Source organism: Streptomyces sp. NPDC056503, from assembly GCF_042794995.1.
Taxonomy (GTDB): Bacteria; Actinomycetota; Actinomycetes; order Streptomycetales; family Streptomycetaceae; genus Streptomyces.
Map to the genome: position 1 here is coordinate 1 of NZ_JBHTST010000067.1, position 40,808 is coordinate 40,808.

Annotated in this window: 31 protein-coding genes; 17 read left to right on the plus strand and 14 right to left on the minus strand. The window is 71.2% G+C overall.

The window, feature by feature from the left end; genetic code table 11:
* Positions 1 to 129: 129 nt before the first annotated feature.
* From ACFQ8C_RS20720 to ACFQ8C_RS20735, 4 genes are all read right to left on the minus strand, one after another.
* Positions 130 to 1,143, minus strand: a complete 1,014-nt coding sequence (locus ACFQ8C_RS20720) for an NEW3 domain-containing protein (RefSeq protein ID WP_383459469.1) — start codon at positions 1,141 to 1,143, stop codon at positions 130 to 132.
* A 40-nt stretch (positions 1,144 to 1,183) separates the two neighbouring features.
* Positions 1,184 to 2,614, minus strand: a complete 1,431-nt coding sequence (locus ACFQ8C_RS20725) for a Gfo/Idh/MocA family protein (RefSeq protein ID WP_383459471.1) — start codon at positions 2,612 to 2,614, stop codon at positions 1,184 to 1,186.
* A 268-nt stretch (positions 2,615 to 2,882) separates the two neighbouring features.
* Positions 2,883 to 4,292, minus strand: a complete 1,410-nt coding sequence (aspA, locus tag ACFQ8C_RS20730; protein ID WP_383459473.1) for an aspartate ammonia-lyase — start codon at positions 4,290 to 4,292, stop codon at positions 2,883 to 2,885.
* A gap of 47 nt (positions 4,293 to 4,339) precedes the next feature.
* Positions 4,340 to 5,059 (minus strand): FadR/GntR family transcriptional regulator, encoded by a 720-nt coding sequence (locus ACFQ8C_RS20735; RefSeq protein WP_383459476.1) that lies wholly within the window; start codon positions 5,057 to 5,059, stop codon positions 4,340 to 4,342.
* Between the two features lie 153 nt (positions 5,060 to 5,212).
* Between ACFQ8C_RS20735 and ACFQ8C_RS20740 the strand changes: the two genes are divergently transcribed.
* Positions 5,213 to 6,163, plus strand: coding sequence for a helix-turn-helix domain-containing protein (locus ACFQ8C_RS20740; RefSeq protein ID WP_383459479.1), 951 nt, complete (start codon positions 5,213 to 5,215; stop codon positions 6,161 to 6,163).
* A 61-nt stretch (positions 6,164 to 6,224) separates the two neighbouring features.
* Here ACFQ8C_RS20740 and ACFQ8C_RS20745 read toward each other — a convergent pair whose 3' ends face one another.
* The gene (locus ACFQ8C_RS20745) at positions 6,225 to 7,178 is read right to left on the minus strand and encodes a TrmB family transcriptional regulator (RefSeq protein ID WP_383459482.1); all 954 of its coding nucleotides are present in this window, start codon (positions 7,176 to 7,178) and stop codon (positions 6,225 to 6,227) included.
* A gap of 209 nt (positions 7,179 to 7,387) precedes the next feature.
* On the opposite strand from ACFQ8C_RS20745, the gene ACFQ8C_RS20750 reads away from it, so the two are divergent.
* The 3 genes from ACFQ8C_RS20750 to cysK all read left to right on the plus strand — a co-directional run bounded on the left by ACFQ8C_RS20750 (position 7,388) and on the right by cysK (position 11,011).
* Positions 7,388 to 9,172, plus strand: coding sequence for a S8 family serine peptidase (locus tag ACFQ8C_RS20750; protein ID WP_383459484.1), 1,785 nt, complete (start codon positions 7,388 to 7,390; stop codon positions 9,170 to 9,172).
* 305 nt (positions 9,173 to 9,477) lie between these two features.
* The gene (gene epsC, locus ACFQ8C_RS20755) at positions 9,478 to 10,035 is read left to right on the plus strand and encodes a serine O-acetyltransferase EpsC (RefSeq protein WP_383459487.1); all 558 of its coding nucleotides are present in this window, start codon (positions 9,478 to 9,480) and stop codon (positions 10,033 to 10,035) included.
* 49 nt (positions 10,036 to 10,084) lie between these two features.
* Positions 10,085 to 11,011: a cysteine synthase A gene (gene cysK / locus ACFQ8C_RS20760; protein ID WP_383459489.1), complete on the plus strand. Its 927-nt coding sequence runs from the start codon at positions 10,085 to 10,087 to the stop codon at positions 11,009 to 11,011.
* A 178-nt stretch (positions 11,012 to 11,189) separates the two neighbouring features.
* Here the strand turns inward: cysK and ACFQ8C_RS20765 are convergent, their stop codons facing one another.
* From ACFQ8C_RS20765 to ACFQ8C_RS20775, 3 genes are read right to left on the minus strand one after another with little or no spacing between them, the layout of a single operon-like run.
* Complete coding sequence (locus tag ACFQ8C_RS20765; RefSeq protein WP_383459492.1) at positions 11,190 to 11,858, minus strand: peptidoglycan DD-metalloendopeptidase family protein; 669 nt, start codon at positions 11,856 to 11,858, stop codon at positions 11,190 to 11,192.
* Between the two features lie 9 nt (positions 11,859 to 11,867).
* Positions 11,868 to 12,584, minus strand: coding sequence for a peptidoglycan-binding protein (locus ACFQ8C_RS20770; RefSeq protein ID WP_383459495.1), 717 nt, complete (start codon positions 12,582 to 12,584; stop codon positions 11,868 to 11,870).
* 19 nt (positions 12,585 to 12,603) lie between these two features.
* Positions 12,604 to 14,124 carry an esterase/lipase family protein gene (locus tag ACFQ8C_RS20775; RefSeq protein ID WP_383459497.1) on the minus strand — a complete coding sequence of 507 codons (1,521 nt, stop codon included), beginning with the start codon at positions 14,122 to 14,124 and terminating at the stop codon, positions 12,604 to 12,606.
* A gap of 512 nt (positions 14,125 to 14,636) precedes the next feature.
* On the opposite strand from ACFQ8C_RS20775, the gene ACFQ8C_RS20780 reads away from it, so the two are divergent.
* Entirely contained in the window at positions 14,637 to 15,407 is a 771-nt protein-coding gene (locus ACFQ8C_RS20780; protein ID WP_383459500.1) for a BTAD domain-containing putative transcriptional regulator, read from the plus strand.
* A gap of 129 nt (positions 15,408 to 15,536) precedes the next feature.
* Here ACFQ8C_RS20780 and ACFQ8C_RS20785 read toward each other — a convergent pair whose 3' ends face one another.
* Positions 15,537 to 15,722 (minus strand): hypothetical protein, encoded by a 186-nt coding sequence (locus ACFQ8C_RS20785; RefSeq protein WP_383459503.1) that lies wholly within the window; start codon positions 15,720 to 15,722, stop codon positions 15,537 to 15,539.
* A gap of 172 nt (positions 15,723 to 15,894) precedes the next feature.
* Here ACFQ8C_RS20785 and ACFQ8C_RS20790 point away from each other — a divergent pair, with 172 nt between their 5' ends.
* A complete protein-coding gene (locus ACFQ8C_RS20790; RefSeq protein ID WP_383459505.1) occupies positions 15,895 to 19,287 on the plus strand; it encodes a LodA/GoxA family CTQ-dependent oxidase in 3,393 nt (1,130 codons plus the stop codon).
* A gap of 40 nt (positions 19,288 to 19,327) precedes the next feature.
* Positions 19,328 to 20,491: an NAD(P)/FAD-dependent oxidoreductase gene (locus ACFQ8C_RS20795; RefSeq protein WP_383459507.1), complete on the plus strand. Its 1,164-nt coding sequence runs from the start codon at positions 19,328 to 19,330 to the stop codon at positions 20,489 to 20,491.
* Here ACFQ8C_RS20795 and ACFQ8C_RS20800 read toward each other — a convergent pair.
* The 4 genes from ACFQ8C_RS20800 to ACFQ8C_RS20815 are packed head-to-tail and all read right to left on the minus strand — an operon-like array spanning position 20,448 to position 27,957.
* Positions 20,448 to 21,344 carry an RICIN domain-containing protein gene (locus tag ACFQ8C_RS20800; RefSeq protein WP_383459509.1) on the minus strand — a complete coding sequence of 299 codons (897 nt, stop codon included), beginning with the start codon at positions 21,342 to 21,344 and terminating at the stop codon, positions 20,448 to 20,450. The genes ACFQ8C_RS20795 and ACFQ8C_RS20800 overlap by 44 nt on opposite strands.
* Before the next feature lie 50 nt (positions 21,345 to 21,394).
* Entirely contained in the window at positions 21,395 to 23,563 is a 2,169-nt protein-coding gene (locus ACFQ8C_RS20805; RefSeq protein ID WP_383459511.1) for a hypothetical protein, read from the minus strand.
* Between the two features lie 28 nt (positions 23,564 to 23,591).
* The gene (locus ACFQ8C_RS20810; RefSeq protein ID WP_383459514.1) at positions 23,592 to 25,916 is read right to left on the minus strand and encodes a hypothetical protein; all 2,325 of its coding nucleotides are present in this window, start codon (positions 25,914 to 25,916) and stop codon (positions 23,592 to 23,594) included.
* Between the two features lie 25 nt (positions 25,917 to 25,941).
* Positions 25,942 to 27,957, minus strand: a complete 2,016-nt coding sequence (locus ACFQ8C_RS20815; protein WP_383459517.1) for a hypothetical protein — start codon at positions 27,955 to 27,957, stop codon at positions 25,942 to 25,944.
* Positions 27,958 to 28,146: 189 nt separating this feature from the next.
* On the opposite strand from ACFQ8C_RS20815, the gene ACFQ8C_RS20820 reads away from it, so the two are divergent.
* From ACFQ8C_RS20820 to ACFQ8C_RS20840, 5 genes are read left to right on the plus strand one after another with little or no spacing between them, the layout of a single operon-like run.
* Positions 28,147 to 29,136 carry a hypothetical protein gene (locus ACFQ8C_RS20820; RefSeq protein WP_383459519.1) on the plus strand — a complete coding sequence of 330 codons (990 nt, stop codon included), beginning with the start codon at positions 28,147 to 28,149 and terminating at the stop codon, positions 29,134 to 29,136.
* Between the two features lie 37 nt (positions 29,137 to 29,173).
* Entirely contained in the window at positions 29,174 to 31,324 is a 2,151-nt protein-coding gene (locus ACFQ8C_RS20825; protein ID WP_383459521.1) for a hypothetical protein, read from the plus strand.
* 11 nt (positions 31,325 to 31,335) lie between these two features.
* A complete protein-coding gene (locus ACFQ8C_RS20830; protein WP_383459524.1) occupies positions 31,336 to 33,585 on the plus strand; it encodes a hypothetical protein in 2,250 nt (749 codons plus the stop codon).
* A gap of 23 nt (positions 33,586 to 33,608) precedes the next feature.
* A complete protein-coding gene (locus ACFQ8C_RS20835) occupies positions 33,609 to 35,993 on the plus strand; it encodes a hypothetical protein (RefSeq protein WP_383459527.1) in 2,385 nt (794 codons plus the stop codon).
* Positions 35,990 to 36,907 (plus strand): hypothetical protein, encoded by a 918-nt coding sequence (locus ACFQ8C_RS20840; RefSeq protein ID WP_383459530.1) that lies wholly within the window; start codon positions 35,990 to 35,992, stop codon positions 36,905 to 36,907. Before ACFQ8C_RS20835 ends, ACFQ8C_RS20840 begins: the two co-directional genes overlap by 4 nt.
* A gap of 84 nt (positions 36,908 to 36,991) precedes the next feature.
* On the opposite strand, the gene ACFQ8C_RS20845 is transcribed toward ACFQ8C_RS20840, so the two are convergent.
* On the minus strand, positions 36,992 to 37,660 hold the full coding sequence (locus ACFQ8C_RS20845) for a peptidoglycan-binding protein (RefSeq protein WP_383459532.1): 669 nt from the start codon (positions 37,658 to 37,660) through the stop codon (positions 36,992 to 36,994).
* 288 nt (positions 37,661 to 37,948) lie between these two features.
* Between ACFQ8C_RS20845 and ACFQ8C_RS20850 the strand changes: the two genes are divergently transcribed.
* From ACFQ8C_RS20850 to ACFQ8C_RS20870, 5 genes are all read left to right on the plus strand, one after another.
* Entirely contained in the window at positions 37,949 to 38,284 is a 336-nt protein-coding gene (locus ACFQ8C_RS20850; protein WP_383459534.1) for a hypothetical protein, read from the plus strand.
* A gap of 113 nt (positions 38,285 to 38,397) precedes the next feature.
* Positions 38,398 to 39,126, plus strand: coding sequence for a peptidoglycan-binding protein (locus ACFQ8C_RS20855; protein ID WP_383459537.1), 729 nt, complete (start codon positions 38,398 to 38,400; stop codon positions 39,124 to 39,126).
* Between the two features lie 52 nt (positions 39,127 to 39,178).
* Positions 39,179 to 39,661 (plus strand): hypothetical protein, encoded by a 483-nt coding sequence (locus ACFQ8C_RS20860; protein ID WP_383459540.1) that lies wholly within the window; start codon positions 39,179 to 39,181, stop codon positions 39,659 to 39,661.
* Between the two features lie 279 nt (positions 39,662 to 39,940).
* Positions 39,941 to 40,366: an aspartate 1-decarboxylase gene (gene panD / locus ACFQ8C_RS20865; RefSeq protein WP_351109463.1), complete on the plus strand. Its 426-nt coding sequence runs from the start codon at positions 39,941 to 39,943 to the stop codon at positions 40,364 to 40,366.
* Between the two features lie 17 nt (positions 40,367 to 40,383).
* Positions 40,384 to 40,743 carry a GNAT family N-acetyltransferase gene (locus ACFQ8C_RS20870; RefSeq protein ID WP_383459544.1) on the plus strand — a complete coding sequence of 120 codons (360 nt, stop codon included), beginning with the start codon at positions 40,384 to 40,386 and terminating at the stop codon, positions 40,741 to 40,743.
* The last annotated feature ends 65 nt before the right edge of the window (positions 40,744 to 40,808 follow it).

Here is a 40,808-nt window from a genome sequence, read left to right on the forward strand (position 1 = left end):
ACGTCGCGTCGTACGCGGCCACCGCGCGCGGGGTCCGGTGGCAGACGAGACGAGGGCCCCGGGTGTTCCGGGGCCCTCGTCTCGTCAGCCGGGTGTCACGCCGCCTCCGGCGTCACGCCGCTTCGGAGGTCACGGCGCGAGGGCCATGTCGAAGAGGTGGATGTCGGCGTTGGCCGGCAGGACGACGAACGAGACCTGCTTGGCGGGGTCGAGGGGGATCGCGTGGGCGAAGACGCGGTACGCGATGCCGGCGTTGCCGTAGCCGCTCGGCCGGTTCCGCCCGTCGCTCGACGCCACGAGCGTCGCCCCGTGGGCGTTCGCGGGGTCGAAGGACCAGTTCGGGAACCCGAACGTGCCCGAGGTGGTGGTGCCGTCCGTGTAGTGCACGGTGGCGCTGCCGGTGGCGCCACCGCCCACGCCCGACCCGAGGAACACGAGCTTGCCGCCCGAGCCGGAGAGGGTCACGGCCTGGCCGGAGGAGGAGACGTTGTCCTTGCTGCCGGGGGCGACGTCCGGCCAGGTCAGACGGGCGCCGAGGGCGTTGACGGTGCCGCCTCGGGTGAGGCCGGCGGCGGCCAGCTTCTGCGCGGAGAAGCTGTTGCCCTCGCCGTCGTAGTCGCCCGGCGCGGTGTCGGCCTCGTCCGTGACGCCGACGTTGTTGTACACGGCGGCGAGGGAGGCCACCGGCGTGCCGCTGAGCTCGGTGCGGGTGCCCGTGGCGGTGCCGATGCCGTCGCCGCCCCGGTAGGTCGCGGTCGCGGTGAAGGTGCGGACGGTGAAGCCCGGGCGGCGCTCGGGCACCTGGATGCGGAAGGTGGCCCGGGCCGTGGCACCGGCCGCGAACGTGCCGTCCACCGTCTGGGACGACGGCTGTACCGCCCAGCCCACCGGCCCGGCGAAGGACACCTTCAGCGACCGCAGCCGGTCGGGTCCGGCGTTCTTGACGGTGACCTGCACGGTCGAGATGGCGGGTCCGTCGAGGTCGACGGCGGAGACGGCGACCTCCGTCTTCGCCTCTGCCGGGCCGGCCGGCGTCCCGGACGCCGGCCGCGCGGAGGCGGAGGCGGGGGAGAGGGCCACGACGGCGGTCACGGCCGCGGCCAGGGTTCTGAGGGCGGTGCCCCAGTGGCGGGGGTGTCTCATGTCTTCTGCTCCTGGTGAAGGGGTTCGCTCGGTGGGCGCGTCAGGCGACGGGGGGCATGTCGGAGGGGCGGGAGTCGAGGCCCAGGCGCAGGTTGACCCAGTCGCCGCGGGTGAAGTCCGGCACGGCCACCGGTCGGCCACCATTCGCCAGGGACATGACACTCAGGGGTACCGGTGCGCACCAGGCGGCGGAGTCGTAGACGTCGATGTCGGGGGCGAGGCCGGCCCGCATCTGCTGGACGGTACGCCACTGCAGGACGTAGTCCATGCCCCCGTGGCCGCCGTTGTTCGCGGCGTCGTCGCCGATCTTCTTCCACAGCCAGTGGTCGAACTCCTTGCGGTACGACCCGAAGTCCCGCCAGGAGTGCCCGCCGTGGTCGGGCTCCACGTAGACGCGTCCGCCGTCGGCCGACGCCACGCCCGCGTAGTCCTCGAAGATGCCCCGGCTGCCGGCGAGGGTGTTGATGCGGCTGTACGGCCGGGGCGAGCTGACGTCGTGCTCGGCCCGGATGACGCGGCCCTGGGCCGTGTCGATGAGACAGGTGACGAGGTCGCCGTTGACGTAGGTCTCGTTCCACGAGGGGTGCGAACGGTCGACGAAGCGGGCCCGGTAGTCGGCGAGGCCCTTGGGCTCGGTGGCGGTGGCGCGCAGGACGGTCATCCGGTCCCCGCGGTTGACGTCCATGGCGGCGGCGATCGGCGCGAGGCCGTGCATGGCGTAGAAGGAGGCGGTGCTGCGGGTGTGCCAGAGCCGCCGCCAGCTGTCGGTGTAGTACGTGTCGGAGAACAGCAGCGCGCGCAGGTCGTGCAGGTAGCCGCCGTGGCCGTTGGTGACGTCGCCGAACACGCCCTCGTGCGCCATCTTCAGCATGGCCAGCTCGTTCCGGCCGTAGCTGCAGTTCTCCGCGAGCATCAGGTGCCTGCGGGTGCGCTCGGAGGTGTCGACGAGGTCCCACAGCTGGTCGAGCTCGGTGGCGATGGGCAGTTCGACGATGACGTGCTTGCCGGCGAGGAGCGCGGCCTTGCCCTGCTCGTAGTGGAACTCCCAGGGCGTGGCGATGTAGACCAGGTCCACGTCGTCGCGCTTCAGGAGCTGCTCGAACGAGGCCGCGGTTCCTCCGAGTTCGGCCGGGCGGGGCTTGCCCTTGGCGACGAGCTGGTCGGCGGTCCGCTTGACCCGGTCGGCCCGGATGTCGCACACGGCGGTCACGACGCAGCCGGGCACCGCGGCCCAGCCCAGCGTCATGCCGCTGCCCCGGTTGCCGAGGCCGATGACGCCGACGCGGACGGTGGCGTGGACGTCATGGGCGACGCCGATCATGCTCTTCTGTCCGGGCCTGCGGCGGGGTGTGCCGGCCGCGGGCGCCGCGGCGGCTTCCAGAGCCGTCGCGCCGAGCCCGGCCATGGCTGCTCCGGTGGCGACCGCTCCTCCCATGAGCGAACGTCGGGAGAGGGAAGGGAACTTGGGCATGGCGCTCCTCGGTGCGAAGGCGGGCTCGTGTAGGGCACGACTCTGGCGGCGGTCACACCTCATGTCAATAGATGCTCGGAATAGCGCCTTCACGGATATCTTCAAGCAATCGGTGTGCATGAATCGCGCACCCTCTGGGCAGTGTCGAGGCGGAGGGCGCCGAGCGCGAGGGAGCGGGTGCCCGGAAACGCGGAAGGCCGCCCCATGGGGCGGCCTCTGGCGCGGGATCCGGTGCCGGGAGTGAGCGGCAGGATCCGGAAGGGAGGGCCTAGACGGACACCGCGCCGCCCGTCAGGGACTCGGGACGGAGGAGCGCGGCGAGGGTCTCCGGGGGCAGCAGCCGCTTCTCCTGGACCAGTTCGGCGACGCCGCGGCCGGTGGCGAGGGCTTCCTTGGCGATGGCGGTGGCGGCCTCGTAGCCGAGGTGGGGGTTGAGCGCGGTGACGAGGCCGATGGAGTTCTCGACACGGGCGCGCAGCGCGTCGGTGTTGGCGGTGATGCCTTCCACGCAGCGTTCGGCGAGCGTGAGGCACGCGGACCGCAGATGCGTGAGCGACTTCGCCAGGGAGTGCAGGATGATCGGCTCGAAGGCGTTGAGCTGGAGCTGTCCGGCCTCCGCGGCCATGGTGATCGTGATGTCGTTGCCGATGACCTCGAAGGCCACCTGGTTGACCACTTCGGGGACGACCGGGTTGACCTTGCCGGGCATGATGCTCGAACCGGCCTGCACGGGAGGGAGGTTGATCTCGGCGAGTCCGGCGCGGGGGCCGGACGAGAGCAGCCGGAGGTCGTTGCAGGTCTTGGAGAGCTTGACGGCGATCCGCTTCAGGACACCGGACAGCTGGACGAAGGCTCCGCAGTCCTGGGTGGCCTCGACCAGGTTGGCCGAGGTGACGAGCGGCAGGCCGGTGATGCCGGCGAGGTGGCGGCGGGCGGCTTCCGCGTAGCCGGCGGGGGCGTTGAGGCCGGTGCCGATGGCGGTGGCGCCGAGGTTGATCTCGTGGAGCAGCTCGATCGCCTCCGACAGGCGTGCGCGGTCCTCCTCCAGCATCACCGCGTACGTGGAGAACTCCTGGCCGAGCGTCATGGGCACGGCGTCCTGGAGCTGGGTGCGGCCCATTTTGACGACGTCGCGGAACTCCTCGGCCTTGGCGGCGAAGGCGTCCTGGAGCACCCTCATCGCCGAGAGCAGACCCCGGGTGGCGAAGACGGTGGCGACGCGGACGGCCGTCGGGTAGACGTCGTTGGTGGACTGGCCGAGGTTGACGTCCTCGTTGGGGTGCAGGTGCCGGTAGTCGCCCCGGGGGTGCCCCAGCAGTTCGAGGGCGCGGTTGGCGACGACCTCGTTGGCGTTCATGTTGGTGGAGGTACCCGCGCCGCCCTGGACGACGTCGACGACGAACTGCTCGTGCAGGGCGCCGGCGCGGATCTCGCGGCACGCGGCGACGATCGCCTCCGCTTTCCCCGCGGGCAGGAGGCCGAGGTCGCGGTTGGCCAGGGCGGCCGCCTCCTTCACCGCGGCGAGGGCGTCGACGAGGTTCGGGTAGACGGAGATCGGGGTGCCCGTGATGGGGAAGTTCTCCAGCGCGCGCAGGGTGTGGACGCCCCAGTACGCGTCGGCGGGTACGTCCCGGTGGCCGAGCAGGTCGTGCTCGGTGCGGGTGGCTGCTGCGGCCATGCGGGTGTCGGCCTTCCTTCGGTGGCGGTACGGGACGGGGGGTGCGGTCACGCCTCGGCCGCGCCGCCGGAGGCGGGGGAGCGGACGATGGCGCTGAGGGTGTTCTCGACGCGGTCGAGGTGGTGGGTCATGGCCTCGACCGCGTCGTGCGCGGAGCCGTCGGCCAGAGCCTCGACGATCAGCCGGTGCTCGCGGTTCGACTGCTCCCGGCGGTCGGCGAGCCGGGTGAGGAACGCCGACTGGCGGGCCAGCGCGTCGCGGATCTCCTCGATGACCCGCCGGAAGACGGGGTTCTGGGCGGCTTCCGCCACGGAGAGGTGGAAGAGGGTGTCCATCGCGACCCAGGCGGTGAGGTCCGTCTCCCGTTCCATGCGGTCGAGGATGTGGTTCAGGTGGTCGAGGTTCTCCGGGGTGCGGCGCACCGCCGCGTACCCGGCGATCGGGATCTCGACGTGGCGCCGGACCTCCAGGAGATCGCCGGCGGAGTAGTCGCCGAAGGTGGGGTCCTCGACGGTGCTGGCGATCACGAAGGTGCCCTTGCCGGTCTTCGACGTCGTCAGCCCCAGCGTCTGCAGCGCCCGCAGGGCCTCCCGCAGGACCGGGCGGGAGACCTCCAGCGTGCGGCAGAGCTCGGCCTCGGAGGGGAGCTTGTCGCCGATGGCGTACTCGCCCCGCTCGACGGCGCCCCGGAGGTGGGTGAGGACCGCCTCCATGGCGCTGACGCGCCGGGGGACACTTGCAGCTGTCTGGCTGTCTGACAGGTTCACGGGGTCGATCCTCCGAGGTGTCGGCCGGGGTGTCAAGCAGGGGACCCCGCGCTCGCTGTCGTATCCGCGACAGCGTCGGCTTTCCGACATGTCGGATCGGGTGCGGTCGTGCGTAGGGTGCTCACGTTCTCGCGGCATGGAGAGGGTGGGCGGATGGTGCTGGGGCCGTTCGGGGTCACGGAGGCGGAGGAGCGCGCGTACAGGTTCGTGCTCGGGGTGCCGGACTGCACGGTGGCGGACGTCGCGGAGGGGATCGGCGCCGAGGCCCGCGCCGCACGGCGGCTGCTGAGGGAGCTGGAGGCCAAGGGGCTGGTGTGCCGGCTGAACGGCACGCCGGTGCGCTACCAGGGGGCTGCCCCCGACCTGGCCATCGAGGTCCTCGCCCTGGTCCGGCACCGGCAGATCGAGCAGGCGAAGCTCGCCGCGAGCGAACTGACCGACCTGTGGAGTGCGGCCGAACGGGGCCGCCACGTCCCGATCGAGGTCGTCCACGGGCGTGACGTCAACACCCAGCGCTTTCTCCAGACCCAGCTCGCCGCCCGCCGGGAGGTGCTGACCTTCGACCGTCCTCCGTACCTGGAGGAGGGGATCGAGCCGCAGCACGATCTACAGGTCCAACGCATGGCCGAGGGAGTCCGCTACCGGACGGTGTACGACCGGTCCTCCCTGGCGGAGCCCGGCCAGATGGAGCGCGTGCTCGCCCTGGCGCGGGCCGGCGAACAGGCCAGGGTGTACGACGGCGTGCCGCTCAAGCTGCTGGTCACCGACGGCTCGACGGGTCTGGTCCCGTTCGCGGTCTCGGGTGTCCGGCGCAGCGTGGTGCTCGACGCCTCGCCACTGCTGGACGCCCTGGTGGTGCTGTTCGAGCTCGTGTGGGAGCGTTCGGCTCCGCTGTGGGCGTCGGCGCCCACCGGCGTCGACCCGGTGAACGAGCGGTTGCTGGGTTTCGCGGCGGCGGGCTACACCGACGAGTCGATCGCCCGCATGACGGGGCTGAGCAAGCGCACCGTCGAGCGGCGGATGCGCCAGATCATGGACCGGCTGGGCGCGCGGACGCGCTTCCAGGCCGGGCTGCAGGCGGCCCGCAGCGGCCTGCTCGGCTGAGGAGGGCGCTCCCCGGACGGCGAAGGCGCCGCCGTCTCCACGGCGTTCGGCCGGGCGCGGGTCAGCCGATCAGACCGAGCCGCGCGGCCTGGATGCCCGCCTGGAAACGGGTGCGCGCGCCCAGGCGGTCCATCAGCCGCCGCATGCGGCGCTCGACGGTGCGTCTGTTCACGCCCAGCCGGCGCGCGATGATCTCGTCCGTGTGACCCGCCGCCGCGAAGCCGAGCAGCCGCACGTCCTCCTCGCTGATCTCGTCGGCCGCCCTGCCGCTTCCCCACAGCGGGGTACCGCGCTCCCACTGGGCCTCGAACAGCGCGAGCAGGCCGTCGAGCAGGGGGGACGCCTTCAGCACCAGCGTCTGGCGTTCGTCCGCCAGGACGAAGGGGACCAGCGCGGTCGTCCGGTCCGCGATGAGGAGCTTGAGCGGCAACCCGTCGACGACGCGGGCCTTCTCGCCCTGCCGGTTGAGGATCCGGGCCAGCTCCAGCTGCTCGGTGTCGGCCAGGGCGGTCCGGTCGTACACGGTGCGGTAGGTCACCCCCTTGGCCATCAGCTCCAGCTGGACCTCGGCCTGCGCGGGCACCCCCGCGAGGACGTAGGGAGGCATGTCGAAGGTGAGCACCTCGGTGCCGGTGGAGCGCTGGACCTGCTGGAAGTACCGGATGTTGGCCTCGGCGCCCTGCACGATCTGGACGGGCGGCTCGTGTTCGATGCGGCCCTGCTGCCAGAGGGCGGTGAGCTCGGCGGCGGCCAGCTTGGCCCGGTCGATGCGCTGGTGCAGGGTGTTCGCCAGGACCGAGAGGGCCAGGTCGGGGGGCGCGGGCCGGAACCTGGCAGGCCGTGTGGGAGTCCTGGTCACCAGCCCCTGGCCCTGCAGCTCGTGGAGCGTCCGCCGTACGGCCGTGGCCGGATGGCCGCTCGCTTCGGCGAGTTCCGCCGCCGTCCGTTCCGGATGGCGCAGCAGTACCTGGTAGAGGTCTTCCTGCTGCGCGGAGATTCCCAAGGCGTCCAGCACGGACGGCATCCTATCGACCGCCGGGGCGGCGCGACGGTGATGGCGGTCCGTCACTTTCCCTCCCTCGTCTGCCCGGTGGGCCCGGCCCGCACGCCTCGCTCCCCGTACGTGTCGGATAACCGTCACTGTCGGGTCTGCCACGCCTCAACAGCCCCTCACGGCCCTACCGTTCTCCGCATCCCCGACCCCCCCTCTCGCACGGAGGAAGCATGAGACGGACCGCGATAGGCGCCGTACTGGCCCTCGCCACCGCCGCCGGCCTCGCCGGAACCAGCCCGGTGGCCGCGACCCCGCAGCCGGCTTCCGGCTACATCGTCGTCCTCAAGGACGGCGTCACCACCGACCCCGCCTCGTTCGCCCGCTCCGTCAGCGGCGTCCAGCTGCGCTCGGTGTACCGCTCCGCCCTCCACGGCTTCTCCGCACGGCTCACCCCCGCCGCCGCGGACGCGCTGCGAGCCGACCCCGCCGTCAAGTACGTGGAGGCGTCCGCCCTCGGCCACGCCGACGCCCAGACCATCCCCAACGGCGTCAACCGCACCTTCACCGCCCCCCACACCGGCCTGAAGGTGGGGGACGGGGCCGACCAGCGCACCGACGTCGACGTCGCCGTCATCGACTCCGGCACCGACTACTACCACCCCGACCTGAACGTGGTGCGCCGCGTGAACTGCGTGGGCGTCGCCTCCTGCGTGGACAACGCCGGAACCGACGACAACGGCCACGGCAGCAACGTCGGCGGCATCATCGGCGGCCTCGACAACGGCATCGGCCACGTCGGGATCGCCCCCGGCGCGCGCCTGTGGTCCGTCAAGACCCTCAACAGCGAGGGCTACGGCACCACCGAGGAGATCGTCAACGGCATCGACTGGGTGACCGCCCACGCCGACGAGATCGAGGTGGCCAACATCTCCATCGGCTTCGACGGCACCGAGCAGGCCGTCGTCGACTCGGTCAACCGGGCGATCTCCCGGGGCATCGTCGTGGTCGTCTCCGCCGGCAACGACCACCGTGACGTCTCCCACCAGAGCCCCGCCAACATCCCCGACGCGATCACCGTCTCCGCCCTCGCCGACGCGGACGGCAAGCCCGGCGGCCAGGGCAGCTTCGCCTGGTGCAACAAGAACGACAAGAACACCGACGACTCCCTCGCGAACTTCAGCAACTTCGGCAAGGGCGTGGACATCATCGCCCCCGGCGACTGCGTCCAGTCCGCCTTCAGGAACGGCGGCTACTCCAACTACAACGGAACCTCGCAGGCCGCCCCGCACGTGGCCGGCGCCGCCGCCTGGCTCACCCGCGGCCCCCACAAGCCCAAGGACCGGGCCGGAGTCCTCGCCGTCCGCGACAAGCTCGTCAACGCCGGCAACTCCCACTGGAACGACACCTCCGGCGACGGCGCCAAGGAGCCGCTCCTGGACCTCCACGACCCGGCGCTCTTCCCCGCGGGCGGCACCGGCGGCCCCGACGCCACCTTCACCGGCGCCTGCGACACCACCGGCAAGACCTGCACCCTCGACGCGGGCCTGTCCACCGGCAGCGGCCTCTCCTACCGCTGGGACTTCGGTGACGGCACCACCGCCACCGGCGTCAAGCCCACCCACACCTACGGCGCCTTCGGCCTCTACCGCGTCAAGCTGACCGTCACCGACGGCAGCGGCCGTACCAGCGGCAACAGCACCTACCTGCGTGCCACCGACCCCGCGCTCAACGAGAAGCCCGTCGCCGCCTTCAGCCGCTTCTGCACCGCGGCCGCCTGGTGCGGCTTCGACGCCAGTGCCTCCTACGACCCCGACGGCACCGTCGCCTCCTACCGGTGGAACTTCGGCGACGGCACCACCGGCACCGACCTCAAGCCGGGCCACACCTACCCGGCCGCCACCGCCACCTACACCGCCAGGCTGACGGTCACCGACGCCAAGGGCGCCACCGGCACCACCACCGCGACCATCACCTGTACCAAGCAGACCTACCTCACCACCTGCGCCGCCTCCTGACGCAGGTCCACCAGCGGCCCGCCGGCCCGAAACCCCTACGACGCCGGCGCGCCGGCGACGCGCCGGTCCGACCCCCATCGGACCGGCGCGCCCCGCGTTCCCGCGCCGGTCCGACGGAACGCCGATGCGCACCCGCGTCCGGGCGCGGCCGCCTCAGGCCCTCGCCCCTGGTACCCGCATCTCACCCTTCAGTCATATGACATCTCACTCCTCAAGCCGTCTTTGGAACAAACCGGCGACCCTGCATAGAGTCGGCGGAGGGGAACCGCCGGGGCCGGAGGCCGACGGGCAGAGGAGCGAGCGGAGTGCTTGACGACATCAGGGCGGCGCTGGCCAAGGATCCGGCTCTGCGAGGCGTACGCAGCGCGGAAGTGCTGCTGTACCCAGGGCTCTGGGCGGTCTGGGCGCACCGCGTGGCACACCGTCTCCACCGTCTGGGCGTCCCCTTCGTACCGCGGGCCGTATCCCAGTGGATGCGCGCGGTGACCGGCATCGAGATCCACCCCGGCGCCGTCATCGGACGCCGGTGCTTCATCGACCACGGCATGGGCGTGGTGATCGGCGAGACGGCGGTCCTGGGCGACGACGTGATGCTGTACCACGGCGTCACGCTCGGCAGCAGGGGCTGGTGGACGGACGGCGGCCACGTGGACAAGCGCCACCCCACCATCGGCGACCGGGTCGTCCTGGGATCCCACGCCTCCGTGCTCGGCCCCGTCACCGTGGGGGACGACGCCATGATCGGTGCGCACGTGCTCGTCGTGCGCGACGTCGCCGCGCGAGCCACGGTCCGGGCCCCCGCGTCGGTGACCGTCGCGCCCGCCGTCCCGGACCAGGCCGCGGCCCTGGAGTACTGCATCTGAACCGTGCCCGCGCCCCGGGCCGGTACGTCCCCGCATCGAGAGGAACGCCTTGAACGCCGTACATCCGTCCATCACGCACCTGGTCGGCCGCACCCCCATGGTGGAGCTGACGAGGTTCGGGAAGGACCTGCCGGCCCGCATCATCGCGAAGCTGGAGTCCTTCAACCCCGGTGGCAGCGTGAAGGACCGCATCGCGCTGGCCATGATCGAGGACGCCGAGGCGTCCGGTCGGCTGAAGCCGGGCCAGCACATCGTGGAACCCACCAGCGGGAACACCGGGGTGGGCCTGGCCATGGTGGCGGCGGCCAAGGGATACCCGGCGACGTTCACGATGCCCGAGAGCATGAGCGTGGAACGCCGCGCGCTGTTCAAGGCGTACGGCGCCGACGTGGTGCTCACCCCCGCGGCCGAGGGGATGCGGGGAGCCATCGCGCGCGCCGCCGAGCTCGCCGAGACCCACGGCTGGTTCCGGCCCGAGCAGTTCGACAACCCCGCCAACCCGGAGATCCACCGGCGCACCACCGCCCAGGAGATCTGGCAGGACACCGACGGCCGGGTCGACGTCTTCGTCGCGGGTGTCGGCACCGGCGGCACCCTGACCGGCGTGGGACAGGTCCTCAAGGAGAAGAACCCCACCCTGACCGTGGTCGCGGTGGAGCCCGAAGCCTCTCCGGTCCTGTCCGGAGGCCAGCCCGGCCCCCACCCCATCCAGGGCATCGGAGCCGGCTTCGTGCCCACGGTCCTCGACACCGCGGTCTACGACCGCGTGCTGCCCGCGTCGATCGAGGACGCCCGTGCGACCGCCCGCCGCCTGGCCCGCACCGAGGGCATCCTCGCGGGCGTCTCGGCCGGAGCCGCCCTGCACGCGGCCACCCTCCTCGCCCGTGAGCCCGAGCACAGGGACGCCGTCATCGTCGTGATCGTGCCCGACACGGGAGAGCGCTACCTCAGCACCCCCCTCTTCGAGGACGAGTGACCGCGCTGCGGTGACAGGCCGTGGCCTCCCGCCCCGTTTCGGGCGGCCCTGAGGCGGGCCCGGGGGCGGGAGATCCGTGAACTCCTTCCGCCCCCTCACTCCGATGCGTGGTGAAGGACGAGCACGGCCTTCACCACGTCGGTGATCCGGTCGGCGCGGCAGCGGAGCTTCCGCCCGTTCAGTAGACGGGCTTCGCCACCTTGCCGTAGGCCCACGTAGGGCCCTTGGACATCTCGAAGTGCAGATGCGGTCCGGTGGAGTTTCCTGTGGTGCCGACTCGGCCGAGCTGCTGCCCGGCGTCGACCTTCTGGCCGGCCTTCACCTGCCGCTGCGAGAGGTGGCAGTAGGTGTAGACGTGACCGTTGTCCGCCGCCAGACCGATCCACTGACCGTACGCCCCGCCCTCGCCGTTGGACCAGGCGATGGTGCCGCTGCGTACGGCTACCACGGGGGTGCCGCTCTGGGCGGCGAAGTCCTGCCCGGTGTGCCGGCCGACACCGTCCGGCTTCCAGGCGTAGGGGCCGCGCTCGTAGAACTCGAAGGTGACCTTGTGTCGGGGCACGGGTGACGGCGCCCGGCCTGCGCCGACGGACGCGTCCCGGCAGTCCACGCCGAAGCCGGCGTGGTGGCCGAGGGCGGTCAGGGAGGTGCAGCCGGGTATGCCGTCGGCGTCGGCTCCCTTGAACCCCTGGTCGAGCTGTTCTGCCCGGTAGGCCGCCTTGGTCTGGTCGCCGAAGTACCCGGTCGCCCCGTCGGGGATCTCGCGGCCGCGGGCGATCAGGGCCTTCTGTACGGTGCGCACGTCCTCGTTCTCCTTGCCGAACTGGACGTTGGCCAGGACCACCATGACGGGCTCCTAGTATCCGTGGGGTGTGCGGTTCGGGTCCGCCTGCTGGACGCGGGCGGCGAAGTTGGAGCCGGACTGGTTCACGTGGTAGCGGTCGCGGACGTAGTTGATCGTCGCGCACATGGACGCGACCACGTCGTAGGGCGTGGTGGCGGTGCCGGCCTGGTGATAGGCGGCGAACGTGGTCGGAATGCACTGGGTGGCGCCGCGGGAGCAGTTCAGCGGACGGCCATCGGCGACCTTGCTGCCGTGTGCGTTGACGTCCCAGGCGTTGACCCGCTGCCCGGGGGCGTTGTAGGCGGACTCGCGGCGGGCGATGGTGGTGAGCGCCGGAACGCCGAACCTGGGGTCCATGCCGGTCAGTTCGCACGCCTTGCGCGCATAGCGCTGCATGGCCGCCTCTCCGGAGTCGTCGCCGGGGTCGTGGTAGGTGACCTGGGCGAGACTCAGCCGTCCTCCGCCGGCGGCGGACACGTCGGCGCAGTCCACGGGGAAGCCGATGCTGTGGCCGAGCGCGGTCAGGGAGGTGCAGCCGGGTGCGCCGTCGGCGTCGGCTCCCTTGAAGCCCTGGGCGAGTTGCTCGGCCCGGTAGGCCGCCTTGGTCTGGTCGCCGAAGTATCCGGTGGCGCCGTCGGGGATCTCGCGGCCGCGGGCGATCAGGGCTTTCTGTACGGTGCGTACGTCCTCGTTCTCCTTGCCGAACTGGACGTTGGCCAGGGCGACCATGATGTCTCGCTCTCTCTCGTCAGTTCCATTCGGTCGCGACGAGGCGGATGCGCGCGTCCTCACCGAGGATCGTCGTGGTGGAGTCGGGCAGAGGGATGTGGCTGATCCATCTGCCGCTCGCCGGATCCTCGTCGGCCAGGTCCGGGCCGGTCGGCTCGTAGTCGCTGATGGGACCGACGATGGTGGAGTTCCAGACGGCCCGCAGTACCGGAACTCCGGCTTCGCTGCTGACGTCGACGATGAGGATGTCGTCGAAGTCGGCCGTCTGCTCGATGTGGTCACGGAAGTCCAGGAATCCGTTGTCCCGTTCGCGCAGGGACAGGATCCGCAGGTGCAGCGCGTACCGCAGGGTGCCGCTGCCGTTCGGACTGGCCAGGTTCTCGCACAGGAAGGTGCTCACCATCGGCACGGCTCCGTCGCCGTCCACGCCGGGCTGTGTGCCGCTGCCGAGTTGGATCGGGCACCACTGGGCGCTGGTCCGCTCGTGCATCACGATCTGCAGGCCGCGGATCGACAGTCCGGTCTCCGCCTGCCACACCGTGTTCTTCTCCTCCGGCAACCGGACGTGGACGAGGGCGGACTCCACCTTCAGGTCACCGAACAGGAACCGTCGTAGATTCTGGTAGCCCTCCTCGGAGTTGACGAGCCCGTAGCGCCCGCTGTGGCTGCGGTGCACATAGGCGCAGAAGGCTCCCGGCACGTAGGCGTTGTCGATCTGCACCAGGCCGTCGCTGCGGGGTCCGACCACCGCGGACGACAGTCCGTGCGCCACGTCGTAGTCGCCCGGGTTGGTGCCCACCAGGCAGAAGACCTGCCGGTGAGGGAAGGCGAAGGGCTCCCCGGTGGCGGGCATGGCACGCGGATCCCAGTTCTCGGGCGGCTCGTCGGCCGCGGTGGCGCCCGGGGTCAGGTACTGGTACATCCGCTCGCGCCCGAAGATCTCGGCACCGTTGATGCCGATGGCGTCCCGCAGCCGCTCCAGCATCCCGAAGCCCAGGTCGAAGGCGATACCGCCGTGCGGCGTGCCGTAGGTGAACAGCTTGGCGACGTAGGCGGTCGGCTCGATGCCGCGTTCCGGGAGGACCTTCTGGATCAGGCAGCGGCAGATGAGGCCGCCCATGGAGTGGGCGACCAGATGCACCCGGTCGACGTGGGCCTTCGCCCTGAGCTCCTCGATCAGTTCGAGCAGGTCCTGCGCGGCGTCCTCGACGCGGAACTCCTTGGGTGTGCCACCCCATGTGCTCGCGGACGGATCGTAGAAACGGTGGATCCAGACGCTGTTGGCCGGGATCTCCGCGTGGGTGTCCAGGTACGTCTCCTGGCTGCCCTGGACGAGGAGCTGATAGCCCTCGTCCACCATCAGCCGCAACAGCGGGCTTTCGAACTGGTAGAAGCTCGGCTTGTTGTCCGGTCCGATCCGGATGTGGGTGGAGCCCGCGTTGAATCCGAGGAACGGGTCCGTCACCGCGCTGTCGATGCCGGACTGACCACCGGCGAAGCCCCGGACGTAGATGACGGGGATTTTCTGGGTCTGCGACATACGGGCCGCCTAGGGTCGGCATTCACCGGCACCCGGGAGCCAGGCAGCCGGATCGTCGATGAAGATGTGGGAGAGATGTCCGCCGAGGGCGGGGAAGCGCGCGTCGAGCTGATGCCGCAGGGTTTCCAGGCCGTTCGCGACCCGCCGGCTCATCATGGCCTCCCGGGGAACGTCCCTTGCTTGTTCTTCCTCCAGGTGGACTCACCCGCCGTGACCGAAGTTAGGGAACCGCCGTCAGCCCGGCGTCACACCACCGTCATCGCGGCCGCTTCCACGGCGCGCCGATGGGCGGAGAGCACTCCGGTGACCAGCGGTAAGTCGCCTTCGGCGCGGTCGATCGGTGAGTTGCAGAGGGAGAGGGAGGGGCAGAAACTGGTGGGGACAGGCCTTGTCCGAGGCTGTGGACCCCGAAGCCGAACCGACGGATTCCAGCGGGCCGTGAACCAACGCCGACGAGACGGTACGGCTTTGGAGAGGCGCCCTCACGCGAGACCCCGGTGCGCGAGGCGATCATGAACGTGACTCCCTCCGCTCAGTTGCGGTTGCTCGGTCGGTTCCGACTGGAGTTCGGAACGCAGAGCGTCGAGCTGTGCCGCAACGGTCAGCGGCTCCTGGCCTTCCTGAGCCTGCGCGAGAGCGTGCCCCGTACGGTCCTCGCCGGCACGCTGTGGCCCGAGGTCACCGAGGAGCACGCCAGGGGTAGCCTGCGCACCACTCTGTGGAAACTCCCACGGGGCGAACTCTCCCTCGTCCGCTGCTGCGGAGACGTACTGCTGGTCACCCCGGCGCTGCGCGTGGACGTCCATACCCTCACCCGTACGGCCCTCAGCGTCGTGGCGGGCTGCGGCCCGCCACCGTCCCGCCATCCCCCGCTCGGACTCCTCACCGGAGAAGACCTCCTGCCGGGCTGGGACGAGGACTGGGTGCTGCTGGAGCGCGAGCGCCTGCGGCAACTGCGGTTGCACGCCCTCGACTCGCTGGCGGAAAACCTGATCGAGCAGGGCAGGACCGCACTGGCGATGGAGGCGGCGTGGGCCGGCATACGCGCCGAGCCGCTGCGCGAGAGCGCGCACCGGGCCGTCGTGTCCGCGCATCTCGCGGAGGGCAATGTGGGCGAAGCGCTCTGTCACTACGCGTCGTTCCGCACCTTGTTGAACGACGAGCTGGGCGTCGAGCCCTCGCTTCGGTTCACCCGCCTGCTCGCCGAGCGGCTGCCGCCGCGGGCCGCGGCAGGACACCACGGGTACATGATCGGACCGCCGCGTGACCGATTCCACGCCTGACGGAAGAGCGCGCCCTTCACCGGAGCGCTCGTGACCCCCGGAACGTTCCGACCGTCACACACGGACCCGGCCGCCGGTCTCCGAGGGGATGCGGCGCCCGGGTCGGAGCGCGTCCTTGTGCCGGAGGCATCAGCCCCGGCCGTACCTCCTCGGCTCGGGAGCGGGCGTTTCCTCCTGCGCGACGGTCTCGGCAGGAGCCTTCTCGGGCGCCTGGCTCTCCTTCTGGCCGCTCGGCGCGTCCTGCTTGCGCTGCTTCTGCGCTTCCTTCGAGGCCTGTTCGGCGCGCAGGGCTGCCTTGTCTTTGGAATCGGCCACGACAACCACTACTTTCGTGAGAATGGTGTCCGGATTCGGGATCCCGCCCGTCCCATTCTAGTCGCCGGGGCACCCGTCAACCTCTGGAGCCACTGCACCACACAGGTGACAAAACGCGTCCTGGTCAGGCCGCTCTTCGTGTCGGCCGCAGGTCTCCGGTGAACTGCTGTCCATGAATCTGGACGACGTCGTACGGTGTGAGATCCATCCGTCCCTCGGCATTGCCCGGGTGGGGAACAGCCCGACGGAATTCTTCATCGGTCCGGAAGCGCCGGGTGTCCCGCCGCGACCCGCCGGGGGCTTCAAGGACGGCGAGGGCCGCGTCAAGCGGCAGGCGGCACGTTTCCGTGTCTACGGTTACGCGGCGGACGGCACCGTGCTGGGCGAGCTGACCGCGGAGCACGCGGAGATCTCCTGGACGGTGGAGCTCGCCAACACCAAGGGCGCCTGGTTCAAGTTCGTCGGGCGGTACCAGGACGGGGCGGAAGACGGGGAAGCCCGGGACCCGAGGGCTCGCCGCAACCAGGCTGTCGACGTCGACGACCCCGAGGCCCGCTCCGGGCTCGCCGTCAGACCCGGCCCGCGCACCGTCACCGGGCCGGACCAGTCGGGTCCCGGCGCGCGATTCGATACCGGCACGTTCCTCGGCACACCGGTACCCCTGGGTGAGCTGCGCACCGACGACGACGGCCGACTGCTCGTCCTGGGCGGCTCGGGGCAGTCCGGCACCACCCGGCCGGACAACCCGGTCGTCCATTTCGCCAACAACGACTTCTGGTACGACGACGTGTCCGACGGCCCCGTCCACGCCACCGTCAGCCTGCGCAACGGAAACGCGCCGCTGCGGGCACAGCCGGCCTGGGTACTGGTCGCACCGCCCGACTTCTCTCCCCACACGGAGAACCTCGTCACGCTCTACGACGTGCTGGCGGAGGCCTCGGGACACGAGCAGCCCGACTCCGTCTCCTTCACGCGGGACATCGAGCCGATCCTGCGCCGCGTCAGCGACTACCAGTGGGTGAACGCCGCCGCGCTGCGTGGGCACGGCGAGGGGGAGCCCGGCCACTTCCTCGCCCCCGCGCTCCTCGGGCAACTGGCATCGAGCGGCCCGGGGACGGCCGAGCTCCGCCGGTCGGTCTTCCGGCGGCTGCGCGGTCCCGGAGCCGGGGTCGCCGAGGCCACCTCCGTGTACATGCCCCAGCTCGCCGGAGACGACGGGGAACCCCTGGACGGCAAGCCGGGCAGATGGATGTCCCTGCTGCCCGGACAGTACGAGAGGATGCGCCTCTGGGCGGAGGGCGACTTCATCCCCGACTGGACGGGCCGGGCGCCCGCCCCGGCGGACCCCGCCCCGGACGACGCGCCGCACGCCCTGGTACGGGCCGCCCTCGAAGCATGCAGCGGGGGACCCTTCTACCCGGGCATCGAGATGACGTACATCGCCCAGGACCCCGACTTCTGGGCGGCTCCCTTCCGGGTGCGAGAGGACCTCGAGCCCGGCGACCTGACCAAGTACCTGGCCCTGCCGTGGCAGGCCGACTTCTACGAGTGCCACACCCACTGGTGGCCCGCCCAGCGGCCCGACGACGTCTACCCCGAGACGCACTTCCTCTCCCTGCTCCGCGCGGCCGGCGAGCAGGCCGACCGGGGCATCGGTCCGACTCCGTACCGCCGGCCCTGGGCGCGAGGCGTCGGGCAGCAGATCGTCCGCAGACCGAAGCCGGTCCGCATGGCCGGGGAGAGCGACACCGCCTACGACACGAGAGTGGACGACCGCTGGAGGCGGCTGCGCGCGCACGCGGGCGCCCAGGACATGGTCGGGCAGTGGAGCCGGCTCGGCTTCGTCGTGGCCCGGCAGACACCCGACGGCAGCCGCGTCCTGGTCGAGACGGAACGCGCCGACCAGGTCGGCCCCAGCCACCGCGACTGGTTCTACGTGCTGCAGCATCCCGACCGCTTCCCCGACCAGGTGAAGGCCTCCCGGGCGTTCGCCCAGTCGTTCCTCGCCGAGGCGGTGGCCGTCCAGCACGATCCCGCCGTGCCCCAGACACTGCGGCCGTTCCGCTACACGCGGGAGAACCTGGAGGAGCGGCTGGACCTGATCTACAGCCGGCTGGCTCAGGACGCCGAGGCGTACCATCCCGCCGACCCGGACGCCGAGCAGGTGTTCCGTACCCGGGACTCGGTCGTCGAACGGGTCAAGCAGATGGCGCCCTTCAACCTCCTCGACGGGGTGTGGCTGCGGCACATCACGGAGGCCAAACCCATGGACGACGTCCGTGGCCTGTTGTTCTCGATCTGGAAGGAGGAGGTGGGCGACGGCAATCCGGCACTGAACCACTCCACCCTGTACCAGAACCTGCTGCAACAACTCGGCATCCACCTGCCGCCCGTGGACTCCTACGCCTTCGCCACCAGGACCGACCTGCTCGACTCCGCGTTCACCGTCCCGGCGTTCGAACTGGCGATCTCCTGCCATCCCGAGGCGTTCTTCCCGGAACTGCTCGGCATGACGCTGTTCCTGGAGTGGGAGGTACTGGGCGTCGTTCCCCTGGCGAAACTCCTGGACCACCACGGCATCGAGTCCCGTTTCTTCCGCATGCACATCGGCATCGACAACGCCGCGGACGGACACGGAGCCCGCGCGCGCGACGCCGTCATGCGCTACCTCGACCAGCTGCACACCCTCGGCGGGGAGGAGGCCGTCCAACGCCAGTGGGAGCGCATCTGGAACGGGTACGTGGCCTTCGCGGTCACCGGCAACCTCGGCGAGGAACTGGTCGCGCACCTGAAGTCGCCGCCCACGCCCGAGGAGCGGCTGGTGCGCATGATCAGGGACAAGGCTCCACGGGCCGCCCTCAACCACGAGGGGAAGATGCTCGGGGGCAGCTACCTCAACGACTGGTTCGCCGATCCCGAGGGGCTCCTCTCGGCGCTGGCCGCCTCGGAGTGGATCGTCCCCGGAGATCCGGCCGGGAGCCCCCTGTTCCGCCTCCTGCGCTGGAACGGCCCCATGTACAAGGTGTTCGACGAGGAGGAGAGCGAGGTGTGGCGGGAGTGGATCCGATCGCTCGCCGAGGAGCCGGCCGAGCGGCGCGCCTACTCCCCACTCGAGGCCATCCTCCTCCTGGCGGACGCCGTACGGACGCGGCCCGACGGCCTCCTCTCCGACAGCCGGACCCTGGCCGGCCCCCAGCCGGGCAACCCCGACCGGCTCGTCGAGCGTCCGGTCGCCTGGTGGTGCCTCCAGCCGGCCCCCGCGCTCCTCGCGGCGCTGACGCATCCCGCGAACACGGCGGACGGCTCGGGCGGCGACGGCCGGCCGAGGGCCGCCACGGACCTCCTCCACGAGTTCTTCGGCCCGGCGGATGCCGCCCGGCTCGCCCGTGACCTGCCGGTCTCCCGCACGGTGCGGCAGATCGTGCAGGACTGGGTGGCGGCCGGGTGCCCCCTCCCCGCCGCCGGCGCTCCGGACACGCGCGTGAGCCTGTCGACCACCCAGCCCGTGCCCGAACCCGACAGCCCGCTGCGGCTGCGCATCCAGGGCATGGGCAGCATCCATTGAGGCGGCCAGGGCATCGCAAGAGGGCGGGAGGCGGCACCCCGTGACACGGCCCCGGCACAGCCCGGACGTCCTGGTCGCCGGCGGCGGCCCCGCAGGGGTGGCCGCGGCCCTCACCCTGGCGTCCCGGGGCGCCGACGTCGTCCTCGTCCATTCCGCCCCGGAGCCGGGACGGCACGTCCTGGAGAGCCTGTCACCCCTGGCCCGACCCCTGCTGCGGGGACTCGGCGTGCTGGACCGCTTGCCTTCCGCATGCCACGCGCCCTGCTACGGCAACCAGTCGTCCTGGGGCGGGCCGGCCCTGAGGTCCTCCGACTTCCTCCACGGGCCCTACGGAGCCGGCTGGCACGTGGACCGCGCGCCGTTCGACGCGGCGCTGCGCCGGGCGGCCCGCGCGGCGGGCGTGCGACTGCACGCCGGCCGTGTCCGATCGGTGGCACGGCACGGCAGCCGGTGGCGGGCGACCCTGTCCGGGACGGTGATGACCGCGCCGTACCTCGTCGATGCCACCGGAGCGCGTGCCCGGCTCGCCCGCGGACTCGGCGCACGGGTGGTGCACACCGACCACCTGGTGGCCGTGACGGCCGAGGCGCCGGTCGTCCTGCCGGTACCTGACGACCCGTACGGCACACGGGGAGGCCCCGAACGCACGTCGCTCGTGGAGTCCACACCCTTCGGCTGGTGGTACACGGCGTCCCTGTCGCACGGGCGGCACGTCCTCATGGCCGTGACGGACGCGGACCTGGTGGCCGGCGCGGGCCTGCGGACACCGGAAGGCTGGTGGGCCGCACTGGCCGCCACCCGCCACGTGCGTACCCGGGCGGCCGCGCACCGGATCACCCCACCGGACCGACTGCGTGTCCTGCCCGCCGGCACCTCGCGCACGCTGCCCCCCGCCGGCCCGGGCTGGGTGGCGGCCGGGGACGCGGCCGCCGTGACCGATCCCATCGCCGCCCGCGGCATCACGCACGCCCTGGCGACGGGGATCGCGGCGGCCACCGCGCTGACCGAGGAGGCCGAGGGCGATCCCCGGGCCCCGAGCCGCTACGCGGCGCTCGTGGACGCCGTGCACGACGAGTTCCTGCGCGCCCGTGCCGCCTGCTACCGCGGGGAGGAGCGGTGGGACACCCCTTTCTGGACCCGCCGTGGCACCCATGGGGGCGTCACTCGACAGGCAGCAGGCGCCACGCCTGGTTCCTCCCGTTGAGGCACGTCCACTGCTCCAGGTACGCGCCGGGAGCGGGTGCGCTGAAGAGCGGGTTGTGCGCCGTGAGGCACTTGTCGCTGTGCCGCGAACGCAGCTGCCAGGAGCCGTCCTTCTGCGTCCACAAGGACCACACGCCGCCGCCCGACCAGTCGCAGTCACCCAGGACGACGCGGGTGCCGTTGCTCTGCCCCGCCTCCGCCACGGTCAGGCACCGGCCCGACGCCCGGTCCCGGATCAGGAAGGCGTTCTCGTGCGCCTTCAGGTCTCCGCGTCGCATGAACTGGAACCGCTGGGAGTCCTTGCCGTTGTCACGGGCGACCTTGGTGCCCGCCCCCGCTTCGGTCGACGGACCCTGAGCGTCGATCACCAGCGCGCCCCCGGTCGTGCCCGCACCCGGTGACGGGCCCGTGGCGGGCGGCCGCCCGGCGATCGTGTACGTCGTGTCGGGGTAGAGGAACGGGTGGGCGTTGCCGCCGTCCGACCGCGCGGTGGCGGCCCAGCGGTCGGGTGCCTCGGCGTTGTCCTGCCACGCCTGCGAGCGGACCTCCGGATCGACGCACGTGAGGTCGTCCGGCGTGCCCTCGCGCCATACCCAGCCCTGCCGACACGTCGCGGGGCCGTAGTCGCCGCCGTCGGGACTGCGTCGCTCGTTGGCTTGGCGGTTGTCCTCGACCACCTGATCGTGGATCTCCGGCTCGACACAGACGTGGTCCTCGGGCGTCGCCAGACGCCACTCGTACCCCTCCACGCAGGAGTCCGGCCCCGGGGGAGCCGCCCCCCACGCGGTGCCGAGGCCGGTGGTCGCCAGGACAAGCGCGGCGACCACCGCGACCCGGTGCCTGGTCACTGTCATCGCGTCTCTCCCGTTCGTGCGGTACTGCTCCGGCCCCGTGCCGACTGCCGTCAGGCCACCGGAGTGACGAGGAGGTTCCGTCCCACCACCGACTCCCACGGGGAGAAGGAACCGGTGCCCTTGGTGGCGACGTTGCGCCGCCGGTACTCGAACTTCGGCTGGTCCGGGTGCAGATCCGCGACCAGGTCCGAGAAGCCGAACGGGATGTCGCTGGTCGCCTCGGGCGCGTCGCGGGTGAGGCTCACGGTGACCGCCTCGGCGCTGCCCCGTCGTATCTCGACGTCGATGCCGAACACGTCGGCCAGTTCGGGCGGAAGGGTCTCCGGGTGTTTGAGCTGGTAGCTGCTCACGTTCACGCGCGACATCAGGCCGGTGGACGTGCCCAGTTCGTGGACGCGTTCGAGCATGACCGCGGGATCGATCTTCACCGTGACTCCGGTGTAGTCGAGGGCCAGCGAGCTGACCGTGCGCGGATCGATGGGTTCGGCCTCGGCCTGGGTGAGCCGCAGCAGCACCTCACCGTTTCCCACGGGCGGGTTGGCGGGCGGTCGGAACCCGGGCGCGCCCGCGGGGGCGGCCTCGGCGGCGGGCTGCACCGGTGCCGCGTCGGGCCCGCCCAGGGAGAAGGCCGCGGGGGTGGCCGCGACGCGGGCGCGGTCGACCGGTACCCCGGTGAGCGGGTCGTTCACGAGCAGGGCCGCCACCACCCCCGACACATCGGCCCGCACGGTGCTCGGGGAGCGGACCTTGGCGTAGAACGGGGGAGTCCAGCCCGCCGGCCAGGTGGCGGCGTCCGGGAAGGGGGCGGTGATCTGCTCCGTGGTGAGGAAACCGTCGTCGGGCCGGTCGAGCCTGATCCGCACCGGCACGTCGCGCTGTACCTTCGCGGTTTCGTCGTCGGGTGACTTGCGCAGCATCATCACGACCCGGCCCTCGACCCCGGTCGCCGCGCCGGTCGCCGGGGCGAGCAACCGCGCCAGCAGCGTGTAGTACTCCATGGAGCAGTCCTGCACGAGCTCGAAGCCGCGAGCGTCGATCGTCGTGTTCCCGGCCTCCGTGCCGAGGGTCCTGCCCCCCAGGTCCTGCAGCCAGGAGGACTCGTCGAAGGTGGCACTGGCGTAGCCGCCCAGCACCAGCTGCGGGTAGGCGGTCCCTTCCACGTCGGCGATGGCCGCACGCAGGCGCTCCATCGACTCCGGGTCCAGCCAGGGCACCATCTTGAAGCGCACCCTGACCTTCCAGGCCTGGTCGGGGCCGGCCGCGGCGTCCGGTGCCGCGTTCGGCCGCACCAGCAGCACGCTCATGGCGGGAGTGCCGCGTTCCGGGTCGAAAGCCAGCCGGTACTCGCTGGGGAGGACGAAGTACTGGTTGGGCATGGGCGACATCTGCCACAGCCCCGCCGGGCTGTCCATCCACACGTTGTCCGGGTCGAGTCCCTGGTCCGCGCCGGCGCCGCTCTTGAAGTTCCAGTGGTAGTAGATGGGGCGGTTGGGCTTGTCGGACGTCGGGAGGTAGGCGGCGATCCCACCGCCCCCCGGGCCGAGCAGCATCGACGATCCGGACACCTCCAGCCCGGCCTCTTCCTCCGGGGAGAGCTCCGGGAGGATCTCGCCACTGAGGGTTTCGTTTTCCCACACCCGGTAGGACGCGGTCCCGTTGACGACGATGGCCGCGTTCATGTCGTACTGCAGCACGTCGGCGGTCGCGGCGGCGTCCACCTCGGCGGCGAGGGCGAGACGCCGCACGACACCCGGGCCGGGCACCGGCAGGTCGGTCACCGACGTGAAGGCCACGGTGGCCTGCTCGTCGGTCGTGGTGAGGACGGCCGTGAGGTCGCTCAGCGGCACCGGCCGCGCCTCGGCCGGAGCGGTGTCCGGCCGGACCAGGTCGATCCACACCAGCAGGCTCCACCTGCCCCCCTCGTCGGCCTCCAGGAACACCGCGGGCGTCCGCGACCGCTTCGAGCGGGCGGGCAGGGTCGCCACCGGCACGAAGCAGTCGCCGTGGACCCCCGACACGACCTCGCCGGGTTCCTGGGGAGCCGTGGACACGAGCGGGATCCGGTCGGCCTCCGGCTCGGCCCGCCGGGCCATCAGGTCGTTCAGGAGACCGGGCTCGAAGGTGTCGCCGGTCGCGGTCAGGGTCTGTCCCGTGGCGCCCGCGAGCCCGGGATCCAGGTCCAGCGTCTCCAGGTGCGGGGCTTCCGTTTCGTCGCTCATGACGCAGCTCCCTTCGGACGGCCGTCCGTCACAGCTCGACCACGAGCAGCTTGTCGTCGGTGGTCGTGGCGGGCACCGTCTTGCGGGTTCCGTCGACGCCGTAACCGTCGATCTCGTAGGTGTAGGTCGTCGCGGCGGGGTCCTTCAGGGTGACCTTCCACGACTGGTCGACGGCGTTGTCCGGAGTCAGCTTGATCGTCTGCTCCTGCACCGCGTGCGTGGCCGGGTCCTCGTACCGCAGCGTGACGACGACCAGCTTCCACTTGGTCATGTCCAGCGCGGCCGCGGTGACCGACACGTTCAGCAGCGAGCTCTTCACCTCGCCGACCTGAACGGTGCCTTCCTGGCCCGTCTGCCACTGCCCGGGCGTCGTCGTCCCGTCGACGTAGGTGACGTCGGCCTTGTACTGGAACTCCCGGTTCTTGGCGGAGGGCAGGTCGACGTCCCAGCGCCACGGCGTGACGTTGTCGGTGAAGATGTAGGTGCCCTCGCTGTGGTACGAGGCGGCCTCGTCCGCGTACTTCGTGGACAGCACGATCGACTGCAGCGGAGGGAAGAGGCCCTGAGGCACGAAGGTGGCGCTCATGCGGTCCTCGAAGGGCGCGTCGATGAGCAACCGCGAGGCGGAGGAGCGCTGCGGCGGGGTCGTCATGCGGCTGCCGTTCACCAGCAGGAACTCGCAGCTGTACTCGTACTCGGGGGACGCCTGGCCGCCGGTGTAGCTGAACCATCCGTCCTCGACGGTCTGCTGGTTGAGGATGACCGTCTTCGTGGCCGACGGGAGGTTCACGCCGGGCAGCTTCAGGTCGACCTGGACCGCCTGGACCGTCGTCCACGGCACGGTGCCGGCCACCACCTTGACGTCGACACAGCTCAGCCGGTCGTAACCGAGGATGAGACTTCTCTCCCGGGTCGGCTGTGGGGCGATGTCGCTGGACGCCTGGGCGGCCTTGTAGTGGAGCCGGCTGGCGTAGGTGAAGGTGTCCTTGGGCGCTCCCTGGGCGTCCTTGGCCAGCGTGGTGCGGAAGTAGTAGGTCTCGGTTCCCTTCAGGAAGTCGAAGGTCTCCGACTTGGTCTTGACCTCGCCGGTGCGGTCGTCGGTCTGCCGGTAGTCGAGGGTCACCTGGATGCCCGCGATCGGGTCGTGCTCGAAGTCGGCGGTCACCCGGACCGGGACCTGAAGGGTGTGGAAGATGGGCGTGTTGAGGTCGGCCTCGATGAACGCCTTCTCCAGCTGCGCCTGGGTGACCATGTTGACGAGGGCCGCGCTGGGGTACGTGCAGAAGGTCCGGGCGATGTTGCCGTGGAAGGTCGATTCGAAGTCCGACTCACCCGTCTGCTTGAACTCGGCGAGGTACAGCTGGTTGCCGCCGGTGACCGTGGTACCGGGGGGCTTGAAGTTCTGCATCGGGTCCGTGCCCAGCTTCTCCTTGTTCAGCTCACCCGTGATGAGGGGCTTGCAGAACATGGACTGGAGGTACCCCGTCGCGATGTCCAGGACGAACTTCTCCAGTTGCTCGCGCATCTTGTCGTCCGGCTGGCCGATGTCGAACTTCGTGTACTCGACGTGGAGACTGCCGGACAGGTCCTGCAGCTCCTTCAGGCTGTTCACCTGAGGCCACCTGCGAACGGGAACGCCGTCCTGGGTGTCCACGACCTGGATGTTGTTCTTCAACTCCTCGTGCACCGCTTCGGCGTGGCCCCTGATGGTGACCGTGACCGACGGAATGCGGGCCATGAACTGGAGGCTGTAGGCCACGTGGGCGGGCAGCTTGCCCGTGCCGAGCGTCTCCCGGAAGAGCCGTATGCCCTCCTGCCCGAGCGCGATGGAGAAGCTGGCGACGTTCGACTCGGTCAAGGACGGCTTGACCTTGTTGTCCCCGGGCTTGATGAACGTGGGGCCCAGGGCGGAGGGGAGGGCGAACTGGACGTCGCCCTCGACCCAGGTGGGATAGGCGAGTTTGGGTTCACCGGTCACCGGTCCGCGCCATTCGAAGCCGACCTCCGATTGGGACAGCACGGGCCGGGGCATCTGCATCGCCCCTGACAGGACCTGGCTGCGCAGGTACGTGAGGATCTTCTCCCGGTCCTCCGGCGGCACCGTGCACTCGACGGTCAGGGTCATCAGGCCGCCCTCGGTCTCGCCGGCCGGCAGCGGTGCGTCGATGCCCGCCAGCAGGCTCATGTCCCTGGCGAAGGCGAAGATGGCGAGTTCCGGCGTCGCGTTGTCCGGGCCGAGGGCGGCACGGACCCGCTGCGGAACCATCCAGAACTGGAGCGGGTCCTCGTCGTCCTGGTAGATGTCGACGTGACTCACGTCGGGAACCACGAACTTGTGGAGCAGGTTCAACATGACGTGCTCTCCTCGCACAGCTGGTTCAGGCCGGGAGCCGCAGCACAACGATCGGGTCGGTTCCGGGCGTCTCGGGGATGGTGCGGTGCTCTCCGTCCTGCAGGTAGAAGGTGGAGGTGACGGTGTAGTCGGGTCCGGCGGCGACGGCGGACCCGTCGTCGGACAGCGGCAACTGCCATGACGCGCTGGTGGCACGGCCGGGAGCGAAGACGATCTCGTGGGTGGGCGGCTCGCCCGCGGGCACCGGATGGCGGAGGGTGGTCTTCACGAGCTTGACGACCGTGAAGTCCACGAGGTCGGCCACCACCGTCACCTCCAGGACCCGCGACGGTGTCGGCCCGACGTCGAGAGCCTGGGAACCGTCGCCGTCCCTCCAGGGGTCCACGGTGGAGTGCCCGTCCGCGTAGAGGGTCGTCACGCGGTAGCGGAACCGTCCGGTGGCGGCGGGGGCGAGGCCGGTGCGCCACTCCGCCGTGTCGGTCTCGGGGGTGAGCCGTACGGTGTTCCTGGGGGTGCGTCCCGTGCCGTCCTCGGCCTCCAGGTCGACCTGGAAGGCGCTGATGCCGCCGGACCAGCCGGTCGCGCGCAGCCCGAGGGCCAGCCACCGGTCGAAGGGCGCGGGTACGAGGACGGCTCTGCCGGTGTGGGGCGACCAGTCGCGTACCACGGTCTGTCCGTCGGTCATGTCGTAGGCGAGGCGCAGGTCGTAGGGCCGGCTGACGGGCGCGTACACCATCCGCTCGTAGCGCTGACCGGGTCGGGACGCGTCGAGTCTGAGCGTGTCCTCGACGAGTCCGACGCCGTGCTCGGCGTCCTGGTAACGGATGCCGGCCTCGACGTGGTCGACGGTCGACCAGTCGACGGCGGCGGTGCTCAGGTCGACCGTCAGTCGTCCGACGTCGTCGACGCTGAGGAGCACGAACTGGTTGTCGGTGCGCAGCTCCGGCAGTTCCAGTGTGGCGCTGGAGGCGGCGAAGGACACCACCGGGCGCACGCTGATCGTCCTGCCGAGCGCCGGGTCGACCGTCCAAGTGACGTGATCGACGGTGTCGTTGTCGGTGAAGACGGAGTCGTGGCGATGGTCTCCGTAGGAGATCTTGGCGGTGACGGCCGCGATCGTGCCCGCCGCGAAGTCGGCGTTGCAGCGGACCTCGGTGCGTCGTTGCCGGAAGATCGGATCGGAGAGGTCGAGGGCGAGGAAGCAGCCCTCGTCGCGGGTCAGGTCCGGGGGGTCCGGCGAGCCGGCGGCGTCGAACGGCCATGGCAGGCCGGCCGAACCGGTGAACGTGGAGTCGATGTCGCTGGTGGGAGGCGTGCCGTGCGGCGGCAGCCACGGGGCGAGGAACTCCCAGCCCCAGGAGACGAACGCCTCCCGCAGTTCCGGATCGCCGTTCGCGGGCCAGTCCAGGACCTCGACGCCGGCCGCGGACGACTGGGCGAGTGCCTGCCGCGGGTCGGGGAGCGCGGCGGCCTGCGCCCACTGGGCGGTCACGTCGGCGCTGCGGGCGTACGCGCGCACCGTTCCGTCGGGGATCCTCGCCATGGCGCGCAGTCGGTAGGCGGCCTGGAGCGAGGGCTTTCCCGAGCGCAGCGCGTCCCACTCCAGGGCGGCGCCCTCCGGGGTCAACACGGCCTGGAACACGGCCGGGTTGTCCCCGGACAGCGAGGGCTGGACGCGCACCGTCCGCTCGTCGGCCTTCGCCGAGGGGTCGAGGAGTCGCAGGGAGGCCGTTCCGTCCAGCCACAGGGGGGTGACGAGTCGGGGTCCGGCCCCGGTCGTGCCGCCGCCGTGGGCGCGGGCCGCGGCCAGGGCCTCCTCGCGTTCCTCCGGCCGCAGCGCGAGGTCTGTTTGCAGTTCAATGATTCCGCCGTTCAACCTGTCCGTGCCGGAGCGGTACTTGATCAGCGAGAGAACGGCGGCACCGTCGGGTCCCCGGGCCAGCCGGGGGACGGACGGGATCGCGTAGAACGCCTGGTCGAGCTGGTCGTCGGCGTACAGCGACCAGGCCGATCGGACGACGAGTGCGGGGAGCCGGAGCACGATGTCTCCACCTTCTTCCGTGCAGCCAGGCGGAACGCGCTCTACACTCGATTGTGAGCATATCGACCCGAAAGAGGCAAAATGTCCTCTCGCTCCTGCCCTCGGGTCCTCATCGACCGGCGTGACCCTCTGACGGTCCGTCTGCTGCCGGGAGAGCCCGTTCTCGACCTTTCGCCCCAAGGCGTTCCCATGGCCAGTCTGGTGATGGCGGGTGCCTCCGCGTCCCTGCAACTCAGCGCCCACTGGTGGCCGGAACGGGACGAGGTGGACGCCCTGTTGGGGCGGGCCGCCGAGGAGTTGGAAGTCGCGCCGGGCGACCTGATCGTCGCGATCGGCGGTGTGGAGGTCCACGGCGTCACGCTGATCGCTCGGGAGGACGGGGGAGGCGAGTCCGTACTGGCGCACTCCACGTCGTCCGGTGCTCCGCCGTACACGACGCTCCTGACCGCCCCCGTGGAGCCGACTCTGGTCCCCCTCGTGAAGGAGGCCTTCTCCGGATCCCCCGGCAAGCTCCTCGTCCGCTTCGACGCCACGCTGGAGACCGAGCGGGTCCGGCGGGAACTGGACGTCGGCCGGGCGTTGGGCGCCGCGCCCTCGGGCGAGCGCCACACCTTCGCCGTCCCCGATCCGGCAGAGCCCCCCGAGCCCGTGCCGGCCACCCCGGAGGCGTCGCTGCCGCTCCGGATCACGGTCCCCGTGGGGGACCCCCCGGTCCACCGACTGGAACTGTCCGGCACCGACGCGGCGGGGGCGCCCTGGACGGTCCCGATCACCGCCCCGGGCACCGCCCCGGCCCGGCTGCCGGCCGGGGAGAGCCTGCGCCTCACCGTCCAGGGGGAAGACGGATCCTCCTACGAACGCACCGCCGCGCCCGACGCCTCCGGCTGGGTCGTGGACGACCGCGCCCTGGGCGTCGTCACCGTCACCTGCGAGGCCCCCGGCCGGGACCAGGCCGCCGCCGTCGCGATCGAGGTCTGGTACCAGCCGGCGGGCGACGGTCTGCCCGACCATCGCGGCCTCACCCTGACCCCGCCCGCCCGCTCCGTGTCCTGGCGGGTGGCCAGTGGGCGGGACGACCTCGACGGCGAACTCGTCGTCGACGTCTCGGAGACCGACGGCAGTGGCGCGACCGTCCCGAAGCGCACCGTCCGTTCCACCACCGCTCACGTCCGGATCTAGCCGGAGTACCGGCCGGTCCCGGCCCAGGAAGGCCACCATGCTCCAGATCGACAAGGCCCAGATGATCGCCGGTGTGCAGATCTACGGCGACCACGAGAATCCCGCGCTCTTCTACGCGGTGCCGCAGCAGCCGACCTTCCGCTGCGACGCCGAGGGGAACCCCGTCTTCATGTACCTCAAGTACAAGAACGCGAAGGTCAACCCCTCGGGTTCGAACGGGGGCGGCTTCGCGGCCTTCGACACCCAGTTCGCGCTGGACGACGCCACCCGCGCCGTCATCCTGGACCAGCTGCGCGCCCAGGTGGGCGCGGGCCTCGCCGACCGGGTCGGCCTCGGGACCATCACGTGGGCGAACGGCACGGCCCACCTCAACCTGTCCGAGGTCAGCGGCACGCTCGTCAGCAAGGTGTGGAACCCGGTCGGACCCTCCCTGTACGGCGACAACGTCACCCCGTTCACCCTCGAACTGCCGCAGGAGGGCGCCACCCTGTTCGCCGAAGCCCTCCAGGGCAAGGGCGGCATCGTCCAGGTGGCCTACGGGATGAACGGCTGGGTGAAGCTTCCGGCCATCACCGGCTACGGCCACTTCTCGTCGACCAAGTTCCGCTCCTTCGTCCAGGACGCCTCCGACGACGCGGGGTGGGGCGACGACACCTTCTCGAACAAGATCGCCGAGGTGGCGGTGAACACCGACGTGATCGAGACCCACGTGGACGCCGGCACGGGAGCGGACGCCCAGATGGTGGCCCGGGTCGAGGAGAGCATACGGCGGACCGTCCTCGACATCGCGACCAAGCGGATGACGGAACAGATCGAGGGCTACACCGGTGACCGATCCGTCCTGGAGGACTACGAGACGATCCACCGCGAGTACAGCAATCTGCGCGTCGACGACTTCACCATGACCGTCAATCAGCAGACCGCCGTGCTGTGGCCGTTCAACCCTCAGGGCACCCTGCCGAACATCACCAACATGGTCGACAAGAAGGGCAGCCCGGTCCTGTGGGCCGACCACTACCGCGAGATCGACCTGGACGACCCCTTCTTCCGCTCGTTCAGCGTCCCGGTGCGGGTGAACGCCGACTTCGGCGCCAACCGGCCGGTGCACAGCGTGGACGTGCACGTGCAGTACCAGGGCGACAAGCTGGAGTCGGCCGACTACCACTTCGACAAGCCCGAACAGACCGACACGTTCGCCGCCTACGTCAAGGGCGACTCCAAGGAGTTCCAGCACTCCTTCACGGTCAACTACAAGGGCACGTCGACCGTGTACCAGTCACCCCTCGCACCGCACACCGGACCCCTGACCATCAACGCCGACGACCTGGGCGTCCTCGAACTGCACGTGTTGCCCGGCAACCTCGACTTCACGTCCGTGGAATCCGCCACCGTCACCATCGAGTACACGCCCTCCAACGGGCAGGCCATCACGGACCAGGTCGTGTTCACCGCGCAGAACAGCACCGAGCGGGTACTCACCCACGTCATCGGAGAGAAGCGCGACCGGCCCGTACGGTACCGGGTGGACTACCGGACCAAGAGCGACGCCTTCCAGGACGACTGGAAGGAGACGACCGGGAAGCGCATCTACCTGAGCTCGCCCTTCAACGACATGCGCAGGCTCCGGATCGTCGCCGTCGGCGACCTGGCCTCCACGATCGACTCCATCCTCGTCGACGTGCGCTACGAGGACCCCCAGAACGGCTACAGCTGGGCGGCCGACAGCAAGGAGCTGAAAGCGGCCGAACCCTACGGGGAATGGACGGTCCAGGTCCGCGACGCCACGTCCGGCACCCTGACCTACGGCGGCCTGGTGCGCTACAAGAACGGCAGTGTCCGGGACATCCCCGAGACCGTGACCGAAGAGGCGACCGTCGAGGTCGGGGACGTGATCGGGACCGTGATCAGCGTCGTCCTCGCCCCGGACCTCGTCGACTGGGCCACCGTCGAGCTGGTCAAGGTCGTGCTGACCTGCAACGGCGGCGCCCCGGCCCAGGAGCAGGTCAAGAGCGCCCTGGTGCGCAAGGAAGGCACCACACCCCCCGTGGTCTTCTCCCTGCCCGACGCCGCCACGAAGGAGTTCTCCTGGACCGCCACCTACTTCTTCACCGACGGCACCAGCGCCGGCACCGCTCCGGTCACCACCGCGGACACCAACCTGCTGCTGCCGCGTCGCCCCGCCGCCTAGGAGCCGCCGCCATGCTCTCGCTCGCACCGCCGTTCCTGATGGTGAACGGATTCAGCCTCTTCCCGGACCACGCCGACCCGCTCCAGTGGTACTACCTGCCCATGGGGCCGTCGATCGCCGTCCGCAACGAGGGAGGGGCGGCGACTCCGGTCTTCTCCCTGCTGCAGTTCCGCGGGGAGAAGGACGACACCACGGGGGGACTGCTGAACTTCGACGTCGTGCTGGGGCCGCCCGCCGACCGGCTCGACAGCGTCCTCGACGAGGTCGCGGGGGAGATCCAGTCGCAGCTGAACCTGCCCGAGCGCCCGCGCAGACCCGTCCCCGTGCCGCTGGAGGGCGGCACCGTCAAACTGGTCCTCCTCGACAGCGAGAGCGACGGCGCGCCGGACGACTCGCGATTCGTCGAGCGCATCATCCACCAGGCGCAGCCCAGCCTGTACGGGGCGAACCAGGCCGCCTTCTCGGCCGTGCTCGACGCCCGTGGCTCGACCCTGCTGGCGAGCTGCCTGGACGGGGCCGTGGCACCCATCGGCGTGGTGTACGCGCTGGACTTCCTGGGGCTGCGCCCCGCCTACACGGTCACCCTGAACATCCGCTGGGACCAGCTGAAGGAACGCCTCGACAAGACCTTCGGCGTATCCGGCGTGTTCGTCTCCTCGCAGATCACCGAGCAGCTGGACAAGCTCAAGGACGAACGGGTCATCGACATCCAGGACGACCTGTTCGTGCCCGAGGGCGAGGCCGGCAAGTCGGTGATCGCCAGCCACGACCGGGCGGTGTCCGCGGTCTACGACATGATCACCGACTCCTTCTTCGAGGCCGCCCTCGCCCCGCGGCCGGCCCCCGACGGCTGGGACCGCGCCGCCGAGCTCGCCACCGAGTTCGGCCGCGTGGCCATGACCGGCGGCCTGTCCCTCGCCGGCACCTACACCTACCGTCGCATCTCGTCCGTCCAGGAGGTGCAGAAGCGCCTCAACGTCCGCATGGGCGAGCGCACCGCCGTCCGCCGGACCGTCTACCCACAGGGGCACCTGAGCGGCATCGCCGAGCTGATCGCCGCCTCCGGGCGCCCGCAGAGCGACTTCACCCGGCGGGTGTCGATCGACGACCCGTGGTTCGGCCGCCGCAAGGTGAAGGTGGTCTCGCGCGTCGACTTCAACAGTGGATTCCTGACGTCGGTGGGCGTCGACCTGCGCTACGGGGAGGACGGCAAGACCGTGCTCCTCGACGGGCAGAACAACACCGGCGAGGTCGACTGGGCCAGCCGGGTCGAGGGCGGCACGATGGTGAAACCGGTGACCGTGGACATCACCTACCACCTGGCACAGCCTGCCGGCTGGGTCCTCCCGGACCGGCTGACCGTCCACGACACCACCGAGACGGAGATCGCCGAGATCCGCCCCAGCGAGACTTTCAACTTCCGCCCCGTGCTGATCCGCGAGGAAGGTGTCCCCTGGGCCGACTGGCGCTCCGTCACGGTCGAACTGCGCTATCGGGACGCGGCCTCCGGGGTGTCGGGGGAGTACGCCTTCGAGCTCGACGGCAAACAGGGGCTGTGGCAGTGGCCGCGCTTCATCGTCGGCTCCGCACCGGGGACGTACTCCTACCGCCTCACGTACCACGGCATCGGCCGCCCGGACGTGGTGCGCGAGTGGGCGGAGACGGACGAGAACGAGGTGAAGGTGCGCGATCCCTTCCCCGCCACCTACCTCCTGACCGTTCGCCCCCTGGTCGCCTGGACGAACGTGAGCACGGTCCTCGTCGACCTGCTGTACGAGGACCCCGCCCACCAGTTGCGGCAGGAGGCGTCCCTCGAGTTCACCAGCGAGAAGGGCGGAGCCCAGCAGTTCAGCGCAGGACTGCGGGACCCCACCCTGCGCCGGATCACCTACCGCGTCACCCTGCTCCACACCGACGGACACATGAGCACCGTCCCGGAGTCCTCGACCGGACGCCCGACCCTGACCGTCGCCGCCGACATGCCCACCCACCAGGCCGTGGTCGTCCGCGTGGACACGAAGGCCGCGGAGGCGGCCGGCATCCGGGAGACGAAGGTCGAGTTCGCCCAGTCGGGCACGGAGACGGTCACCGCTTCCTACTCCTTCACCCGTGACTCGGGACCGGTCGGGCACGAGTTCGACGTGACGGGGGCACCGGGATTCCGCTACCGGGTCGTCCGGATCGCCACCAGCGGTCTGACCCGGGTCGGGGAGTGGACCGACGCCAATCTGCCCGTACTCGACGTCGTTCCCGGCGCCTGACGGTACGACTGGAGGGCTGCCTCATGCTGCAACTGGGCACCACATCGTGGCTCGTCGACGGCGTGGAGGTGTTCCCCGATCACGCGGACCCGAACCAGTTCTGGTACCTCCCCGCTCCCGTCACGCTGGCCCGGGGCGATCAGGGGCCCGTCTTCACCCTCATCACCTGGCGCGACAACGCCGGCGACGCGGATTCCGTCGGGGGCGGCTTCCTGATGTTCCAGACCGCCCTGCGGCTCGACACGGAGGCGGAGTCACGGCTGAGGAGCCGGCTGGCCGAGCGCGCCCCCGGAACGGTACGGCTGTCCCCGGTCCCGTACGACGAGGGCGACGTCCAGTGCGTCGCCCTGGACGTCCAGGGCGCCGGTGGGACGGCGAACACCCTTCCACCGGGCGCGTTCCGCGCCGTCGAGACGATCCTCGGATCGGCCGTGCCCTCGCTGTACGGGGACAACACGGCCATGTTCAGCCTGCGGCTCAGCGCGGAGGGCGCGACGCTCCTGAAGCAGGTCTTCCGCGCGGGCGGCACCCCCGTCGGCGTCATCTACCGACTGCGGTTCACCGCCCTGAGGCCCGCCCTGTCCGTCACGATCACCGCCAACATGCACCGCGTGTACAGCGAACTGGCCGCCGGGATCGACGCCCAGATCTACTGGGCCCGCGTGGGACTGGAAGCCGCGTTCCAGAGGCTCCGCCAGAGTGGGGTCATCCACATCGACATCAAGGAGTTCACGACCGAGGCGGACAACGAACAGAAGATCCAGTGGGCACTGGACGCGTTCATGAACCGCCTGCTCGGCCACTGGTTCGAACCTTCCCTCAGCCCGCGGGACCTGCCCTCTCCCACCTCCCACCCGGCGACCGGTGCGCCCGTCGGCGGCGCGGCGGGCCCGGTGACCCACACGCCCGCGCCGGCCCTCGGCTCGCCCGCGGCGACGGGCGGAGTGACGTCCCCGTCCCCCACGGGAGGCGTGCTCCCGAAGACCCCGCCGGGTGCCGGACCGGTCGCTCCCCCCGGAGCGGGGCCGGTCACGCCGGCGAAACCCGGCGCCCCGGGCGCCGTACAGCCCCCCGGCGCGCCGGCGCAGCCCGTCGCGGCCGCCCCCGCGATCCCGCAGCCGGTCGTCCCCGTGCCCGTTCCCACCCCGCCGATGCCCCCCACCCCGCCGATGCCCCCCACCCTGCCGACGCCCCCCACCCCGCCGATGCCCGCCACGATCCTCACGCCTCCCGTCCCACCGGCACCCCCGAAGCCGGCCGCGGCTCCCGCGGCGGTCCCGCAGGCCCCGGCACCGAAGCCGCCCGCGGCGGCGGCCGTCCCCGCGGCGGCCGGCGGCGCGAATCCCGCGCTCCTGACCTTCCGGCTGCGCTACGGCCTGCAGATCGAGGACAAGCAGGTCTCGTTCAGCTACGACCGGGCCGAGGCCGTGCAGCGTACCTACTCGCCCCAAGGATTCCTCGGCGTGCTCGCCGCGGACCTGGACGGGCCGCCGCACGTCATCGACGTCGACCTCGACGATCCCTTCTTCCGTACCCTTACGGTGCGACTGGTCGGCGACGTGGACTTCTCCGCGCTCGGCCTGACGAGCATCGCCGTGACCATCCGCTACGGCAGGGCCGAGGACCCCGGCGGAGTACGCTCCTTCGACCGCCTCGCGGACGCCGCCGCCCCGCACCCCGAGCCCGTCGCCTTCTTCCTGGACAGCGCGGCGGACCCCACGTACGCCTACCGCCTCGAGTACCACTTCGCCGCGGAGTCCGGCTGGCAGGGGCGAGAGCTCACCGTGGTGCGAGAGGGCCGCGACGACCAGTACGCCCTGTCCATCGACCCGCACCGCTTCCTGGGCTTCCTCCGGGTGGAGATCGCGCCGCACGACATCGACGCCCAGCTGGTCCGGGAGACCCGGGTCGAGCTGACCAGGAAGGAACCCGACGGCACCGAACTGCGGGACACCCGCACGCTGCTGCCCGCCGATCCACCCTCCGAGTGGAAGGTCCGCACGGCCGACCCGGCCGACCTGACCTACACGTACCAGCTCGTCCACACCATGACCGACGGGTCCGTGATCACCTGCGACCCCGTCACCACGAGTGCCACTCGCCTGGCGGTCAACGACCCCTACCCCGGGCAGCTCGACATCGACCTGGTCCCGGACTGGAGCCCGGCCCCCGTGCAGGCGGTCTTCGTGGACCTGCGCTACGCCGACCCGGCCGCCGGCTACCACCGGGAGCAGCGCATCGAGTTGGACGCCGCGCAGACCGCCACCCACCACGCGCGGTTCGCCCTGCCCGACCCGAAGAAGCGCGAGTTCTCCCATCGCTTCACGTTCGTACGCGCCGACGGCACCACGTCCGCGACGGACTACGTGACGACCGCGGACTCGCTCGTCCTGGTGCGGTCCCCGTGACCGAAGGGCTGCCGCCCGCCTTGCGCCGGGCGCTGACGCTGTTCGGCCCCGAGGCCCGCCGGTGGCTGCCGAGACTCCTGGAACCCGTCATGGCGGCTCCCGGCGGCGACCGGTGGCGGCGCAGTCTGCTGACCCCCGAGCGGTTCCCGGTGGAGCTGAGCGTGTCCACGGCCTCGCCCCGGACCGACCGCTACGCCACGGAGTTCGTCTCCCCGGCCGGCCCCCCGGGGACCAGGCTGGCGGCGGGCCTCGAACGCCTTGAGCGGATCGGGCTGCCACCACCGGACGCCCGACTCCTCGCCCTCCTCCTGGACGCCCACCGTCGCCACCCCGTGGTCTGGGGGACGTGGCTGGCGGGCCGTCACGACACGTGCGGCGACCGCTTCAAGCTCTACGCGGAGGTCCCGAAGACGGCCGCCGTCCCGGTCGAGCGCGAGGTGGCCCGCCTCGTCGGCGCACGGCCGTTCCCGCTGCCCGAGGCCAGGCTGCGCCTGGTGGGCATCGACCTGACGACCGGCGCCGTCGAGCGCTACCACCGGGTGGGTCGCCTCACGGTCGCAGACCTGCGCCTCCTGACGCCGCGCGACCTGGACCCCGGACAGGAGTGCCTCGCAGACGCGGTCCGCGACCTGCTCGGGAGACCGGCCGCCGACGAACTCCCCGGATTCAACGTGAACGTGAGCCTCGCCCCCCGGGCTCTGAGCGTGTCGGCTCCGGCCCTGAGCTGGCTGGGGGCGGACCCCGACGCCCGTACCAGGCTTCTGGCCCACGCCGCCCGGCACGGACACGACCTGAGCCGCTACGCCGCCCTGACCGCGGAGTCCCCCCTGACGCACCGGAACCGCCACGGCATGCTCACCGTGACGGCGCGGCCCGGCCCCGCTGCGCACCTCACCATCGGGTTCAGCCCCTGACCCGGCTCGTCGGCAGGGGGCCGGAACCGATGCGCCGGGGCCGGCCGGCGCCCGACGTCCTCTCGACGGGCGCCTGACGTCCCTTCATCCGCCCTCGGCCTGCAACCCCCTCGCCCGCAGGGCCGTCGCCAGGGCCGCGCGGGTCGCGCTCCCGCAGATGCCGTCCTGTGCCAGGCCCTGGCTGCTCTGGAACGCCGTCGTCGCCGCCCTGGTCTTCGGCCCGTCGAGGCCGTCGACGGCGCCGGGGCCGAAGCCGAGGGCCGTCAGCGCCTCCTGCACGCCGCGCGTCGACCCGAGGTGGAACACCGTCGCATCCCCGCCCCCACCCCCGCCGCCTCCGCCTCCGCCGGGGGTCGGCGGCGACCCGTCCTGGTGGAAGGTGACCGGGGTGACCGTCCCGGTGTTCGCCGTGTCCAGGAAGGCACGGTGCAGATCGACGCCCTGATACCGGCCATCGGGGGCGCCCCCGATGATCTCGACCAGCGCCAGGTGCAGATGCGACGCCGTGGGCGGGAACCGGTGGACGTGCCCGAGCAGGTCCCCCCGGGATATCCGCGAGCCGACGGCCAGCCCCGCCGGGACGTTCGTGAGATGGGTGTAGAAGCCGCCCATCATGTCGTTCGGGGCGCGCATGAACATCTGGGCGCCGTAGACCTTCTCGTTGTCGGCCGAGGGGTCGTGCGGGCTGTACCGGGTGACATGGGCGTCGAACGCGGCGTGGACCGGCGTGCTCGTACCCGCGCCGAGGTCCATGCCGTACTCGATGTACCACTCGGGAGGTTGGTGCCCTCCCGTTCCGGGGCCACCCATATCGCTCGTGAAACCGCTGGGGAACGGATTCGACATGTCAATGGTGAATGCGGACACCTGTCTCGCTCCTTGTTCCGTGGCGACTGCCGAAGCGGCCGGTCCGTTGTTTCCCATTCTCCTGCCGTCCGTCTTCGATGGCGGCTGCAAACAGCTCTCCTGGAACGAAGTCCGGTGAAGGGGAAACGAATTCCTCGGTGGCTGCCGGACCGCGTGGAACCTAGACTGAAGAACATGGCAGAGATCCCCTTCGCCGTCGGCGCCCGCGGCGACGGGCCGGTGCGGATCGACAACGCCTACCTGCCACCCGCCCACCGGGCCTCCGCACACCGTGGCCACAGCGACCGGCACGGGCCGGTGAACGCCGAGGAGGGCCACCAGAACCTGCGGCGTTCCCTCTTCGGCGACCTCGGGGCCGAGACCGACACCTCGTCGACACCGGCCCACCGGCCCGCCGGAACGCCGCGGCCCGCCGACGGCGAGGAACCGGGCGGCCGACGAGGAACCGGGCGGCGGAGTGTGGCGGGTCCACGTCCCCCCGCCCGACTCGGCACGACCGATTCCGGGTGAGAGGGCCACGATCCGGATCGCCGCGACACCACGGGAACGACCGTGCCCCAAGGGTCACCGGTCGGCCCGCTCCACTTTCGGAGGCAAGCATGCCTTGGCCTGAAGCACCGGACATGGAACCCGGAGATGTCGTCAACATCCTCGGCGTCGACCACGTCTTCTACGACGAAGTGATGCGCACCGGCGGCACCATCGCCTGGAACAACCAGAATCCCGGCAACATCGTCCGCTCGGGTGAGGCGGAGAGCTACGGTGCCTACCCCGGAAAGCAGAATGGCGGCTTCGCCGTCTTCCCCGACGAGGCGACGGGCTACGAAGCCGTTCGTCGCTATCTGGCACGACGCGGGGACAGGACGATCTCCTCGGTGATGCACGACTACGCCCCGGCGAAGCACGGTTCCAACGACCCCGCGGCGTACGCCCAGAAGGTCGCCGCCGCCCTCGGCGTCGGAACCGACACGACGCTGGGCTCCCTCGACGACGGCCAACTCGGCGTGTTCGCCTCCGCGATCCAGCAGATCGAGGGATGGCGGCCCGGACTGACCCACGGTCCCGGCGCTCTGCCGGGAGACGTCGCGCAATGGCTGGCCGACCATCCCGACCGCGCCGAACGCGCCGCCGCGGACCAGCCGTTCGCCCGGCGGGGGACCGTGGCGGAAGGGGTCAGGAACATCCAGCGGCGCCTGAACGAACTCGGCCGCACCCCGCCCCTCGACGTCGACGGCAACTTCGGCCCGCGCAGCGACGAGGCCGTGCGCTGGTTCCAGGCGAACCAAGGTCTGACCGCGGACGGCATGGTCGGCAACAAGACGTGGCGGCGGCTCATGGAAGCCCCGGGCTGACCGCACCAAGGACGACACACCAGGACCACGGCCCCACGACAGGAGAAGCACCATGTCAGCCACCGCGACCATCTTCGACGCCTACTGCATCCACGCGGCCACCGGTACCGACGCGTCCGTGAACGAGGCGGTGGGCGCCCTGGCCGGCAAGGTCCCCCTGAACAGCATCGGGACCTCCCTGCAGGACTTCGTCGCGTCCGTTCCCCAGGCCGTCGCGGCGATCGACGCCGCCCGCGGCGACCCCGACAACCTGTACATCACCACGAGTACAGAGGGAGACCTCGCCAACGCGGTCTGGCCCGGCAACGGTTCGACGGGGACGGTCGCATCGGGACAGACCCAGCCCCTGGGCGTGACCGTGCCGGTCGAATTCGTGCAGAACCTCTCCCTGTGGGACTACGACGACGTCTCCAGCGACGACCTGCTGGGCTCGATCCGCATTGAGGAGTCCGAGCGCGGCGAGGGCCCCATCGCCAAACTCGCCATGTCTCCCGTGGAGGGATCCGTCTACTACGTCACCTACCAGGTCGACTAGACCGTGGAGGGCGGCCGGGCCTGCGAGACGTGCGGCACCGATGTGCCGCACGCCGCGCACCCGGCGGGAGGGAGGACGCCGGACCGCGGTGCCCGGAGGCCGCATCGGCCGTGTGACGCCCCCAGGCGGCCGCCGCCGGCTCGAAAGCCCGGGCGGGAAGCCGTCCAGCCCGACCGCAGCGACGTTCCTCACAGACATCGGACGAGGGCGTGGGTGTAGGGTCGAGGCCGCCCTTGACCTGCACGAAGCAGGCAGGGAGCCGTCTCAGAGGAGTCCACAGTGCTGCGCACTCTGTTCAAGTCCAAGATCCACCGTGCCACCGTCACCCAGGCGGACCTGCACTACGTCGGTTCCGTCACCGTCGACGCCGATCTGCTCGACGCCGCCGATCTGCTGCCCGGTGAGCTCGTGCACATCGTCGACATCACCAACGGCGCCCGCCTGGAGACCTACGTCATCGAGGGCGAGCGGGGGTCCGGCGTGATCGGGATCAACGGCGCCGCCGCCCACCTGGTCCACCCCGGGGACCTGGTGATCCTCATCAGCTACGCCCAGATGGACGACGCCGAGGCCCGCGCCCACGTGCCGCGTGTCGTGCACGTCGACGGTGCGAACCGCATCGTGGAGCTGGGTGCCGACGCCTCGGCGCCCGTGCCCGGCAGCGACACGGTGCGTCCGCCGCACGCGGTGCCGGCGGCCGTCTGACCCAGGGAGCGCACGGCATGGCAGAGCAGCAGCCGGTGGAACCGGACATCCGTGACGTCCGGGAGAAGGGGCGCCTGGAGGCGTACGTCGACGAGGTCTTCGCCGGCGTGATCGTCTACTTCGCCCTCGACGAGGAGCCGCACGCCCTCGTCGCCGTCCACACGGTCGTCGACGCCGACCACGAGGGGCGGGGGATCGCGGGCGCGCTCGTCCGCGAGTTCTACGCGATCGCCGCCCGCGAGGGCGTCCCCGTCGTGCCGCTCTGCCCGTACGCCGCGAAGTGGGCCCAGCGGCACCCCGAGGAGGCCCCGCCGCCCTCCGCCGAGGCGGTCCGCGCCGCCAAGCGGCAGCTGGCCGCCACGCCCGGCCTGTGGTGAACCGGCACTCCGGGCGCCGTCCGGCCGGACGGCGCCCGGAGTGTCACCCTGGAGAAGGGGGGAAG

Coding starts and splice junctions, on each gene's coding strand:
- ACFQ8C_RS20720 (WP_383459469.1), bottom strand. CDS start 1,143: ATGAGACACCCCCGCCACTGGGGCACCGCCCTCAGAACCCTGGCCGCG.
- ACFQ8C_RS20725 (WP_383459471.1), bottom strand. CDS start 2,614: ATGCCCAAGTTCCCTTCCCTCTCCCGACGTTCGCTCATGGGAGGAGCG.
- aspA (WP_383459473.1), bottom strand. CDS start 4,292: ATGGCCGCAGCAGCCACCCGCACCGAGCACGACCTGCTCGGCCACCGG.
- ACFQ8C_RS20740 (WP_383459479.1), top strand. CDS start 5,213: ATGGTGCTGGGGCCGTTCGGGGTCACGGAGGCGGAGGAGCGCGCGTAC.
- ACFQ8C_RS20750 (WP_383459484.1), top strand. CDS start 7,388: ATGAGACGGACCGCGATAGGCGCCGTACTGGCCCTCGCCACCGCCGCC.
- ACFQ8C_RS20765 (WP_383459492.1), bottom strand. CDS start 11,858: ATGGTGGTCCTGGCCAACGTCCAGTTCGGCAAGGAGAACGAGGACGTG.
- ACFQ8C_RS20770 (WP_383459495.1), bottom strand. CDS start 12,584: ATGGTCGCCCTGGCCAACGTCCAGTTCGGCAAGGAGAACGAGGACGTA.
- ACFQ8C_RS20775 (WP_383459497.1), bottom strand. CDS start 14,124: ATGTCGCAGACCCAGAAAATCCCCGTCATCTACGTCCGGGGCTTCGCC.
- ACFQ8C_RS20780 (WP_383459500.1), top strand. CDS start 14,637: ATGAACGTGACTCCCTCCGCTCAGTTGCGGTTGCTCGGTCGGTTCCGA.
- ACFQ8C_RS20790 (WP_383459505.1), top strand. CDS start 15,895: ATGAATCTGGACGACGTCGTACGGTGTGAGATCCATCCGTCCCTCGGC.
- ACFQ8C_RS20800 (WP_383459509.1), bottom strand. CDS start 21,344: ATGACAGTGACCAGGCACCGGGTCGCGGTGGTCGCCGCGCTTGTCCTG.
- ACFQ8C_RS20805 (WP_383459511.1), bottom strand. CDS start 23,563: ATGAGCGACGAAACGGAAGCCCCGCACCTGGAGACGCTGGACCTGGAT.
- ACFQ8C_RS20810 (WP_383459514.1), bottom strand. CDS start 25,916: ATGTTGAACCTGCTCCACAAGTTCGTGGTTCCCGACGTGAGTCACGTC.
- ACFQ8C_RS20820 (WP_383459519.1), top strand. CDS start 28,147: ATGGCCAGTCTGGTGATGGCGGGTGCCTCCGCGTCCCTGCAACTCAGC.
- ACFQ8C_RS20825 (WP_383459521.1), top strand. CDS start 29,174: ATGCTCCAGATCGACAAGGCCCAGATGATCGCCGGTGTGCAGATCTAC.
- ACFQ8C_RS20830 (WP_383459524.1), top strand. CDS start 31,336: ATGCTCTCGCTCGCACCGCCGTTCCTGATGGTGAACGGATTCAGCCTC.
- ACFQ8C_RS20835 (WP_383459527.1), top strand. CDS start 33,609: ATGCTGCAACTGGGCACCACATCGTGGCTCGTCGACGGCGTGGAGGTG.
- ACFQ8C_RS20845 (WP_383459532.1), bottom strand. CDS start 37,660: ATGGACCTCGGCGCGGGTACGAGCACGCCGGTCCACGCCGCGTTCGAC.
- ACFQ8C_RS20850 (WP_383459534.1), top strand. CDS start 37,949: ATGGCAGAGATCCCCTTCGCCGTCGGCGCCCGCGGCGACGGGCCGGTG.
- ACFQ8C_RS20855 (WP_383459537.1), top strand. CDS start 38,398: ATGGAACCCGGAGATGTCGTCAACATCCTCGGCGTCGACCACGTCTTC.
- ACFQ8C_RS20860 (WP_383459540.1), top strand. CDS start 39,179: ATGTCAGCCACCGCGACCATCTTCGACGCCTACTGCATCCACGCGGCC.
- ACFQ8C_RS20870 (WP_383459544.1), top strand. CDS start 40,384: ATGGCAGAGCAGCAGCCGGTGGAACCGGACATCCGTGACGTCCGGGAG.